General features: G+C 72.5%; 57 protein-coding genes (2 of these 57 only partly in view). 29 read left to right on the top strand and 28 right to left on the bottom strand.

The features are described from left to right. Together ACIBFB_RS02250 and ACIBFB_RS02245 are read left to right on the top strand one after the other, a co-directional pair. A protein-coding gene (locus ACIBFB_RS02250) for an MMPL family transporter (RefSeq protein WP_397225229.1) crosses the window boundary here: on the top strand, positions 1-1,933 show its 3' portion. 503 nt of this gene lie to the left of the window's left edge; 1,933 of the gene's 2,436 nt are visible here — the last part of the coding sequence; its start codon lies beyond the left edge, outside the window; its stop codon occupies positions 1,931-1,933. Positions 1,934-1,967: 34 nt separating this feature from the next. Then, positions 1,968-2,498 carry a GNAT family N-acetyltransferase gene (locus tag ACIBFB_RS02245; protein ID WP_397225227.1) on the top strand — a complete coding sequence of 177 codons (531 nt, stop codon included), beginning with the start codon at positions 1,968-1,970 and terminating at the stop codon, positions 2,496-2,498. Here ACIBFB_RS02245 and ACIBFB_RS02240 read toward each other — a convergent pair. The 7 genes from ACIBFB_RS02240 to ACIBFB_RS02210 form a co-directional block, all read right to left on the bottom strand. Beyond that, the gene (locus tag ACIBFB_RS02240) at positions 2,431-3,075 is read right to left on the bottom strand and encodes a hypothetical protein (RefSeq protein WP_397225225.1); all 645 of its coding nucleotides are present in this window, start codon (positions 3,073-3,075) and stop codon (positions 2,431-2,433) included. The two genes, ACIBFB_RS02245 and ACIBFB_RS02240, sit on opposite strands and share 68 nt — an antisense overlap. Positions 3,076-3,090: 15 nt before the next feature. Then, the gene (locus ACIBFB_RS02235) at positions 3,091-3,444 is read right to left on the bottom strand and encodes a hypothetical protein (RefSeq protein ID WP_397225223.1); all 354 of its coding nucleotides are present in this window, start codon (positions 3,442-3,444) and stop codon (positions 3,091-3,093) included. A 154-nt stretch (positions 3,445-3,598) separates the two neighbouring features. Next, complete coding sequence (locus ACIBFB_RS02230; protein ID WP_397225221.1) at positions 3,599-4,108, bottom strand: DinB family protein; 510 nt, start codon at positions 4,106-4,108, stop codon at positions 3,599-3,601. 295 nt (positions 4,109-4,403) lie between these two features. Beyond that, positions 4,404-5,198: a succinate dehydrogenase/fumarate reductase iron-sulfur subunit gene (locus tag ACIBFB_RS02225; protein WP_397225219.1), complete on the bottom strand. Its 795-nt coding sequence runs from the start codon at positions 5,196-5,198 to the stop codon at positions 4,404-4,406. Further along, positions 5,195-7,165, bottom strand: a complete 1,971-nt coding sequence (locus ACIBFB_RS02220; RefSeq protein WP_397225217.1) for a fumarate reductase/succinate dehydrogenase flavoprotein subunit — start codon at positions 7,163-7,165, stop codon at positions 5,195-5,197. Before ACIBFB_RS02220 ends, ACIBFB_RS02225 begins: the two co-directional genes overlap by 4 nt. Before the next feature lie 26 nt (positions 7,166-7,191). Further along, entirely contained in the window at positions 7,192-8,004 is an 813-nt protein-coding gene (locus ACIBFB_RS02215) for a hypothetical protein (protein WP_397225215.1), read from the bottom strand. A 369-nt stretch (positions 8,005-8,373) separates the two neighbouring features. Continuing rightward, positions 8,374-9,366 carry a LysR family transcriptional regulator gene (locus ACIBFB_RS02210; RefSeq protein WP_397225213.1) on the bottom strand — a complete coding sequence of 331 codons (993 nt, stop codon included), beginning with the start codon at positions 9,364-9,366 and terminating at the stop codon, positions 8,374-8,376. 131 nt (positions 9,367-9,497) lie between these two features. On the opposite strand from ACIBFB_RS02210, the gene ACIBFB_RS02205 reads away from it, so the two are divergent. From ACIBFB_RS02205 to ACIBFB_RS02195, 3 genes are read left to right on the top strand one after another with little or no spacing between them, the layout of a single operon-like run. After that, entirely contained in the window at positions 9,498-10,160 is a 663-nt protein-coding gene (locus tag ACIBFB_RS02205; RefSeq protein ID WP_397225438.1) for a succinate dehydrogenase cytochrome b subunit, read from the top strand. Next, positions 10,153-12,099 (top strand): fumarate reductase/succinate dehydrogenase flavoprotein subunit, encoded by a 1,947-nt coding sequence (locus ACIBFB_RS02200; RefSeq protein WP_397225211.1) that lies wholly within the window; start codon positions 10,153-10,155, stop codon positions 12,097-12,099. Before ACIBFB_RS02205 ends, ACIBFB_RS02200 begins: the two co-directional genes overlap by 8 nt. Next, positions 12,096-12,842 carry a succinate dehydrogenase/fumarate reductase iron-sulfur subunit gene (locus ACIBFB_RS02195; RefSeq protein ID WP_397225209.1) on the top strand — a complete coding sequence of 249 codons (747 nt, stop codon included), beginning with the start codon at positions 12,096-12,098 and terminating at the stop codon, positions 12,840-12,842. The genes ACIBFB_RS02200 and ACIBFB_RS02195 overlap by 4 nt, the downstream gene beginning before the upstream one ends. 77 nt (positions 12,843-12,919) lie before the next feature. Here ACIBFB_RS02195 and ACIBFB_RS02190 read toward each other — a convergent pair whose 3' ends face one another. Both ACIBFB_RS02190 and ACIBFB_RS02185 read right to left on the bottom strand, forming a co-directional pair. Next, positions 12,920-13,591, bottom strand: a complete 672-nt coding sequence (locus ACIBFB_RS02190; RefSeq protein ID WP_397225207.1) for an MBL fold metallo-hydrolase — start codon at positions 13,589-13,591, stop codon at positions 12,920-12,922. Continuing rightward, a complete protein-coding gene (locus tag ACIBFB_RS02185; RefSeq protein WP_397225205.1) occupies positions 13,588-15,120 on the bottom strand; it encodes an FAD-dependent monooxygenase in 1,533 nt (510 codons plus the stop codon). Before ACIBFB_RS02185 ends, ACIBFB_RS02190 begins: the two co-directional genes overlap by 4 nt. A gap of 91 nt (positions 15,121-15,211) precedes the next feature. Here ACIBFB_RS02185 and ACIBFB_RS02180 point away from each other — a divergent pair, with 91 nt between their 5' ends. Next, positions 15,212-15,817: a TetR/AcrR family transcriptional regulator gene (locus ACIBFB_RS02180; protein WP_397225203.1), complete on the top strand. Its 606-nt coding sequence runs from the start codon at positions 15,212-15,214 to the stop codon at positions 15,815-15,817. A 111-nt stretch (positions 15,818-15,928) separates the two neighbouring features. On the opposite strand, the gene ACIBFB_RS02175 is transcribed toward ACIBFB_RS02180, so the two are convergent. The 6 genes from ACIBFB_RS02175 to ACIBFB_RS02150 all read right to left on the bottom strand — a co-directional run bounded on the left by ACIBFB_RS02175 (position 15,929) and on the right by ACIBFB_RS02150 (position 21,227). After that, on the bottom strand, positions 15,929-16,573 hold the full coding sequence (locus tag ACIBFB_RS02175) for a GNAT family N-acetyltransferase (protein ID WP_397225201.1): 645 nt from the start codon (positions 16,571-16,573) through the stop codon (positions 15,929-15,931). Between the two features lie 103 nt (positions 16,574-16,676). Continuing rightward, entirely contained in the window at positions 16,677-17,312 is a 636-nt protein-coding gene (locus tag ACIBFB_RS02170; RefSeq protein ID WP_397225199.1) for a GNAT family N-acetyltransferase, read from the bottom strand. A 92-nt stretch (positions 17,313-17,404) separates the two neighbouring features. Next, positions 17,405-18,079, bottom strand: a complete 675-nt coding sequence (locus tag ACIBFB_RS02165; RefSeq protein WP_397225197.1) for a TrmH family RNA methyltransferase — start codon at positions 18,077-18,079, stop codon at positions 17,405-17,407. 10 nt (positions 18,080-18,089) lie between these two features. Continuing rightward, positions 18,090-18,488 carry a hypothetical protein gene (locus ACIBFB_RS02160; RefSeq protein WP_397225195.1) on the bottom strand — a complete coding sequence of 133 codons (399 nt, stop codon included), beginning with the start codon at positions 18,486-18,488 and terminating at the stop codon, positions 18,090-18,092. A gap of 47 nt (positions 18,489-18,535) precedes the next feature. Then, positions 18,536-18,910: a DUF3054 domain-containing protein gene (locus ACIBFB_RS02155; protein ID WP_397225193.1), complete on the bottom strand. Its 375-nt coding sequence runs from the start codon at positions 18,908-18,910 to the stop codon at positions 18,536-18,538. 106 nt (positions 18,911-19,016) lie between these two features. Beyond that, positions 19,017-21,227 (bottom strand): prolyl oligopeptidase family serine peptidase, encoded by a 2,211-nt coding sequence (locus ACIBFB_RS02150; protein WP_397225191.1) that lies wholly within the window; start codon positions 21,225-21,227, stop codon positions 19,017-19,019. Between the two features lie 164 nt (positions 21,228-21,391). Between ACIBFB_RS02150 and mshB the strand changes: the two genes are divergently transcribed. Continuing rightward, positions 21,392-22,258: an N-acetyl-1-D-myo-inositol-2-amino-2-deoxy-alpha-D-glucopyranoside deacetylase gene (gene mshB, locus ACIBFB_RS02145; RefSeq protein ID WP_397225189.1), complete on the top strand. Its 867-nt coding sequence runs from the start codon at positions 21,392-21,394 to the stop codon at positions 22,256-22,258. A gap of 38 nt (positions 22,259-22,296) precedes the next feature. Next, on the top strand, positions 22,297-22,761 hold the full coding sequence (locus tag ACIBFB_RS02140; protein WP_397225187.1) for a hypothetical protein: 465 nt from the start codon (positions 22,297-22,299) through the stop codon (positions 22,759-22,761). On the opposite strand, the gene ACIBFB_RS02135 is transcribed toward ACIBFB_RS02140, so the two are convergent. The 3 genes from ACIBFB_RS02135 to ACIBFB_RS02125 form a co-directional block, all read right to left on the bottom strand. Beyond that, positions 22,758-23,744: a site-2 protease family protein gene (locus ACIBFB_RS02135; protein ID WP_397225185.1), complete on the bottom strand. Its 987-nt coding sequence runs from the start codon at positions 23,742-23,744 to the stop codon at positions 22,758-22,760. The genes ACIBFB_RS02140 and ACIBFB_RS02135 overlap by 4 nt on opposite strands. A 183-nt stretch (positions 23,745-23,927) precedes the next feature. Further along, on the bottom strand, positions 23,928-25,289 hold the full coding sequence (locus ACIBFB_RS02130) for a hypothetical protein (protein ID WP_397225183.1): 1,362 nt from the start codon (positions 25,287-25,289) through the stop codon (positions 23,928-23,930). A gap of 238 nt (positions 25,290-25,527) precedes the next feature. Beyond that, positions 25,528-25,785 (bottom strand): hypothetical protein, encoded by a 258-nt coding sequence (locus ACIBFB_RS02125; RefSeq protein ID WP_397225181.1) that lies wholly within the window; start codon positions 25,783-25,785, stop codon positions 25,528-25,530. Between the two features lie 186 nt (positions 25,786-25,971). Here ACIBFB_RS02125 and fdxA point away from each other — a divergent pair, with 186 nt between their 5' ends. Together fdxA and dapC are read left to right on the top strand one after the other, a co-directional pair. Continuing rightward, positions 25,972-26,292, top strand: a complete 321-nt coding sequence (fdxA, locus tag ACIBFB_RS02120) for a ferredoxin (RefSeq protein WP_358561336.1) — start codon at positions 25,972-25,974, stop codon at positions 26,290-26,292. A gap of 194 nt (positions 26,293-26,486) precedes the next feature. After that, on the top strand, positions 26,487-27,596 hold the full coding sequence (gene dapC, locus ACIBFB_RS02115) for a succinyldiaminopimelate transaminase (RefSeq protein WP_397225178.1): 1,110 nt from the start codon (positions 26,487-26,489) through the stop codon (positions 27,594-27,596). A 46-nt stretch (positions 27,597-27,642) separates the two neighbouring features. On the opposite strand, the gene ACIBFB_RS02110 is transcribed toward dapC, so the two are convergent. Beyond that, positions 27,643-28,527, bottom strand: a complete 885-nt coding sequence (locus ACIBFB_RS02110) for a hypothetical protein (protein ID WP_397225176.1) — start codon at positions 28,525-28,527, stop codon at positions 27,643-27,645. Positions 28,528-28,736: 209 nt separating this feature from the next. Here ACIBFB_RS02110 and ACIBFB_RS02105 point away from each other — a divergent pair, with 209 nt between their 5' ends. The 7 genes from ACIBFB_RS02105 (at position 28,737) to ACIBFB_RS02075 (ending at position 35,140) form a co-directional block, all read left to right on the top strand. Further along, positions 28,737-29,573: a 2,3,4,5-tetrahydropyridine-2,6-dicarboxylate N-succinyltransferase gene (locus ACIBFB_RS02105; protein ID WP_397225174.1), complete on the top strand. Its 837-nt coding sequence runs from the start codon at positions 28,737-28,739 to the stop codon at positions 29,571-29,573. 136 nt (positions 29,574-29,709) lie between these two features. After that, a complete protein-coding gene (dapE, locus tag ACIBFB_RS02100; RefSeq protein WP_397225172.1) occupies positions 29,710-30,774 on the top strand; it encodes a succinyl-diaminopimelate desuccinylase in 1,065 nt (354 codons plus the stop codon). 133 nt (positions 30,775-30,907) lie between these two features. Further along, the gene (locus ACIBFB_RS02095; RefSeq protein ID WP_397225170.1) at positions 30,908-31,681 is read left to right on the top strand and encodes a TIGR00730 family Rossman fold protein; all 774 of its coding nucleotides are present in this window, start codon (positions 30,908-30,910) and stop codon (positions 31,679-31,681) included. An 85-nt stretch (positions 31,682-31,766) separates the two neighbouring features. Further along, positions 31,767-32,228, top strand: coding sequence for a hypothetical protein (locus ACIBFB_RS02090; RefSeq protein ID WP_397225168.1), 462 nt, complete (start codon positions 31,767-31,769; stop codon positions 32,226-32,228). A gap of 186 nt (positions 32,229-32,414) precedes the next feature. Further along, positions 32,415-32,999 carry a hypothetical protein gene (locus ACIBFB_RS02085; protein ID WP_397225166.1) on the top strand — a complete coding sequence of 195 codons (585 nt, stop codon included), beginning with the start codon at positions 32,415-32,417 and terminating at the stop codon, positions 32,997-32,999. 379 nt (positions 33,000-33,378) lie between these two features. Next, the gene (locus ACIBFB_RS02080) at positions 33,379-33,546 is read left to right on the top strand and encodes a DUF3117 domain-containing protein (protein ID WP_358561313.1); all 168 of its coding nucleotides are present in this window, start codon (positions 33,379-33,381) and stop codon (positions 33,544-33,546) included. A gap of 100 nt (positions 33,547-33,646) precedes the next feature. After that, on the top strand, positions 33,647-35,140 hold the full coding sequence (locus tag ACIBFB_RS02075; protein WP_397225163.1) for a leucyl aminopeptidase: 1,494 nt from the start codon (positions 33,647-33,649) through the stop codon (positions 35,138-35,140). 194 nt (positions 35,141-35,334) lie between these two features. Here the strand turns inward: ACIBFB_RS02075 and ACIBFB_RS02070 are convergent, their stop codons facing one another. After that, positions 35,335-35,925: an O-methyltransferase gene (locus ACIBFB_RS02070; RefSeq protein ID WP_397225161.1), complete on the bottom strand. Its 591-nt coding sequence runs from the start codon at positions 35,923-35,925 to the stop codon at positions 35,335-35,337. Positions 35,926-36,245: 320 nt separating this feature from the next. Between ACIBFB_RS02070 and sigE the strand changes: the two genes are divergently transcribed. The 4 genes from sigE (at position 36,246) to ACIBFB_RS02050 (ending at position 40,545) form a co-directional block, all read left to right on the top strand. Next, positions 36,246-36,857, top strand: coding sequence for an RNA polymerase sigma factor SigE (sigE, locus tag ACIBFB_RS02065; protein WP_397225159.1), 612 nt, complete (start codon positions 36,246-36,248; stop codon positions 36,855-36,857). Then, positions 36,854-37,609 carry a zf-HC2 domain-containing protein gene (locus ACIBFB_RS02060; protein ID WP_397225157.1) on the top strand — a complete coding sequence of 252 codons (756 nt, stop codon included), beginning with the start codon at positions 36,854-36,856 and terminating at the stop codon, positions 37,607-37,609. Before sigE ends, ACIBFB_RS02060 begins: the two co-directional genes overlap by 4 nt. Beyond that, positions 37,606-38,703 (top strand): transcriptional regulator, encoded by a 1,098-nt coding sequence (locus ACIBFB_RS02055; RefSeq protein WP_397225155.1) that lies wholly within the window; start codon positions 37,606-37,608, stop codon positions 38,701-38,703. The genes ACIBFB_RS02060 and ACIBFB_RS02055 overlap by 4 nt, the downstream gene beginning before the upstream one ends. Positions 38,704-39,039: 336 nt before the next feature. Continuing rightward, positions 39,040-40,545, top strand: a complete 1,506-nt coding sequence (locus ACIBFB_RS02050; protein ID WP_397225153.1) for a trypsin-like peptidase domain-containing protein — start codon at positions 39,040-39,042, stop codon at positions 40,543-40,545. Positions 40,546-40,726: 181 nt separating this feature from the next. Here the strand turns inward: ACIBFB_RS02050 and ACIBFB_RS02045 are convergent, their stop codons facing one another. Further along, on the bottom strand, positions 40,727-41,866 hold the full coding sequence (locus ACIBFB_RS02045) for an Mrp/NBP35 family ATP-binding protein (protein ID WP_397225151.1): 1,140 nt from the start codon (positions 41,864-41,866) through the stop codon (positions 40,727-40,729). Between the two features lie 486 nt (positions 41,867-42,352). Between ACIBFB_RS02045 and ACIBFB_RS02040 the strand changes: the two genes are divergently transcribed. Beyond that, positions 42,353-43,327: a type II CAAX prenyl endopeptidase Rce1 family protein gene (locus tag ACIBFB_RS02040; protein WP_397225149.1), complete on the top strand. Its 975-nt coding sequence runs from the start codon at positions 42,353-42,355 to the stop codon at positions 43,325-43,327. A gap of 135 nt (positions 43,328-43,462) precedes the next feature. Here ACIBFB_RS02040 and ACIBFB_RS02035 read toward each other — a convergent pair whose 3' ends face one another. Beyond that, the gene (locus ACIBFB_RS02035; protein ID WP_397225147.1) at positions 43,463-43,918 is read right to left on the bottom strand and encodes a GtrA family protein; all 456 of its coding nucleotides are present in this window, start codon (positions 43,916-43,918) and stop codon (positions 43,463-43,465) included. Between the two features lie 222 nt (positions 43,919-44,140). Here ACIBFB_RS02035 and ACIBFB_RS02030 point away from each other — a divergent pair, with 222 nt between their 5' ends. The 4 genes from ACIBFB_RS02030 to ACIBFB_RS02015 are packed head-to-tail and all read left to right on the top strand — an operon-like array spanning position 44,141 to position 46,732. Beyond that, positions 44,141-45,298, top strand: coding sequence for a 5-(carboxyamino)imidazole ribonucleotide synthase (locus ACIBFB_RS02030; protein WP_397225145.1), 1,158 nt, complete (start codon positions 44,141-44,143; stop codon positions 45,296-45,298). Continuing rightward, positions 45,295-45,846 (top strand): 5-(carboxyamino)imidazole ribonucleotide mutase, encoded by a 552-nt coding sequence (gene purE, locus ACIBFB_RS02025; RefSeq protein WP_397225143.1) that lies wholly within the window; start codon positions 45,295-45,297, stop codon positions 45,844-45,846. The genes ACIBFB_RS02030 and purE overlap by 4 nt, the downstream gene beginning before the upstream one ends. Before the next feature lie 10 nt (positions 45,847-45,856). Further along, positions 45,857-46,273, top strand: a complete 417-nt coding sequence (locus ACIBFB_RS02020) for a helix-turn-helix domain-containing protein (protein ID WP_397225141.1) — start codon at positions 45,857-45,859, stop codon at positions 46,271-46,273. Positions 46,274-46,321: 48 nt separating this feature from the next. Then, complete coding sequence (locus ACIBFB_RS02015; RefSeq protein ID WP_397225139.1) at positions 46,322-46,732, top strand: VOC family protein; 411 nt, start codon at positions 46,322-46,324, stop codon at positions 46,730-46,732. 180 nt (positions 46,733-46,912) lie between these two features. Here ACIBFB_RS02015 and ACIBFB_RS02010 read toward each other — a convergent pair whose 3' ends face one another. Continuing rightward, positions 46,913-47,257 (bottom strand): ArsR/SmtB family transcription factor, encoded by a 345-nt coding sequence (locus ACIBFB_RS02010; RefSeq protein ID WP_397225137.1) that lies wholly within the window; start codon positions 47,255-47,257, stop codon positions 46,913-46,915. 52 nt (positions 47,258-47,309) lie between these two features. Between ACIBFB_RS02010 and ACIBFB_RS02005 the strand changes: the two genes are divergently transcribed. Then, positions 47,310-48,092 (top strand): SDR family NAD(P)-dependent oxidoreductase, encoded by a 783-nt coding sequence (locus ACIBFB_RS02005; protein ID WP_397225135.1) that lies wholly within the window; start codon positions 47,310-47,312, stop codon positions 48,090-48,092. Between the two features lie 146 nt (positions 48,093-48,238). Here the strand turns inward: ACIBFB_RS02005 and ACIBFB_RS02000 are convergent, their stop codons facing one another. The 3 genes from ACIBFB_RS02000 to ACIBFB_RS01990 all read right to left on the bottom strand — a co-directional run bounded on the left by ACIBFB_RS02000 (position 48,239) and on the right by ACIBFB_RS01990 (position 52,081). Then, positions 48,239-49,570 (bottom strand): UDP-glucose dehydrogenase family protein, encoded by a 1,332-nt coding sequence (locus ACIBFB_RS02000; RefSeq protein WP_397225133.1) that lies wholly within the window; start codon positions 49,568-49,570, stop codon positions 48,239-48,241. A gap of 248 nt (positions 49,571-49,818) precedes the next feature. Continuing rightward, a complete protein-coding gene (locus ACIBFB_RS01995; RefSeq protein WP_397225131.1) occupies positions 49,819-50,553 on the bottom strand; it encodes a YIP1 family protein in 735 nt (244 codons plus the stop codon). Between the two features lie 22 nt (positions 50,554-50,575). Continuing rightward, the gene (locus tag ACIBFB_RS01990) at positions 50,576-52,081 is read right to left on the bottom strand and encodes an LCP family protein (RefSeq protein WP_397225129.1); all 1,506 of its coding nucleotides are present in this window, start codon (positions 52,079-52,081) and stop codon (positions 50,576-50,578) included. A gap of 307 nt (positions 52,082-52,388) precedes the next feature. On the opposite strand from ACIBFB_RS01990, the gene ACIBFB_RS01985 reads away from it, so the two are divergent. Beyond that, on the top strand, positions 52,389-53,393 hold the full coding sequence (locus ACIBFB_RS01985) for a glycosyltransferase family 2 protein (RefSeq protein ID WP_397225128.1): 1,005 nt from the start codon (positions 52,389-52,391) through the stop codon (positions 53,391-53,393). A 42-nt stretch (positions 53,394-53,435) separates the two neighbouring features. Here ACIBFB_RS01985 and ACIBFB_RS01980 read toward each other — a convergent pair whose 3' ends face one another. After that, a complete protein-coding gene (locus tag ACIBFB_RS01980) occupies positions 53,436-54,218 on the bottom strand; it encodes a glycerophosphodiester phosphodiesterase (RefSeq protein ID WP_397225126.1) in 783 nt (260 codons plus the stop codon). Then, the gene (locus ACIBFB_RS01975) at positions 54,215-54,976 is read right to left on the bottom strand and encodes a 2-C-methyl-D-erythritol 4-phosphate cytidylyltransferase (RefSeq protein ID WP_397225124.1); all 762 of its coding nucleotides are present in this window, start codon (positions 54,974-54,976) and stop codon (positions 54,215-54,217) included. The genes ACIBFB_RS01980 and ACIBFB_RS01975 overlap by 4 nt, the downstream gene beginning before the upstream one ends. 324 nt (positions 54,977-55,300) lie before the next feature. On the opposite strand from ACIBFB_RS01975, the gene ACIBFB_RS01970 reads away from it, so the two are divergent. Then, on the top strand, positions 55,301-55,580 hold the 5' end (the start) of the coding sequence (locus ACIBFB_RS01970) for an ABC transporter permease (RefSeq protein ID WP_397225436.1). It continues 569 nt past the right edge of the window; the window shows 280 of its 849 coding nt (coding positions 1-280); it begins with the start codon at positions 55,301-55,303; its stop codon lies off the right edge, out of view.

Below are 55,580 nucleotides of genomic sequence, written 5' to 3'. Positions count from 1 at the left end.
CCTCGCCGAGCTGGAGGAGGGCGAGGAGAGCCTGGATCAGGGCGCGCGCCTCCTGGAGCTGTCCGACGGCATCCGCGTGGTGTCCGAGGACGGAGCCACCGCCCTGGTCACGGTGGCCTTCACGGAGGAGCAGAACGAGGTCGCCCAGGAGACCAAGGACGCCGTCATCGCGGCCTTCGAGGAGATCCCGGGCGTCGACACCGACTTCGGCTCGGACATCGCCATGACGCCCCCCGAGGTCTTCGGCGTCGGTGAGGCGGTCGGCCTCGCCGTGGCCGCGATCGTCCTCGTCATCATGCTGGGCACCCTGATCGGCGCCGGACTGCCGCTCGTGCAGGCGCTCGTCGGCGTGCTCGTGGCGGTGCTCGGCGCGCTGGCGCTGTCGGACCTGGTGGCCATGTCGTCGGTGACGCCGATCCTGGGCATGATGCTCGGTCTGGCCGTCGGGATCGACTACGCGCTGTTCATCATCCACCGGCACCGCCGACAGATGCGGCGGGGCCTGGACGTGCGGGAGTCGATCGCCCTGGCCAACGGCACGGCGGGCAACGCCGTGGTGTTCGCCGGCGCCACGGTGCTCGTGGCTCTGCTCGGACTCAACCTGACCGGGATCGGCTTCCTCGGGATGATGGGGAACGTCGGCGCCCTCGCCGTCACGGTCGCTGTGCTTGTGGCGGTGACCCTCACCCCCGCGCTGCTGTCGCTGGTGGGCGAGCGCGTCCTGTCCCGCGGGGAGCGGGCCCGGCGGGGGTCGGCCCCCGCCGAGGACGGCGACGCCCCCGTGCGCACGATGGGCACCCTGGGAGCCGTCGCCCGGGTCGTGCTGGTGACCGCCGTGCTGCTGGTCGTCGCGGTACCCGCCCTCGAACTGCGCCTGGGGCTTCCGGACGGGTCGACCGAGGCGCACGACTCCACCCAGTACCGCGCCTACACGGCCGTGGACGAGGCGTTCGGGGCGGGGGCCAACGGGCCGCTCGTCGTCGTGGCGGACCTGCCGGGGTCGGACTCGGAGGAGGAGGCCGTCGCCCGGCAGCTGGACGTCGCCGAGGCGATCGCCGGGCGGGACGCGGTGGAGGCGGTCGCGCCGGTCGCGCTGTCCGACGACCGGAGCGTGGCCGTGTTCCAGGTCGTGCCGGCCGAGGGGCCGTCGAGCGAGTCGACCGAGGCGCTCGTCCACGAGCTGCGCGGGCTGGACCCGTTCGACGACGGCGCGGAGCTGGGCGTGGCCGGAACGGCCAGCGGCAACATCGACGTGTCCGACAAGCTCAGCGACGCCCTTCCCGGCTATCTCGCGGTGGTCGTGGGGTTCTCGCTGGTCATCCTGCTCGTGGTGTTCCGCTCGCTCCTGGTGCCGGTCGTGGCGACGCTCGGGTTCGTGCTGTCCTTCGCCGCCGCGCTCGGCGGTGTGGTGGCCATCTACCAGTGGGGGTGGCTGGGCGCCGTGTTCGGCGTCGAGTCCCCCGGACCGGTGCTGAGCTTCCTGCCGACGATCATGGTGGGCATCCTGTTCGGGTTGGCGATGGACTACATGCTGTTCCTGGGATCCGGCATGCGCGAGGCCTACGTCCACGGGTCGCCCGCCCGGGTGGCGGTCCAGAAGGGGCTGCTCGCGGGGCGCGCGGTGGTCACCGCGGCCGCGGTCATCATGATCTCGGTGTTCGCGGGGTTCATCTTCTCCCACACCGCCATGATCAGGCCGGTGGGCTTCGCCCTGGCGTTCGGTGTCCTGGTGGACGCGTTCGCGGTGCGGCTGACGCTGATCCCCGCGCTGCTGCACCTGGCCGGTGACAAGGCCTGGTGGCTGCCGCGGTGGCTGGACCGGATCCTGCCGGACGTCGACGTGGAGGGAGCCCGCCTGGAGCGGGTGCACACCCCCGGCTCCGAACGGGACGAGGAGGCGCCCGAGCCGGTGGGCACGGCGGTCGGCGGATAGCCGGGGAGGTCACGGCGTGGTCTAGGCTTCCGCCGTGGACGAGACGACGCAGGGCCTGCGGATCAGACCGGGCGACCCGGCCGACGCACCGGCGGTTCTGGACATGCTGGACGCCGCGGTGGTCTGGATGAACGAGCGCGGCAACACCGAGCAGTGGGGTACGACACCCTTCTCGCGCAAGCCCGGAGGGGTGGAGCGCGTCGAGCGGTACACCGCCGAGCTCACCCCGTACATCGCGGAGCTGGACGGAGTTCCCGCCGGTGCCCTGGTGCTGCACTCCGCGCCCAGTACCAGGATGCCGATCGCGCCCGCCGACGAACCCGAGCGGTATGTCCGGTTGCTGGTCTCCGACCGACGGCACGCCGGCCGGGGAGTCGGGGCGGCGCTGCTGGCCCATGCCGCGGAGGAGGCGCGGCGGGCGGGTGTCGCGCTGCTGCGCGTCGACTGCTGGGCGGGCGGCGGAGGGGAGCTGGTCGCCTTCTACCGGCGCCAGGGCTTCACCCCCACCGAACGATTCCTGTTCGGTGCGTGGCCGGGACAGGTGTTGGCCCGCCGGCTCGGCTGACGGCCCCGGCGCCCTCGTAGAAGGAGAGGAAGCCGGTCAGCAACTCGGGCGGGTTCGCCGCCGTGCTGAGGGCGATCTCGGCGTCGCCGCGGAACATGTCGTACAGGATGACGGGTGTCGGGCGGCCCAGGATCTCGGCCAGGCGGCCGCTGCGGTGCAGATGGCGGGCGAGGTCCACGCACAGGCCGTCGAAGTGGGCGGTCAGCCGCTCCTCCTCGGCCCCGGCGTTGTCGCTCACCTCATCGTCGGGAACGCCGTACCGCAGCCCCAGCCGCTCGGCGTCCCGGAGGAGCAGCGCGGCGCCCTCGGGGTCGGCCTCGGGGTGGCCGATGAACGCCTCCCGCTCCACGTCCAGCATCCAGTGGGCGTAGAGCCAGCGCACCTCCAGCGGGTCGGGGGAGGACTGGCGCCGCATCTCGGACCGGTAGTGCGACTCGGTGTTGTAGCCCAGCGCGAGGTAGGGGCGACGGGGGTCCTGGTCGACGCCCTCGATGCGCATCCCGACCAGGTAGACGTCGGACGGGACGGCGGACAGGGCGTGCTCCGCCGCGCGGCGCATGTGGTCGGAGAAGGACATCGCTCCTGCCGACGGCTACCAGCCGGGCCGCGGCCCCTGGCCGTGGCCGCTCTGCGCCTGGAGCAGGTTCGTGAGGTGCAGATGCAGCTCGTTGGCGATGTCGCGGCCCTCTCCCCAGTCGACCAGGCCCAGGTTCATGCTGGGCGAGACCCGGATCTGCGTGCCCTGGGGGAGCGAGTAGAGGTCGACGAACACGGTGAACCCCCAGGTACGCCAGCTCATGCCGGTGGAGAAGGAGTAGCGGTAGCCGCCGCCCGGCACCGGGTTCCCCGCGCCCGAGGCCTTCTTGGTGCGCTGCACGGCGGCGGGCAGCGTGTTCCACACCTGGTTCGGCGGGAACGGGAGCTGGTAGTCGAAGGTCGAGGGCACGCTTCTCCGTCCTCGGTGGGGGAACCGCCCGCGGCAGGAGATCCGGGGCGGAGACTTCACGACGATGTCTCGGTGCGCCGCATGCTACAGGGTCGGGTCGCGCCCCATGGCGGCCAGGCGTGTCCCCGCCGCGGTAGCCGTTGCGCGGGTTCCGCTACCGGGCCGCGCGCAGCAGCCGCAGCTGTCCGATCTCGGCGGCGTTCTTCATGAGTTCGGCGTTCACCCAGGCCACGGTGTCCGCGACGGTCATTCCACTGCCCTCCGGCCAGGGAAAGGGCGCGGCAGCGTCGAGATCGAGGGGGCGGGACATCTCCCGCGACCACCCTTCGCCCAGGTCGCGGAGCCAGGCCACGGACTTGTCCGGGCCGGGCCAGCGGACCTCGTCCCGCTCCCTGGGGGTGCGCCCGGCCAGGTGGTCCCGGGTGATCCCCCACCACCAGCCGATGTGCCAGGAGAGCCAGGCGATGGTCGGCACGGGCACGGGGTCGGGTTCGGTGTCGGCCCAGTCGGGGACCCAACCGCCCTCCGCGTCCCGCATGGTCCAGCAGAGCGCGGCGGGCTCCCAGAGGAAGTCCTCGGGGACCAGGCGGTCCAGGTGGTACTCGAACAGTGCCCAGGTGAGGTCGAACTGCCTGCGCAGCACGTCGGCGCGATCGTCGGTCATGGCGCACAGTCTTCCACGGGCACGGGCCGGGCTCCCAGTGGTTTTCCGGCCCTGGAATGAGCTCATCTACGTGTGGCGAGTGCTCTGGACGGGCCTGACGCGGAGAGGAGTGGAATTCTTCCGGCCCATTCCACGGAAGGGCGTTGCCTGGTCTTCTCTTCACACCCACGGATTCCTGCGCCGAAGACCCAGCGAAGGTCGGAAACCGCCGGCCTCGTCCGCAGCCTTCCGTTCGTCTTCACGGACTGACCACCCGTGCGGGGCGGCGGACCTCCGCCCCGCACGGCGCCGGGCCTCAGTCCCTGTCGGCGGGACGTCGGATGTTCGGCACGATCGGGGTGTCCTTGGGGCGCACGCCGATCTTCGATCCGAGCCAGACGAGCGGGTCGTACTTGCGGTCCACCACGCGCTCCTTGAGCGGGATCAGCGCGTTGTCGGTGATGTGGATGCCTTCCGGGCACACCTCCGTGCAGCACTTGGTGATGTTGCAGTACCCCATCCCGAAATCGTCCTGCGCGATCCTGCGCCGGTCGGCGGTGTCCTCCGGGTGCATCTCCAGTTCGGCGACGCGCATGAGGAACCGCGGTCCCGAGAAGTGCTCCATGTTCTCCTCGTGGTCACGGATCACGTGGCACACGTTGTTGCACAGGAAGCACTCGATGCACTTGCGGAACTCCTGCGACCGCTCGACGTCCACCTGGGCCATGCGGAAGTCACCGGGGCCGGTGGCGGGATCGGGGGTGAAGGACGGGATCTCCATCGCCTTCCGGTAGTTGAACCCCACGTCGCACACCAGGTCCCGGACCACGGGGAAGGTGCGCATCGGCGTCACGGTGACGACCTCGTCGGGCTCGAACACGCTCATCCGGGTCATGCACGAGAGCCGTGGTCTGCCGTTGATCTCCACCGAGCACGACCCGCACTTGCCCGCCTTGCAGTTCCATCGCACTGCCAGGTCGGGCGCCTGCGTGGCCTGGAGGCGGTGCAGCACGTCCAGCACGACCTCGCCCTCGTGGACCTCCACGGTGTACTCGGTCAGCCGTCCGTCGTCGCCGGAACCGCGCCACACCCGGAACCTACGGTCGCTCATGACCGGCCCTCCTCAACCGCCGTGTCCTCCGCCGCCCCGCCCGGCTCGGGGTCCTCGGGCAGCTCTTCCTTGGTCAGGTACTTGGCCAGCTCGTCGCGGTCGAACAGGTCCAGCAACGCGCGCGGGACGTCGGCGATCGGCCGCCGCGACAGCGTCACACCGTCGTCGCGGCCCGCCCTGACCTCCAGGTTGACCCGCCGCCACTCGGGTGACATCTCCGGATGGTCGTCGCGCGTGTGCCCGCCGCGGGACTCGGTCCGTTCGAGTGCGGCGGCGGTGACCGCCCGCGACACCAGGATCATGTTCGGCAGTGCGAGGGCAAGGTGCCAGCCCGGGTTGTACACCCGGTCGCCGGGCGCGCTGAGCAGACGCGAGCGCTCCTCCAGCTCGTCCAGGCGTTCCAGGGCCCGCTCCATCTCGGGGCCGCGCCGGATGATGCCGACCAGGTCGTTCATCGTGTCCTGGAGTTCGCCGTGCACGTCGTACGGGTTGACGCCGTCCCCCTGCTTGAGCGGGTACAGCGCCTCGGCGACCGCCTGGGCGGCCGCGCGTTCCACGGCGGCGCGCGGCGGCTCCGAGCCGTCCAGGGAGTCGAGGTAGGCGCTCGCCCCGAGTCCGGCCCGCCGCCCGAAGACGAGCAGGTCGGACAGGGAGTTGCCGCCCAGCCGGTTGGACCCGTGCATGCCGCCCGCGACCTCGCCCGCCGCGAACAGCCCGGGCACGTCGCAGGCGGCGGTGTCGGCGTCCACGCGCACCCCGCCCATGACGTAGTGGCAGGTGGGGCCGACCTCCATCGGTTCCGCGGTGATGTCCACGTCCGCCAGCTCCTTGAACTGGTGGTGCATGGACGGCAGCCGTGTGCGGATCTCCTCCGCGGACAGGCGGGTGGACACGTCCAGGAACACCCCGCCGTGCGGGGACCCCCGCCCCTCCTTGACCTCGTTGTTGATCGCGCGCGCCACCTCGTCGCGGGGCAGCAGTTCGGGCGGCCTGCGGTGCCCGGCGGGGTCGGAGTACCAGCCGTCGGCCTCCTCCTCGGTCTCGGCGTACTGGGATTGGAAGACGTCGGGCACGTAGTCGAACATGAACCGCGCGCCCTCGGAGTTGCGCAGGACCCCGCCGTCGCCGCGCACCGACTCGGTGACGAGGATGCCCTTGACCGACGGCGGCCAGACCATGCCGGTCGGGTGGAACTGGACGAACTCCATGTTGATGAGGGAGGCCCCGGCTCGCAAGGCGAGCGCGTGGCCGTCGCCGGTGTACTCCCAGGAGTTGGACGTGGTCCGGAACGCCTTGCCGATGCCGCCGGTGGCCAGGATGACCGTCGGCGCCTCGAAGAGCACGAATCCGCCGTCCACGCGCCGGTACCCGAACGCGCCGAGGATCCGGCCGAGCCGACCGTCGGAGGCCTCCTCGGTGAGCAGCCGGGTGACCGCGGTCTCGGCGAACACCCGCAGGCGGGCCTCCGGATCGCCGAACTCGGCGGCGTCGGCCTGTTGGAGCGCCACCACCCGCTGCTGGAGGGTGCGGATCATCTCCAGTCCGGTGCGGTCGCCCACGTGGGCGAGGCGGGGGTACTCGTGCCCGCCGAAGTTGCGCTGGCTGATCCGCCCGTCCTCGGTGCGGTCGAACAGCGCGCCCCAGTACTCCAGTTCCAGGATGCGTTCGGGCGCCTCGCGGGCGTGGAGTTCGGCCATGCGCGGGTCGTTGAGGAACTTGCCGCCGCGGAGCGTGTCGCGGAAGTGCACCCGCCATCCGTCGGCGGGGTTGACGTTGCCGAGTGCGGCGGCGGCGCCGCCCTCGGCCATCACGGTGTGCGCCTTGCCGAACAAGGACTTGGAGATGACGGCCGTGCGCTTTCCCTGTTCCCGGGCTTCGATCGCCGCGCGGAGCCCGGCTCCGCCCGCGCCGATCACCACGACGTCGTAGGCGTACCGGGTGATGTCGGGTTCTGCTGTGGAGGGCATGTACGGATGTCTTCCTTCCCCGGGGCTCAGTTGAGGATCCGCAGGTCGGTGATGGCGCCGCTCGCCACGAGGGCGATGTAGGCGTCCGTGGTCATGAGGGTGGCGATGCTGAACCAGCCGAAGTACATGTGCCGGTTGTTGAGCGCGGACAGCCGCGTCCACATCCAGTACTGGACGGGCCGGGTGCCGAAGCTGCGCAGGCGACCGCCGAAGACGTGGCGGCAGGAGTGGCAGCTGAGCGTGTACCCCCAGAGCATGAGCACGTTGACGAGCATGACCAGGTTGCCGACGCCGATCCCGAACCCGCCGTCGGTGCCGTGGAGGAAGGCGATCCCCATGTCCCACGTGTTGACGGCCGTGATGGCGAAGGCGGCGTAGAAGAAGTAGCGGTGGCCGTTCTGGGGGAGCATGAGCGGCCGGGTCTCGCCGGTGTAGGAGCGGTGCGGCTCGCGCACGGCGCAGGCGGTGGGCGCCTGCCACACCGACCGGTAGTAGGCCTTGCGGTAGTAGTAGCAGGTCACCCGGAACAGCAGCAGGATCGGCAGGCTGACCAGGGCGTAGGGGACGAAGGGCGGGAACTCCACGGGGAGCCGCCCGAACAGGGCCGCGTCCGGCGCGCACTGCTGCGCCAGGCACGGCGAGTAGAACGGGGTCAGGTAGTGGTACTCCTGGACCCAGTAGTGGTCCTGTTGGAACACGCGGACCGTGCCGTAGACGAGAAAGGCGGCCAGGCCCAGTGTGGTGAGGGTCGGTCCGAGCCACCATCGGTCGGTGCGCAGTGTGCGCTGGGCGATGCGCACCCGGCCGCTGTCCGGACGCGCTCTCTGTGACGAGGTCACCGTGGTCTCCACCTCTCTGAGGAGGGGCCCTCGGCTCGCGGGTGGGCCAACGCGCTCCCCGTGGCCGCGGCCGCTCTCCGTGCGTGCTGGACGGCTGGGGAGAAGCAGTAGCGAAGCCGTGCTGCAACGCAACGTTAGGGCGCTGTGATCACGGTCACGTTCCAGTGGCCAAGAAACATGGAGTGAACGTATGTGAAATACGCCACTCCCGGGGCTGGTTTTGCTCGAAATTATAGGCTTTTGGGGCGAATGTCGTTTTCGTGGTTTTCACCCTTTGTGGTAAAGGGGGTGAATCGTGGGGAAGCTGCTACCTTCCGACCTGTTCTTGTGGTTCGTCCGGTTCTGGAGCGCGGCTTCCCCGCGGCCTGGCTACGCGCCGTCCGCTCCCCGCGCGGGGTCCGCCGTCCCCTCGGGCGCGCCCGCGTCCATGGCCGAGATCAGCACCTCCAGGTCCGGGCCCAGCTCCTGCGGGGTCAGGGCCAGCAGGTACCGGTTGAGGTGGCGGCGGAAGGCGTCCGCCGAGTGCGACGGTTCCACGTCCTTGCGGTGCGCCAGCGCCACCGTCCGCAGCAGTCGGGGGCGGGCGAGGGGGGTCCCGCGCAGGCCGGGGCGGTTGCGCAGCACCATGCTCGGCACGACCGCCAGGCCGAGCCCCGCCTCCACGAACCGGAGGACGGCGTCCATCTCCCCGCCCTCCACGGCCAGCTCGGGGTCGAACCCCGCGGCCCGGCACGCCCGCAGCGTCGCCTCGCGCACGTCGTATCCGCGCCGGAACATGACGAGGGGGCGGCCCTGCAGCTCGGTGATGCGGATCGAGGCGCGGCCGTTCGGCGAGGGCTGGCTCATCGGGCTGGCCACCACCAGGTTCTCCCGCAGGATCGGCGTGGTGGCGAAGTCCGGGTCGCTGCTCTGCAGGGGGAGGATGATCAGCGCCAGGTCCAGCTCGCCGCGCCCGAGGTCGCGGATCAGGTCGCGCGAACCGCTCTCCTCGACCTGGAGTTCGATGCCGGGGAAGCGGGTGTGGAAGTCCGCGAGCACGTCGGCCAGCAGCCCCGCGCACAGTGACGGGGTCGCGCCCAGCCGCACCCGCCCCTGGCGGACCCCGGCCAGCTCCGCGACCTCGCGGCGGGCCGTCTCCAGGTCGGTCAGCATCCGCTGGGCCAGCGGCAGCAGCGCCTCACCCGCCGGTGTGAGTGTGATGTTTCCCCTGGCACGACTGAATAACGGTGCTCCCAACTCCCGCTCAAGGCTGCGGATCTGTTTGCTCAAGCTGGGTTGCGCGACGCGCGAAAGCTCGGCTGCGCGGGTGAAATGGCGTGTACGGGCTACCGCGACGAAGTACGCGAGCTGCTGGAACTGCATGCTTCATAGCCTAGGGCTATGGACACCAGGGTCCTGATGACTTGGACGTCAGACTTATCTCGATTTTAAAGTGGCAGGCTGTGGCGAACAGTACCTTGACCAAGAAGCGGTCTACGGCCTACGGGTCCACGGTGGCGCTCAAGGCAGCGATGGCGGTCACCGGCGCGATCCTCGTGCTGTATTTGATCGCGCACATGTACGGCAACCTCAAAGTCTTCCTGGGCCAGGAGGCCTTCGACGGCTACGCCGAGGGGCTCCGCGACCTCGGCTACCCGCTCCTGCCGCATGAGGGCTTCCTGTGGATCGCACGGGTCGTCCTCCTGGCGGCCGTCCTCATCCACATCTACTGCGCCGTGGTCCTCACACGGCGCGACAACCGCGCGCGCGGCGGTGTCAGCCGGTACCAGGTGACCAAGCGCGTGCGGCGCACGTACGCGTCCTACACCATGCGCTGGGGCGGGCTCCTGATCGCGCTCTTCGTGATCTTCCACATCCTGCACCTGACGGTGAACGCCATCGCGCCGGGCGGCGCCTCCGACAGTCCCTACGAGCGGCTCGTCAACGGATTCCAGCCCGAGTACTGGTACGTGACCCTGTTCTACGTGGCGGCGGTCATCGCGGTCGGCTTCCACCTGCGGCACGGCATCTGGAGTGGCGCGGCGACGCTCGGCGTCAACAGGGCCGACCGGCAGGGCAAGATCAACGCCGTCGCCGTGGCCATCGCGCTGGTCGTGACCGTCGGCTTCCTTCTCCCGCCGCTGGCGGTCACCTTTGGACTGGTGAGCAATGTCTGACAACGACCTGTACATCGAGGGCGCTCCGATCCGGGACGAGAAGGCGCCCGAGGGCCCGATCAACGAGCGCTGGGACAAGCGCCGTTTCTCGGCCAAGCTGGTCAACCCCGCGAACCGGCGCAAGCTCTCGGTCATCATCGTCGGCACCGGCCTGGCCGGGGCCTCGGCCGCCGCGACCCTGGGCGAGGCGGGCTACAACGTCACGTCCTTCTGTTACCAGGACAGCCCGCGCCGCGCGCACAGCATCGCGGCCCAGGGCGGCATCAACGCGGCCAAGAACTACCGCAACGACGGCGACAGCATCCACCGGCTGTTCTACGACACCGTCAAGGGCGGCGACTTCCGCTCCCGCGAGTCGAACGTCTACCGCCTGGCCCAGACGTCGGTCGAGATCATCGACCAGTGCGTCGCCCAGGGCGTGCCCTTCGCCCGTGAGTACGGCGGCCTCCTCGACAACCGCTCCTTCGGCGGCGTGCAGGTCTCCCGCACCTTCTACGCGCGCGGCCAGACGGGTCAGCAGCTGCTGATCGGCGCCTACCAGGCGCTGGAGCGCCAGGTCGCGGCGGGCAGCGTCACGATGAACACGCGCCACGAGATGCTCGAGGTCGTCGTCGTGGACGGCAAGGCGCGCGGCATCATCGCCCGCGACATGGTCACCGGCGAGATCGAGACGCACTTCGCCGACGCCGTGGTCCTGGCCACCGGCGGCTACGGCAACGTGTTCTTCCTGTCGACCAACGCCATGGGCTGCAACGTGACGGCCGCCTGGCGCGCGCACCGCAAGGGCGCGCTCTTCGCCAACCCGTGCTACACGCAGATCCACCCGACCTGCATCCCGGTCAGCGGCGAGTACCAGTCGAAGCTGACCCTGATGAGCGAGTCGCTGCGCAACGACGGCCGCATCTGGGTGCCCAAGAAGACGGGCGACGACCGCGACCCCCGCCAGATCCCCGAGGACGAGCGCGACTACTACCTGGAGCGCATCTACCCGTCCTTCGGCAACCTGGTGCCGCGTGACATCGCCTCCCGCGCCGCCAAGAACGTCTGCGACGAGGGCCGCGGCGTCGGTCCCGGCGGTCTGGGCGTCTACCTGGACTTCGCGGACGCGATCACGCGCATGGGGCGGGCCGCCGTCGAGGCCAAGTACGGCAACCTGTTCGACATGTACCAGCGCATCACCGGCGAGAACCCGTACGAGGTTCCGATGCGCATCTACCCGGCCGTGCACTACACCATGGGCGGCCTGTGGGTCGACTACGACCTCCAGAGCACCATCCCGGGCCTGTTCGTGACCGGTGAGGCCAACTTCTCCGACCACGGCGCCAACCGCCTGGGCGCCAGCGCGCTGATGCAGGGTCTGGCGGACGGCTACTTCGTCCTGCCGAACACCATCAACGACTACCTGGCGGCCGGCCCGTTCGAGAGCATCGACGAGAGCCACCCCGAGGCGGTCGCCGCCAAGGAGCAGGTCACCTCCCGGATCGAGAAGCTGCTCTCCGTCAACGGCTCCCGCACCGTCGACTCCTTCCACAAGGAGCTCGGCCACATCATGTGGGACTACTGCGGCATGGAGCGCAACGAGGAGGGCCTGACCAAGGCCATCGAGCGCATCCGCGAGCTGCGTGCCGAGTTCTGGCGCGACGTCAAGGTGCTCGGTACCAACGACGAGCTCAACCAGGCCCTGGAGAAGGCCGGCCGCGTGGCCGACTTCCTGGAGCTCGGCGAGCTCATGTGCGTCGACGCCCTCCACCGCCGCGAGTCCTGCGGCGGCCACTTCCGCTCCGAGAGCCAGACCGAGGACGGCGAGGCGCTGCGGCACGACGACGAGTTCGCCTACGTCGCGGCCTGGGAGTTCGGTGGCGAGAACGAGAAGCCCGTACTCCACAGGGAAGCCCTGGAGTACGAGTACGTCGAGATGAAGCAGCGGAGCTACAAGTGAACATCACCCTGCGCGTATGGCGCCAGAAGGGCCCGGGCGACGAGGGCCGGATGGTCAACTACGAGCTCTCGGACGTCTCCCCGGACATGTCCTTCCTCGAGATGCTCGACGTCCTCAACGAGAAGCTCACGCTCCAGGACGAGGACCCGATCGCCTTCGACCACGACTGCCGCGAGGGCATCTGCGGCGCCTGCGGTGTCGTGATCGACGGAGAGGCGCACGGCCCGGAGGTCACCACCACCTGCCAGCTGCACATGCGCAGCTTCAAGGACGGCGACACCATCACCGTGGAGCCGTGGCGGGCCAAGGCGTTCCCGGTGGTCAAGGACCTGGTCGTGGACCGGGGCGCGTTCGACCGGATCATCCAGGCGGGCGGCTACATCAGCGCCCCGACCGGCACCGCCCCGGACGCCCACGCCACCCCGGTGCCCAAGGCCGACGCCGACCGCGCGTTCGACGCCGCGACCTGCATCGGCTGCGGCGCGTGCGTGGCGGCCTGCCCGAACGCCTCCGGCATGCTGTTCACCGCCGCGAAGGTCACCCACCTGGGCATGCTCCCGCAGGGGCAGCCCGAGCGGGCGACGCGCGTGGTGAAGATGGTCAACCAGCACGACGAGGAGGACTTCGGCGGCTGCACCAACATCGGTGAGTGCGCCGCGGTCTGCCCGAAGGGCATCCCGCTGGACACGATCTCCCAGCTCAACCGCGACCTGCTGGGCTCGCTCAGCAAGGGCGTCGGCTGACGCCCGGTCCGCCGTCGCACGGGGCCGCGTCCCTTCCGGTGCAGACCGGGGGCGCGGCCCCGTCGCGTGTCCGGCGGCTACCCGCACGGGGCGGCCAGGCGACGGACCGAGGCCGCCGAAGCCGGGCGGCCGTGGCCGAAGAGGAACCGCGTGGCGCCCGAGGCCAGGACCCGCCGCACGCTGTCCCGGATCGAGTCGGTGTCCTGGGCGAGGAAGGGCGGACCGGGCCGGTCGCGGCGCGTCATGCTTCCGGCCAGAAGGTCCCCGACCAGGGCGTCTCCGCTCTCCCGATGGTGCAGGGCGATGGATCCGGGCGTGTGTCCCGGGGTGTGGAGGACGTCGACCGGAACCCCGTGGGCGTCCAGTCCGTCGCCGTCCGACAGGACCACGTCCGGGCTGAACGCCGGGAAGCGCGTGTTCAGGGTCCATGTGAGGATCCGCCCGAACGCGCCCTGCGGCTCGTACAGCTCACTCGTGCCCGCCTCCGCCCACGCCGCCTCCGCCGCGTGCACCGCGACCGGCGCCCCGAGCCGCCGGCGGAGCGCGGCGGCCCCTCCCGCGTGGTCGGGGTGGCAGTGCGTCAGGACGATGAGGGAGACCGACCCCGGGTCGATCCCCGCCCGGACCAGACGGCGGAGCACGCGGTCCTCGTGGCCGGCGAAGCCGGTGTCGACGAGCACGGTGCGCCGCCCCCGGACGGCGTAGACGGTCGACGACCCCAGGGGGAGGGGGACGACGGAGGCGCTCATCCGACCTCCCCCCGTGCGCCGAGCGGCGCGAGGGCGGACGCCAGATCCGAGGGGGAACCGATCCGGGCGACGTGCCGGTCGGGCCGGACCAGGTACGCCGAGCCGTACAACCGGGCGGCGGACCGTCCCCGGTCGAGCGCGGTCGGGACGCCGTGCGCGTCGCGCGCCCGCGCCCAGTCCGGGGTGATGAGGCGGACGGCGCACGAGTCCGGCACGGTGAGCCCGTCGGACCGCCCGGCGTCAGTGAGCAGGAGGGTGTGCCGGTCGGGCGCGAGCAGGTCGTGCAGGCGGCGGGTCCGCTGGGCGAGGCCGTCGAAGAACTCCAGGTCGGGCAGTCGGTCGCCGCCGACGAGGCCGCCCGCGCGGCCCCCGTTGCCCGCCGCCCGGCGGTAGTGGTGGTCGAGTTGGGAGAACCGGCGGGCGAGCGCGCGCCGGGCGCGGTCGGAGGACTGGAGCACGGAGAGCGCCGCGTCGCGCAGGTGGCGGCGCGGGTCGCCGCGCAGCAGCATCGCCTGGGCGCCGCGGTGGGTGAAGGCGATGACCTCGGCGGCGACGGGGTGGCGCTCGTCCTGGTAGCCGTCGAGGAGCCGGGAGTCCGTGCCGGAGACGACCGCGGCCAGCCGCCAGGCCAGATTCATCGCGTCCCCGATCCCCAGGTTGAGGCCCTGGCCTCCGAAGGGCGTGTGGACGTGCCCCGCGTCCCCGGCGAGGAGGACGCGGCCGTCCCGGTAGCGGACGGCCTGCATATGGGCCAGCGAGAAGGTCCAGAACTGGTCGACGGACCGGATGGTCCCGTCGATCCCGGTGCGGGCCATGCAGCGCTGGGCGTCGGCGAGGCTCGGCTCGACCCCGGGCGTGGCGGTGTAGGCGAGGCGGTACCGCCGCTCGCCGGGCAGGGGGAAGACCCCGAAGATCCCCTCGGTGTCCCCGGAGAAGGTCATCTCGTTGCGGGGCAGGGGCCAGTCGGCCTCGGCGTCGCACAGGACCCAGTCGTCGGCGTAGGGGGCGCCGGTCCGCTCGATCCCGAGCAGTCGGCGGACCGTGCTGCGGGATCCGTCGCACCCGACCAGCCAGCGGGCCTCCAGGGTGCGTACGCGGCCGTCCGAGGCGACGGTGGCGCGGACCCCGTCCGCGTGCTGTTCGACGCCGGTGCACTCGGTTCCGCGCTCGACCTCCAGCCCCCGCTCCGCCAGGCCGTCGATGAGGAGGTGCTCGGTCCGCGCCTGGGGGATGTCGACCATGAACGGGAAGGACGTGTCGGCGAGGGTGCGGAAGTCGACGGCGATGCGGTCGCGGCGGCCGGTGCGCAGGGTGAGCACGTCCACCCGCTGGCCCTCAGCCAGGACCGCCTCGGCCGCGCCGAGGTCGCGCAGGTGTTCCAGGGTTCGGGCGTGCAGTGCGGCGGACTTGGTCAGTTCCAGGACACTGTCGTGCTTGTCGATGATCCGTACGCGGACACCGAGATCGTGCAGGCGTGCGGCGAGTGCGAGCCCGGTCGGGCCCGCACCCACGATGAGGACGTCGGTCATGGCCACTCCAAAAAACGAATGTTCGTTCTTTTTAAGAATCCACCACCGCGGCGTGTCCGTCAAGAACGACCGTCCGTTCTACGATGTGCGCATGCCACGAGTCTCCGACGCCTACCTGGCCGAACGCCGGGAACACATCCTCACCGCGGCCGCCGCGTGCTTCGCCCGGGAGGGCTTCCACCGCACGTCCATGCGGAACGTGATCGACGAGGCAGGGCTGTCCCCGGGCGCGGTCTACCGCTACTTCAGGAGCAAGGACGACATCATCGTCGCGATCGCGACGGACGCGATCGGCACGGTGCAGAGCGTCGTACGGGAGTCCATCGCCCGGGGGAGGCCGTTCCCCGAGCTCGTCGGGGAACTGCCCGCGACCATCGAGGCCATGGACCGCGTCGACTCCCGGACACGCCTCGCCGTCCAGGCCTGGGGCGAGGCCCTGCGCGACACGGCGCTGGGCGACGCGATGCGAACCGGGGTCGACGGGGTGCTCGACCAGCTGCGCGAACGGGTCGTGCTCGGGCAGGAGCACGGTGAGATCCCGGCGCGCGTGGACGCGACGGCCGCCGCACGCGTGCTGCTCGGTGTCGTCCAGGGGTACATCCTCCAGCGCGCCTGGGATCCGGACCTGTCCGCCGACGACTACGGCCGTGCCGCCCGGACCCTGGTGGCGGGACCCCTCGGCGAGGGCGCCGGCTGACAGACCGGGCCCGTGGACGCCGCCGGGCGGGGTGGGGCACGACGCGGCCGGTCGGCCAGCGCGTACCGCCTCGGCGGTGCTGCGGGAGAGCGTTCTCCGGTTGCTCGGCGTTCAGACCGCAGCGGGGCGCAGCATGCAGTAGGTCGGCGGCGCCGACGGCTGGTTGACCGCGCGCACCACGCGGAAGTCGTGGTGCTCGTAGTAGCCGATGTTGGCCGCGTTCATCGTCTCCAGGTAGACCGGCACGGCGTCGGCGTCCGCCCGGGCCAGCCCCGCGCGCAGCAGGCGCGCACCGACGCCGGTGCCGCGCGCCACCGGGTCGGTGCCCAGCATCGACAGGTACCAGTGCGGCTCCTCCGGCACGGCGTCGCGCAGTTCGCCCATGAACCGGGCGACCCGGCGCAGTCGCGAGAGCCCCAGCAGCCGCGCCCAGTGCGGGAGAGCGCGCACCACGGCCAGCGGCCGCTCCACGTGCTCCCCCGGAGGGGTCCACAGGGCCGCGCCGCGGATGACCGGCGGCCCGTCCGGGGTCTCGCGCGACGCGTGCACGCTGGCGGTCCCGTCCGGCACGTGCCCGAACCCCGCGATCAGGGCGCACGCGCGGGCGGTCCCGGCCAGGCGCTCGTCCTCGTTCGGGAAGAACCATCGAAAGAGCGGATCGGTGTGGAACGCGCGACTGAGAACGCGCGCCACGGCTGGAACGTCGTCCATCGTCGCGGCGCGGACACCGGCGTCCGCCGGAGCCGTGGGGGTCATGCGCACTGCCTCTTCCCGTGTGGCGGGACCTCGGTCACCGCTCATGCTAGATCACGGAAAAATCACGGGTGGGGGATTCCCGGAAAGCCCGCCGGAGTTCGGCTCAGGACGGCGTGTGCAGGAGGAAACGGCTGGTCCCGATGCCGGGGTGCTCGACCTCGCGGACCGCCTTGAAGCCGAACCGCTCGAAGAACGCCGCGCTCTCGGGGTCGAGCGTCTGCGTGAAGACGGGAGTGTACGCGGCGTCGGCGTGGGCCAGCCCGGAGGTCAACAGCTCCCTCGCCAGGCCCGCGCCCGCGACCGCGGGGTCGACGCCCAGACCCGCCAGGTACAGGTGGGGCTCCTGGGGCGCGGCCATCTTCCACTCCGCGAACACGCGGACGAAGGCGCTCATCCGCGACCGACCGATCAGCGGCCCCCAGTGCGGCCAGGTGCGCAGCGACACCAGCGGGCCCTCGGGGTTGGTCGACGGCGGCGCCCACAGCGCGGCCGCCCGGACGACGGACGCCTCCCCCGGACCCCCGGCGACGGTGGCGACGCGGGTGTCCCCGGACGGGACGTAGCCGAAGCCCGCCGTCAGGGCGAAGAACCTGCGGGTACGCGCCATGCGCTGCTCCTCGTCGGGGAACAGCCACCGGAAGAGAGGGTCGTCGTGCAGCGCCCTGCTCAGGACGCGTGCGACACCGGGCACATCGTCGATCGTGGCGGGACGGGCGGAGGCGGTGACGATCGAACTCATCCCAGGGACTCTCTGTTAGGGGAGGGCGTTCCCGACATGCTAGATCACGGGACTGTCACGACGGCCCGTGGTCGAGGCGGTGGTGGGAAGGCTCACACCGCCTGGTCGAACACGTGCGCCCGCACCCAGGCGTGCATGGCCACGGCCGCCGCGGCGCCCGCGTTGATCGACCGCGTCGACCCGAACTGGGCGATGGACAGCACCGCCCCGCACACCTTCCGGACCTCCTCGGACAGCCCCGGCCCCTCCTGGCCGAACACCAGCACGACCTCGCGCGGCAGCGGGTGGGTCTCCAGGGGGACCGCGCCCGGCAGGTTGTCGATCCCGACCAGCGGGAGCCCGCGCTCCCGCGCCCACCCCAGGAGCGACGCGGTGTCGGGGTGGTGGTGCACGTGCTGGTAGCGGTCGGTCACCATGGCGCCCCGGCGGTTCCACCGGCGGCGGCCCACGATGTGCACGGCGGCGCACCCGAAGGCGTTGGCGGTGCGCACCACCGACCCGATGTTGAAGTCGTGCGACCAGTTCTCCACGGCGACGTGGAACGGGTGCCGTACGGCGTCGAGGTCGGCGACGATCGCCTCGCGCCGCCAGTAGCGGTACCGGTCCACGACGTTGCGTCGGTCGCCCCCGGCGAGGAGTTCGGGATCGTACCGGTCGTCCTCGGGCCAGGGGCCGGCCCACGGGCCCACGCCCACCTCGCGCGCCTCGTCCTCGCCGGGGGCGGGAGGGCGCGTCGGGGTGGTCGCGGGTGCGGCGTGTTCGTTCATCCGTTCCAGCTTACGGAGCATTCCACTGGTGGACGCCCCCGTTGACGGTCCTGGCCTGGATCGAGATGCCGTGCCTGTTGTCGCCGCTGAAGGAGTTGACGTGCGTACCGCCCCTGTCCTCGCCGATCTCGGCGGTCAGTGCGTCGACGAGGCGTCGGACCTCCGGATCGGCCGCGGCCGCGCGTTCGATGTGGTCGGCCACCGAGGCGATCGCGTCGTCGTCGTCCGGCTCGACACGGGCCTCGTCGAGCGCCTCCTGGGCGTCGGGGACACCGCGGAAGTACCGGAAGAGGGTCCTGCGGAGGGACTTGAAGTCGTCGATCGTCGCCTGGCTGACGACCTCGGCGATCTTGGACACGGCGCCGGTGGCGACGGCCGCGGCGAGGGCGAGGGTGGCGGGATCGGGCATGGGGGCTCTCCTCCCGAAGGGGGTGCGGTCACCTCCAGTCTTCCCCGTCAGACCGCGCGCTGTCGCCTCGTGGCGGCGAAAAGGGCCACCGCGCGCCAGCCGAGGAGGGTCGCGGCGAGGAACACGGACGTCACCACGACGAAGCCGGTCGGCGCCCCCTCGCCCGTGGCCAGGCGCGACACCATGCCCCCGGCGACGGTCACCGCCCACACGAACACCCCGGTCGGCCAGATCCGGACAGGCGCGCGCCACGCCAGGGTGACCAGCCACCCGAGGGCGAGGGCGGCCAGGAACGGCCACGCGGTCGAGGCCACGGCGGCGGGGGCGAGGCCCGTCTCGTGGTCGGCCCTGCCGATCACGACGAAGGCGAGCACACAGACCACATCGGCCGCGAGAGCGAGCGGCACGGCGAAGGAACGCATACCCCCAGGCTAGGGCCGCCGCCGGCGGGCGGGCGCTCGGGGCGGCCTCCGGACGTCCGGCGCCGGGGCGGTCCCGCCCGGAACCGCCCCGGCCGCACCCCTTCGTCTACGCGCCGGCGAGGCTGTCCTTCAGGAACTCGACCTGGAGCAGCATCAGGTTCTCCGCCACCACCGGGTCCGACGGCATGTGCGTCACCCCCGACAGCGGCAGCACCGTGTGCTTGCGTCCCGCCGCCAGCAGCGCCGAGGACATCCGCTGCGTGTGCGCGAACACCACGTTGTCGTCCGCCAGCCCGTGGATCATCATCAGCGGGCGCTCCAGTTTCGCCGCGTCCGCCAGCAGCGAGCTGCCCTCGTACGCCTCCGGCCGCTCCTGCGGCGTGCCCAGGTACCGCTCGGTGTAGTGCGTGTCGTACAGCTTCCAGTCGATCACCGGGGCGCCCGCGATCGCCGCGTGGAACACGTCCGGCCTGCGCAGCACCGCCAGCGCCGACAGGTACCCGCCGAACGACCACCCCTGGATCCCCACGCGCGAGGTGTCCAGGAACGGGTACCGCTCGGCCGCGTCCCGCAACGCCTCGACCTGGTCCTCCAGAGCGGGCGTGGCCAGGTCGAGGTGGATCTCCTGCTCCCACTCCACACCGATCCCGGGGGTGCCGCGCCCGTCCGCGATCAGGACCGCGAACCCCTGCTCGGCGTACCACTGCGCGGTCAGGTACGCCCCCCGCGCGTTGAGCACCCGCTGCGCGTGCGGACCCCCGTACGGCGCCATGAGCACCGGAAGCGGGCGCAGGTCCTCCCGGTACCACGACGGCAGCACGAGCGCCGTCGGGATCTCCCGCTCACCCGCCCTCCAGGTCGTCACCCGCAGCTGCTCCGGCAGGTCGGGGCTCTCCGCGAAGCTCTCGATCTCGGACTGCTCCCGCTGCGTCTCCGAACTGGCGTTGCGGAAGACCAGCGTGTGCACCCCGGGGAACTCCATCGACCGGTGCTGCACCACGAGCGTGTCCCCGCGCAGCCGTCCCGACCGCACACCGCTGTGCGCCTCGGCGTCCGAGGCGGTGCTGCACCCGTGCCCGGGCACCTCCACCGGCGCGGCCAGCCCCGTCGGCAGGTCCACCAACCACAGGGACACGTCTCCGGGACGACCGGCCGGGGACCCGGAGTACAGGATCCGGTCCCCGTCCACGTCGACCACCGACCGCACGTACACGTCGGGCGGGCTGACCGGGTCGCCGCCCACGTACACCCGCCGCTCGCCGCGGTCCGGGTCGCGCGCCACCCACACCAGGTCGCCGGAGGCGGTGTGGTCCGGCACGCCCGACACGATCTCCAGCCAGACGTCGTCGGTGTCGGTGCGCACGTCCGCGACCAGACCGGTCACCGGGTCGGCGCTGAACAGCGTCATCGTGCGCTGGTCGCGGCTCTGCGCGGTGAACACCACCGTTGGGGTGCCGTCCGGCCCGGTGGTCCACCCCGCCCGCGCGAGGTACGGCAGGGCCTCCCGGTCCCACTCGATCCACGCGGGCGCGCCCGGGCCGCTCGCACGGTGCCGGCCCGCCGTTCCGACGGACAGCACTGCCATCCGCACGTCCGCGTTGGCCGTCCCGGCCGCGGGGTAGCGCAGGGCGGCCGGTTCCTGTTCCGGACTGCCGGGGTCGTCCACGTGCCACCGGGCCACGCCGGCCTCGTCGACCCGCGCGGCCAGGAGCGATCCACCGTCGGGCGCCCACCAGAAGCCCCGGTACCGGCCCATCTCCTCGGCGGCGACGAAGTCGGCCAGACCCCACGTCACGTGGTCGCCGTCGGGCTCGACCAGGACGCGGTCCCCGTGGTCCTCCTCGGCCGCGTCCACGTCGATGACGCGTACCGCGCCGCCGCTGACGTAGGCGACGCGGTCGCCGCGCGGGCTGATCCGGGGATCCACGACCGGCTGGGTGGCGGGCAGCTCACGGGGCTCGTTGTCGTCACCGACCAGGTCCACGTAGAAGAGCCGCCCCGAGAGGGTGAAGACGGCCCGGGTGAACGCGTCGTCGACCGAGTAGGAGACGATGCCGCCGCCGCTCTCCCGCAGCCGCTCGCGGCGGGCGCGCTCCTCAGGGGGAAGGTTCTCGTCGTCGGCGCCGAGCGCCCGGGGGTCGGCGGCGACCCACGCCGTACCCTGCTCGGTCTCGTGCACCCACAGGCAGGTGGCGGTGTCCACTCCGTCCCGTCCCCTCAGGAAGGCGACACGCCGTCCGTCCGGGGAGATCTCGAACGCGTACGGGACACCGATGCTGAAGCGCTGGGTTCGGGCAAGTTGGCGAGGAAAGCTCATAGGGCGATTGTGTCCCATCACCGCGCCGGACCGCCGCGCCGACGGCGGCGAGCCCCCTCCGCACACCGGGTCGCGGCCGTCGGGCCGGGCGCGCGGACCGCGCGTCGGGGCCGACCGAGGGCATACGTCGGGGAAACGGCGCCTCGCCCGGTATCGTTCGCTACGTGATGGACAGGCGACTCATGATGGTGCACGCGCATCCCGACGACGAGAGCATCGTCACGGGGGCGACCCTGGCGAAGTACGCGGCCGAGGGGGCTCAGGTCACGCTGGTGACCTGCACCCTGGGCGAGGAGGGCGAGGTCATCCCCGACGACCTCGCGCACCTGGCCGCCGACCGCGAGGACACGCTCGGCGAGCACCGGATCGGAGAACTCGACAAGGCCTGCGTCGCCCTGGGGGTGCGCGACCACCGGTTCCTCGGCGGCCCCGGCCGCTACCGGGACTCGGGGATGGCCGACGGCGCCGCCAACGACCACCCGCGCGCCTTCTGGGGCGCCGACGTCGAGGAGGCGGCGACCCTCCTGGCCGAGCTGATCCGCGAGACACGCCCGCACGTCGTGGTCAGCTACGACGAGAACGGCGGCTACGGCCACCCCGACCACATCCAGGCCCACCGGGTCACGCGCCGCGCCTGCGTCAAGGCCGGCGAGCGCACCATGCCGGGCTCCCCCTGGCGGGTCCGCAAGCTCTACGCGATCGCCCAGCCCGTGTCCCGGATCGAGGCGTCCGTCTCCCGGCTCGCCGAGGACTCGGGTTCCTTCACCCCGCCCTCGCGCGTGTCCGACATCGCGCTGGGCACACCGGACTCGACGGTGACCACGCGCGTCGACGCCACCGACCACTGGGCGGCCAAGACCCTGGCGATGCGGGCGCACGCCACGCAGATCACCGTGGAGGGCGAGCGGTTCGCGCTGTCGAACGGCATCGCGCAGGAGATCGACGCCGTGGAGTACTACACGCTGCTCATGGGCCCGACTCCGCGCACCTCCGGCGGCGAGTTCGAGACCGACCTCTTCGCGGGCCTGTGACCGGTTCCGGCGGCGCCGGCCGCGTATCCTCCACTCCCATGAGCACCTCGTGTCCCGAAACGGAGGACGAACGCGCGCGCGGCACCTCGGTCATGGTGCGCCTGGCGACGCTCGCCGCCGTGGCGCCGTTGGGGGCGGTGGTCGGGTTCGTGTCGTCCGTCTGCGCGGGGTGGCTGACCCGGTACTGGGAGGCGGGCCAGCCCGCGCAGCTGATCGCGGTGGTCGCGCTCCTCGTCTACGTCGCCCTGCTCTACGCCGGCTGCCGTCTCCTGGTCTGGGGGAGCGGGACGCCGGACGCGGCCATGGCCTTCACGACCGGGTTCGTCGTCGCCCTCTTCGTGGTGATCGGCTACAACCCCGGTGGCGACGTCGTGCTCACCGGACACATGATCCACAACGCGTTCCAGCTCGGATCGATGCTGGCGCTGGCGTCGGCCGTGGTGGTCAGCTCGATCCGGGGCGCGCGCCGCGCACGGTCCGCCGCGCGCGGCGAACGGAGCTAACCGGCCCAGAACTGCAGCAGCAGCTGCCCGTGGAAGACCATGCCCGGGTACACCGGGTTCGGCAGGACCGCGTCGTAGAACCAGTAGAACGCGTTGAGGAAGGGCTCGTTGACGAGCGGGAGCCACAGCAGCGCGAAGACCGCGATCGAGCAGTACAGCGCGTTGGTGCGCAGGGCGGAGGCCGTCTTCGCGGGCAGTGCCGGGGCGAGCGGTTCGAAGGCGTCCAGCCCCGGAACGGGAAGCAGGTTGACCACGGCCGCGGTCAGGTTGGCGAGCGACAGGAACGCCAGGGCGGCGATCGCCCAGTTGGTGGTGTCGTTGCCCGGTGGGACCAGGACCGACACGGTGACCGTCAGCGCCGCCGCGAGCAGGAGGCTGGCCAGCGGCCCGGCGAGCGCCACCAGGACGCGCCCGGGGCCGGAGATCCGGTCCCACTTCACGTAGGCCGGGGGCCCGGTCAGGCCCAGGCCTCCGAGGCACAGGTAGGCCAACGGCAGGACCGCACCGCCGAAGACCTCGCGGAACGCGAACGGGTTGAGCCGCAGGTACCCGCTCCCGCGCAGCGACCGGTCACCGGCGAGGTAGGCGGCGAGCGCGTGCCCGAACTCGTGGACGGTCGCGGAGACGATCCACCCGAGGACGATGAGCAGGGGCGGGATCAGCGGTGTGACCGACGCGTCCTCGGCCGCCCAGTCCAGTTCGACCGCTTCCCACGACAGCCAGCCGGCGAACGCGGCCAGGCCGAGCAGCAGCACGAACACCGGGCTGGGCAGGAAGTCCGTCCATCCACCCGACGCGGAGGGCCGGTCCGCCGTCTCGGCGCCGGCGGCCTTCGTGGCCTCCTCCGCGGGCACGTCGCGCTCCTCGTCCACGTCGAGGTCGGGGACGTTGAGCGCGTCCTGCGGCATCGTCTCCCACGGGTCGGCGCCGGGCGCGTCCTCCGTATTCGTGTCCGCGCTCGGCGGCGTCTCGGGCGTGGGCATGGTGCTCCTGCTGTTCGCGGGTGGTTCGCGGTCCAGCGTATTCCCACCCGTCGCCCACCATCGCCCGGGGGCGCTCCGCGGGGTGCGGGCCACCGCCCTCAACGGACGGCCTTCGGCCGCGGTTCCGCCCTCCTGCCGCCCACCATCGCCCGGGGCCGCTTCGCGGGGTGCGGGCCACCGCCCTCACACCACGGCGCGCGGGGCCACCGCCGACGTGTGCAGACACGTGATCGCGAACGCCCGCCCCGGCCCGGTCAGCTCCCTGCGGCCCCCGCCGTCGTCCTCCGTGAGCAGCCCCAGCGTCTCCAACAGCCACCCGACCGCCATCACCAGCGCGCGCACCTGGTCCGACGCGGTCTCCGCGGTCCTGCGGTGCGCCGCGGCGTGCCGTCCCGCCGACACCGGGACCTCCGCGGGCACCCACCCCGACTCGGTGAGCGCGCGCTCCGCCGCGACCACGTCCGACTCTCCGCGCTGGGCGTGCGACCCCGTGCCCTGCGGCGGCCGGGTCAGCAGGACACCCAGCAGCGTCTCCGCCGCCGCCTGCTCGATCCCGCCCGTGCGGCACAGCGTCTCCGCGGCGGCCAGCCACAGCGCCTCGGGGTCCTCCCTCAGCTGGCGCCCGCGCCGTGTGAGCACCAGCCGCCGCCCCGAGCGCCGCACCGCGCGCATGCCGCGCAGCATCTGGTGCAGCGCGATGAGCTGGGTCGCGTCCGTCTCGCTGCGCGGGGGGTCGGGCGAGGTCCGCCAGCCGAGGTCGGCGCACAGCAGGCGGACCACGCCCGGCGCGATGTACCCGATCTGCGTCAGCGCGATCCCCTCCGCCGCCAGGTCCAACAGCGTGCGCAGCGGCGCCATCGCCGTGTCGGCCGCGCGCGGCACGTCCACCCCGGCGATGATCCGTCCCACCAGCGGCCAGAGCCGTTGCCTGTGCGGATGCACGGGCGAACCGATCCAGGCGCGCACCCTCTCCTCGCGCACCCGGTCCAGGTGGCTCAACCCCCGGCGGTCGGGCTGGGTGAGGAAGGAGCGGGTGAACCGCGCCTGCGCCGTGCGCCACCCGTGCCTGCCCGGTCGGACGTCGCCGACCGAGACCGCCAGCTCCAGCGCCGCCGCGGTCTCCAGGCGCGCGCGGATCTCGGCGTCGCCGACCGCGCCGCCCCACGTCAGTTCGGGCAGGTCCGGGGGTTCCACGCCCGACTCCCACATGAGCCGCTCGTACATCGCCAGACCGGCGTCGTGGTCCTCGTCGTAGGCGGACGACAGCGCGACCGTCTCGGGCGCGGAGCACACCCGCGCGTAGCGGTGGAGGTGCAGGAGGGTGAAGAGACGGCCGAGGGAGCGGGCGGCGAACAGCCGGTCGCCCGGGGACCCCTGGAACCGTACGGGGAGCTCGAACCAGCAGTAGCGTTGGACGGAGTGCTGGGTGAGCCGTTCGATGTCGTGGTCGGGGGCCAGCGTGTCCAGCGCCTCGCGCGCGGCCACGGCCGCCCGCTCGTCCCGTCCGGCCAGTTCCGCCAGGGCGGACGCGACCGCTTCGCGCATGATGGGCGCTCACCACCTCCCGCCGTGCATCGCGCCCACCCGACGCGGGGAGTCGTCGGGGCGCGCCGCTGTCCTGCGTCCCGCGCTGAGCTGGCTCGGCTCGCGGCGGGACTTTGCCGTCTCCTACCCCGGACGGGGCGAAGAATGCCTGCGTTCAGGCGTGTTCTCACACCCGGCCGGCAACGTCCGGCGGGCGGTGGTCGTGTTCCGAGTGGCCGTCGTGGAGCCGGGGCGCGCGTCAGGGCGTCCGAGGGGGGCGGCCACCGCGTCGGCGCGGGGGCACGGGGGGAACGACGCGGCTGGCGGCGATGCCCGACTCGGCGACCTCGGCCACCGAGCCGTCCCGGCGGCGCAGGGTCAACACGCCGTCCGCCCAGGACTCCACCACACCGACGATATCGGTGAACCCGCCGTCGGGGAGGCGGATTCGTAGGGATACGCGCTTTCCCACGTCCTCGTGGGCGATCCGGTGCACCAGACGACCCCTCATGCGCATCGAACTCCACCCCCGATTGTGCGCTGGGTATTCTCCGACGCCATACTAGGAGAACGACATCTGTGCCAACAGCTTGCGGAGCCCGGGAACCGGGGGAGTCGGCGCCCGCACGCCGGCCCCTCGCCGGGATTCCGAAGGTCCCCGTACTCCCCGTGGGAGCGCGGGGGTGAGATCAAGGAGTTCGACGTGACCTACGTCATCGCGCAGCCCTGTGTCGATGTGCTGGACAAGGCGTGCATTGACGAGTGCCCTGTGGACTGCATCTACGAGGGCGAGCGCATGCTCTACATCCACCCGGACGAGTGCGTCGACTGCGGTGCGTGCGAGCCGGTCTGCCCCGTCGAGGCCATCTACTACGAGGACGACCTGCCCGACCAGTGGCAGGACTTCTACAAGGCGAACGTCGACTTCTTCGACGACCTCGGCTCGCCGGGCGGCGCCTCGAAGGTGGGCAAGATCGACCGGGACCACCCGCTCATCGCCAAGCTCCCGAAGCAGGCGGACTGAGAGGTCCCGAGCGACCGGCCGCCCCACGCCGGGCGGTCGTACGCACCCCCTTGGCGCAGAGGGTGCTGTCCTCTGACGGGCAGCCGAACGTGGGTGTCGCGCCGATCCCCGGACGGGGGTCGGCGCGACGCTTGTCCGGAGCCCGCACCCCGCACCGACACTCCCGCACCCCGACCCGGATGGAGAACGCACCGATGGCCGCACGGCGACGCGTGACGGACCGCCTCCCGACCTTCCCCTGGGACCGGCTGGCGCCGTACAAGCGCGCGGCCGCGGCCAGCCCGGACGGCATCGTGGACCTGTCGGTCGGCACGCCCGTCGACCCGGTGCCCGCGACCCTGCGCCAGGCTCTGGCCGACGCCGCCGACTCGCCCGGCTACCCCATGACGTGGGGAACCCCGGAGCTGCGCGCGTCGATCGCCGGGTGGCTGGCGCGCCGCCACGGTGTCCGGGTCGCCGACGGAGCCGTCCTGCCGACCGTCGGCTCCAAGGAGCTCGTCGCCTGGCTGCCCACTCTGCTCGGCCTGGGCGAGGGCGACACGGTCGTCCACCCCGAACTGGCCTACCCGACCTACGACGTCGGCGCCCGCATGGCCGGAGCCGCGCCGGTGGCCTCCGACGGTCTGACCGCCCTCGGTCCGGCCCGGGTCGGCCTCGTGTGGGTGAACTCGCCGAGCAACCCCACCGGTCGCGTGCTGGACGTTCCGCACCTGCGCAAGGTGGTCCAGTGGGCGCGCGAGCGGGGCGCGATCGTCGCCTCCGACGAGTGCTACCTCGACCTGGGCTGGGAGGACCGGGAGCCGGTGTCGATCCTGCACCCGGACGTGTGCGACGGCTCGCACGAGAACCTGCTGGCCGTGCACTCGCTGTCCAAGCGCTCCAACCTGGCGGGCTACCGCGCCGCGTTCGTCGCCGGTGACCCGGCCCTGGTCGGGGAGCTGCTCGCGGTGCGCAAGCACGCGGGGATGATCGTCCCCGCCCCGGTGCAGGCCGCGATGCGCGCCGCGCTGGACGACGACGACCACGCCGCCGAGCAGAAGGAGCGCTACCGGGCGCGCCGGAGCCGCCTGCGCGCGGCCTTCGAGGGCGCGGGGTGGCGGATCGAGCACTCCGACGCGGGACTGTACCTGTGGGCGAGCCACCCCGGGTACGACGCGTGGGGGGCCGTGGCCGCCCTCGCGGACCGGGGGATCCTGGTGGCCCCCGGAGACTTCTACGGCACGGCGGGCGCGCGGCACGTCCGGGTGGCCTTCACCGCCACCGACGAGCGGGTCGACGCCGCGGTCAAGCGCCTGGGGCCGTAGCCGCGGGAGGTCGCCTGCGCGGGCCGTCCGGGCCCGTCCGCGGGCGTCAGCCGAGGACGACGCTGCCCTCGGTGTCGGTCACCTCGCCCAGGGAGGCCCACGCCTCGGCGCCGTCCAGACCGTCGGAGATCCGCCATTGCTGGTTCCCGTACGTCACCGAGGTCAGCCCGTACTCCTCCGCGTGGGCCACCGCCCACAGCGCCATCGCCCACCCCAGATCACCCGTGTTCGGGGCCTCCGCCGCGGTCAGCGCGGTCGGGTCGACGCCGAACACCCGGGCCATCTCCTCCTGGGCGCCCTCCACGTCGGCCTCCCCGGCGGTCAGGGACTCGACGGTCCGCGCGTCGTACCAGCAGGTCATCGCGGGCCCCAGGGCGCCGGTGATCGCCTCGGCCATGTCCGCCGACAGCGTCTCGTGCTGGTCGTAGGCGTAACCGTCGGCGCTGTGCTGCACGGCCTGGGCCGCCTCGAACACTGGCAGCTCCTCCCAGCCGTCGATCTCCGCCAGAGCGTCGTAGAACGCGGCGCTGGCGTACACCGGGTCGAGGATCTCCTCCGGTTCGCCCCACTCCTGCGACGGCCGCTGCTGGAACAGTCCCAGTGAGTCCCGGTCGCCGTACTCCAGGTTGAAGAAGGTCGACTCCTGCCACACGGTCGCGAACGCCACCGTGACCGCCTCCTCGGGGAGGTCGCGGCTGAACGCGACGCCCCCGACGGTGGTGGCGTTCACCGCCTGGAGCGGCTCCAGGGTGTACGACCCCTGGGCCAGGTCGAGGCGGCAGGCGGGCTCGGGCGGCTCCTGGACGTCCTGTTCCAGCGGCTCGACCGTGGTCAGCACGTAGTAACCCCCGGCGACGAGGGCGCCGCACACGAGGAACAGGGCCATGAGGATCTTGACGAACGCGGAGATTTTCCGACGCTTACTGGGCACGGGCGAACCAACGGGTCGGTGACGGGTGGAGCGCGTCGCACGGGGCGGAGGTGCCCTGCGTGCGCCGCGTGGGGCGCGGTGAGGTGCGCGCCCCGGGCGCATTGTAGTCGGCGGCTCGCTCCCGGACGGAGCGTGACGGGGCGGGGACCCCGGCCCACGCGCCGGGGTGTTCGCGGCGCACCGCCGCACTACCGCTAACGTGGGTGTACATGACCAGCTCGTACACAAGTCCGCTGCCAGACCAGATCGACGAACTCTGGGAGCGGCGCTCCGAACTCACCCCCGGCCACACCGACGCGCGCGAGACCATCGTCGGCGCGATCGACCAGATCGACGAGGGGAAGGCGCGGGTCGCCTTCGTCGACCCCAGCACCGACGAGGTCGTGGTCGACGAGCGCGCCAAGCGCTCCATCCTGCTCGGCTTCAAGGTCCTGGACATGAAGGAGTCCCACGTCGGCGACTTCTTCCACCACGACCGCATGCCGCTCAAGACCCGCTTCGACGGGGTCCGCGTCGTCGCGGGCGCCATCGCCCGCTGGGGCTCCTACCTCGCCCCGGGCGTCGTGCTCATGCCGTCCTTCACCAACATCGGCGCCCACGTCGGCTCCGGCACCATGGTGGACACCTGGGCGACCGTGGGCTCCTGCGCGCAGGTCGGCGAGAACGTCCACCTGTCCGGAGGTGTCGGCGTCGGCGGCGTCCTGGAGCCGCCGCAGGCCTCCCCGGTCGTCATCGAGGACGACGCCTTCCTCGGCTCCCGCAGCATGGTCGTCGAGGGCGCACGGGTGCGCACCGGCGCCAAGCTCGGCGCCGGGACCATCCTCACCTCCTCCACACGCGTCTTCGACGCCGAGACCGGTGAGGAGCTGCCGCGCGGCGAGGCCCCGGCCTGGTCGGTGTGCGTGACCGCCAACCGTGTCAAGAGCTTCCCCGGCGGGGACTTCGGCATGCCGGTCCTGCTGGTGCTCAAGCGGCTGGAGGAGGGGCAGGAGCACGACAAGCTCGCCCTGAACGAGCTCCTCCGCGAGCACGGCGTCAACGCCTGACGCGACCGGAACTCCCGGGGCGTCCCCGCTCGGTGCGAGGGGCGCCCCGCGCTTGTCTAGGGTGGACGGCGGGCGCCCCCGCCGTACGCGGCGCGGCGTCCGCGACGACCGACGACGACCTGAACGGGGCGAGACGATGCTGGACCTGACCTCGGACGTGGCGGACCTGACCGCCGCCATCGTGGACATCCGCTCCGAGAGCGGCGACGAGCGGACCCTCGCCGACGCCGTCGAGCGGGCCCTGTCCGACCTGCCGCACCTGAAGGTCTCCCGGGACGGTGACGCGATCGTCGCCCGCACCGACCTGGGCCGCCCGCGCAGGGTCGTCGTCGCCGGACACATCGACACCGTTCCCATCGTCGACAACGTCCCCTCGCACGTGGAGGACGGCCGACTGTACGGCTGCGGGACCTCCGACATGAAGGCCGGGGTCGCGGTCCAGCTCAAGCTGGCCGCCCTGGTCACCGAGCCGGTCCACGACGTCACCTACGTGTTCTACGACAACGAGGAGGTCGACGCCGACCGGAACGGGCTCCGCCGCCTGGCCCGGAACCACCCCGCGTGGCTGGCGGGCGACTTCGCCATCCTCATGGAGCCGACGGACGGCGTCATCGAGGGCGGCTGCCAGGGCACGATGCGCGTGCGCGTCGTCGCCCGGGGCGAGCGCGCGCACAGCGCCCGCTCCTGGATGGGCAGGAACGCGATCCACGACGCCGGGGCGATCCTCGACATCCTGCGCGCCTACACCCCCCGGGAGCCCGAGGTGGAGGGGCTGCGCTTCCACGAGGGCCTCAACGCGGTGTTCGTCGAGGGCGGTGTCGCGGGCAACGTCATCCCGGACGAGTGCGTCGTGACGGTCAACTACCGTTTCGCACCCGACCTGTCCGTGGGCGACGCCGAGGCCCACCTGCGCGAGGTGTTCGACGGCTTCGAGGTGCTGGTGACCGACGCCGCCGCCCCGGCCCGCCCCGGGCTCGACGACCCGTCCGCCGCGGCCTTCGTGGCGGCCGTGGGGGAGGGGCGGGCGCGCGCCAAGCTCGGGTGGACCGACGTCTCGCGCTTCTCCGAACTGGGCGTGCCCGCCGTCAACTACGGCCCGGGCGACCCGACTCTGGCCCACACGCGCAACGAGTACGCGGAGATCGCGAAGATCCGCGAGGCCGAGGAGCGGATGGTCGCCTGGCTCTCCGGTCCGCGCTGACGCCGGTGCGCGGCCGACCGCCGCTCGCGACCGCTCCGACCAGGGCGTTCGGAGGTGAATCGGCCGCTTCCGGTCACCGTGGATCCACGCGCGGTTCAGGCGTCGTCCGCTCCTGCTCGGATAGCCTCACGACATGACGGAAGAGGAACACATTCGGCACGCCGGCCCGCTGACGTACCGGGGCCGGGCCATCCCGCAGACCACCACCGACCAGCGCCTGCTGGACCAGCGGGGGCCGACGGACTGGGTCCACACCGACCCCTGGCGGGTGCTGCGCATCCAGTCGGAGTTCGTCGAGGGGTTCGGTCTGCTGTCCGAGCTGCCGTCCGCGGTGAGCGTGTTCGGGTCGGCCCGGGTCACGCCGGACAGCGACCACTACGCGCTGGGCGTCACGGTCGGCACCAGGCTGGCGCGGGCGGGGTACGCCACGATCACCGGCGGCGGGCCGGGCATGATGGAGGCGGCCAACAAGGGCGCCCAGGAGGCGGGCGGGATGTCCGTCGGGCTGGGCATCGAGCTGCCGTTCGAGCAGACGCTCAACCCCTACATCGACGTGGGGATGACCTTCCGGTACTTCTTCGTCCGCAAGACGATGTTCGTGAAGTACGCGCAGGCCTTCGTGGTGCTGCCCGGCGGGTTCGGGACGCTGGACGAGCTGTTCGAGGCGGTCACGCTCGTGCAGACCAACAAGGTGACCCGGTTCCCCGTGGTGCTGGTCGGCAGGGAGTTCTGGGGCGGCCTGTACGAGTGGATCGAGTCGCGGCTGTTGGAGAACGGGCTGATCAGCCCGGCGGACACGGAATTGCTCCAGCTGACCGACGATCCCGACGAGGTCGTCGACATCATCCGCAAGTCGCACCTGGACATCGCGCAGCGCAACGGCGAGGTGCCGCCCGGCGTCGGATGACGGCCGGGGGCCCGCCGCACGGCGGCCGTCCACAGGCGGCGGCGTGCCGGTGGCCATCGGCGGGTGGGCGTGGGACGATCGTTCCGTGCCTGTCTTCATCATGATCCTGGTCGGCGCCGCCGCCTTGGCCGTGCTCGTGGGCGTCGTCTACGTCGTGCTCGGCAAGGGCGGACAGCTCGCCCGTTTCGAGGCCGACTACCCCCCGCTGGACCTGCCCGCCGACGGCGCGGTCCGGTCGGCCGACCTCGGCCGGCTCCTGCTGCCGCTCTCCATGTGGGGCTACCACGTGCGCGCCGTGGACGAGCTCCTGGCGCGACTGACCACCACGCTGCGCGAACGCGAGGAGCGGATCGAGGACCTGGAGTGGCGGCTGTCCCGGCTCGACGCTCCCTACGTCCCCGAGGGCCACGGACCCGACGGCTCCCGGCGGCTGCCCGGCGACGCCTACGCCCCGGAGCCGCCGGAGGCCCCGGTCGCGGCGGACTCGGGCGGGCCCAGACCCGAGGAGTTCGCGCAGGGCGCTCACACCGCGCCTGGGGAGGACTGACGCCCCCTGCACGGCGGCCCGGAGCGGTTCGCCCCGCCCCGAACGGCCGCGCCGGTATGTCGTGAGTCACAGCAGACCTCCCGCTTCCGACGGCCGCGTCGGGTTCGGGTGCCCTATTCTCGTTCGCTGTACACACGTACCCCCCGTTCCACCGGAGCGGGCGGAGCATCGCTCAGGATGGCGAGGATGGACACAGCAGCCGATCTCGACCACGGACCCGAGGGCGGGCGCGGCGACACCGCCGCCCCCGTTCGCCAGATGTCCCTGTGGCAGCCGCCCCGATCGACCCGGTACACGCAACGGCGCCGCCGTCGGTTGGCCGTCGTGTCCGGCATCGGACTCGGGGTCCTCGTGCTCGCGGGCGGTATCGCCGCCGCGTGGACCCTGGTCGGCGACGAGGGCGCCGGCATCGCGGAGAGCACCGAGCACCTGGAGAGGTTCGTCGGATCCTGGTCGGGCGACATGCACCAGGTCGACACCGACGGAAACCCGGTCGCCGACTGGCACGCCGAGGTCCGCATCGAGGAGGGCGCCGAGCGCGGCAGCACCGCCTGGACCACGTTCACCTGCTCGGGGACGCTGGAACTGACCGCGCGCGACGACGACCGCGTCGTGTACTCCTACACCGAGACCGCCGATCCCGAGGACCGGTGCGTCGACGACGCGGAGTTGACCCTCTGGCCGGGCGACGACGACCAGGCGCTCATGTCGGAGTGGTCGTCCGTCACCGACGAGGGCACGCGGATGACCTCCACCGGGGAACTGGGCTGACCCGGTCGGACGCCCAGGTCCCGCCCCGGGCGCCGGTGCGGTCGGATCCCGCTGTTTCGACCGGCGGAGCCGGGGCAGTAGTCCGTTCGGCCCCTCACGCTCTCATCGGGATTCGGTCAGGACCGATATAACCTTTACTGACCAACGATTCCTCGCCGGTGAATGCTCGCGCGGTCGCGCTGCGGTCGCCCGGCGCACACACCGGGGCCGATCTCCGAGATAATGGACGAAGAGTGGTTCACGTCCCTTACCTCACGCGGGCGCGAGTCACACGGATCCGGTCGACGGTTCCGGAACCGGGCCGCACGCGTCGGACCGGCGCCGGTGCCGTGGGTCGGCCCCCGGCCACCTGCGAGGAACATCTAGAAAGGGGAATGGCATGGCGGCGATGAAGCCGAGGACCAGCGATGGGCCGTTGGAGGTCACCAAGGAGGGTCGCGGCATCATCATGCGAGTCCCCCTGGAGGGCGGCGGACGCCTGGTCGTCGAACTGACGCCGGAAGAGGCGGGTGATCTCCGGGACGAGCTGCAGAAGGTCGTCGGCTAGCGACGACGACCCGTGCCCGTCCCCCCACCCCGGGCCGGAGTCCCCTGACGACCCCCGAGGTTGTACACCTCCCGAATCAGTGAACGATTGTGAGCGGCCCGTGCCCTTCGCCACGCAGATCCAGCCCCGACCGGGAAACCTCGCCGATTCCACCGCGGACCTGCTGGTCCTGCCCGTGCGCGCGGGGGACGGCGGACCGAAGGCGGTCGAAGGGGTCGCTGGGAGCGGGCTGACCGGAGCCCTTCCCGCCCCGCTCACCGATCTGTTCACGCACTACTCGCTCACCGGCACGTCCGGAGAGCTCGTCCAGTTCCCGGTGTCCCGGGACCAGGGCCTGGCGCGGCTGGCGCTTCTGGGGGTGGGCTCGGCATCGCCCGAGGACCTCCGGAAGGCCGGAGCGGCCCTGTCCCGGGCGGCCAGGGGGCGACGGAGCGTCGCCCTGGCCTGGCCCGGTGCGGACGCCGAGGCGGCGACGGCCTTCGCCGAGGGCGCGCTGCTCGCCTCCTACACGTTCGGCATGAAGACGGGCGAGACCCCCGGGGACAAGCGCCCCGCCGAGACCCTCGACGTGGTGGGCGAGGCGGTCGCGGACCTCGCGGACGCCTTGCGCCGCGGCGCGGACCTCGCCGCGGCCACCGCTCTGGCGCGCGACCTCATCAACACCCCCTCCCTGGAGAAGGACCCGGAGTGGATGGCCTCGCGTGCGCGCGAGGTCGCGGCCGAGAAGGGCCTCCAGATCCGGGTCTGGGACGAGAAGGACCTCGTGGACGGCGGCTTCGGCGCCATCCTGGGCGTCGGCCAGGGCTCCTCCCGGCCCCCGCGCATGGTCCAGCTCTCCTACACCCCCGAGAACCCCGCCGAGCACGTCGTGCTGGTCGGCAAGGGCATCACGTTCGACACCGGCGGCCTGTCGCTCAAGCCGAACGACAACATGATGCTGATGAAGACCGACATGAGCGGGTCGGCGATCGTCCTCGCGGTGCTCTCGGCCCTGGCCGAGGTCGGAGTGTCCGTCCGGGTCACCGGTCTGCTGCCGTTGGCGGAGAACGCCTTCTCCGGAAGCGCCACACGGGTCGGCGACGTGCTCACGACCTACTCGGGCACCACCGTCGAGGTGCTCAACACCGACGCCGAGGGGCGGCTGGTCCTGGCCGACGCCATCGGCTACGCGGTCGCCGAGCTCTCCCCGGACGTCCTGGTGGACGTGGCGACCCTGACCGGCGCGGCCAAGGTCGCGCTCGGCACCGGGACCGGCGCCCTCTTCAGCGACGACGACACGGTCGCCGCCGAACTGGAGCGCGCGGGCCGCGACTCCGGCGAGCCGCTCTGGCGCATGCCGCTCACCGACGAGTACACCCCGACCACCGAGTCCCGGGTCGCCGACCTGGCCAACATCGGCACCCGCGGCAAGGACTTCGGTCCGGCGGGCGCGACCGAGGCCGCGCTGTTCCTCCGCGCGTTCACCGGCGACGTGCCCTGGGCCCACCTCGACATCGCCGGGCCCGGCCGGTCGATGAAGGAGAACGGCATCCTCAGCAAGGGCGGCACCGCCTTCGCCACGCGCACGCTGCTGCGCTGGCTCGCCGCGCGCTGACGTCCGACCGTCCGCGGCCGGGTCAACGGCCGCGGGCGTCCGGTGACCGGATCGTCCACCAGCGTGCCGTCCACGCCGAACACCTCGCGCGGCACGTCCGGGACGAAGACCTGCGTCGGCGGGCCCGCCGCGACCACACGCCCCTCGCGCATCGCGACCACCGCCGCGTACCCGAACCGCCCGGGGAAGCGCGGTCAGGGACGGATGGCGGCCAGCAGTCCCTCGCCCACGGGCATCAGCAAGGGCACGAACGCGCCGTCCTCCCGTACCCGCTGCACCACCTCGCGCACGGCGGTCTCGGCCGGGTCGGGGGCGCGCAGCGGCCCGTCCGGTTCGGAGGAGGCGGCCAACGCGCCGTGGAACACCACCACGCCGCCCGGACGCAGCAGCCGCTGGGCCTCGGCCAGGTACTCGGGGTAGGACTCCCGGTCGGCGTCGACGAAGACCAGGTCGTACCCGCCGTCGGTGAGCCGTGGGAGCACCTCCAGCGCCCGCCCGCGGATCAGCCTCGCCCGGCCCGCGCCGAACGCCTCGCCGGCGAACACCGTGCGGGCGTAGGCCTGGTACTCGGCGTCGGTGTCCACGGAGGTGAGGATCGCGTCGGGGGCCATGCCGCGCAGGAGCCAGACTCCGGACACGCCGCAGCCCGTGCCGACCTCCACGACCGACCGCGCCCCGATCGCCGCGGCCAGGAACCGCAGCGCCGCGCCCGTCACCGCGTCCACGGGCGGCGCGGACGACCTCTTCGCGGTCTCGTAGGCGTCGACCAGGGGGCCGTCCCCCACGGCGTCCTGGGCGAAGCGGTCCTGCTCGGTCCGGACCCAGGTGATCCGGGCCGCGCTCTGATCCGTGCTGGTGATGACGGCCTCCCGCTACGGTGGTCACGGTGTGGGCGGACTCCCTGACCAGCGACACGTCACACACCGTGGTGCGATGTTCGCGATCGGGTCACGTCCCTGGCGCAAGATTAGCCTGAACGGCCGCGAACTCCGAGCGTGGCGGCGGGAACTTAACGGGCGTCTCCCAGCGTTGAATCGGGAGGAACGCACGTCGATCGCCACGAAGTACCTCCCCCCGAGCAACCCACGTGCGTCGCGTCGACGGGATGAAGGGAGCAACGGTGCCAGAGACCGGCCCAGCCGTGGAATTCGAGGCATGGGAACCCCCGAGCTGGGAAGAGGTCGTTCGGGTCCACTCACCCCGGGTGTACCGGCTCGCCTACCGGCTCACCGGCAACAAGCACGACGCCGAGGACCTCACTCAGGAGGTCTTCATCCGCGTGTTCCGCTCCCTGGCCAACTACACGCCCGGCACCTTCGAGGGGTGGCTGCACCGCATCACCACCAACCTCTTCCTCGACATGGCGCGCCGCAAGGCGCGCATCCGCTTCGAGGGGCTGGCCGAGAACGCCGACGAACGCCTGGAGGGGCGGGAGCCCTCGCCCGCCCAGCGCTACGACGACCGCCACTTCGACGCCGACGTCCAGAGCGCCCTCGACGCCCTGCCCGCCGAGTTCCGCGCCCCCGTCGTGCTGTGCGACATCGAGGGCCTCTCCTACGAGGAGATCGCCGCGACGCTCGACGTCAAGCTCGGAACCGTCCGCAGCCGCATCCACCGGGGCCGCGCCCAGCTGCGCCGTGCTCTGGAACACCGGCGGGCCCTGTCCGCCGAGAAGGAGGCGCACGGCGCCCATGTGACCAACGGGGAGGCGGAATGAGCATGGACCATCTCGGGGAGCGGCTCTCCGCGCTCGTCGACGGCGAACTGGCCCCCGCCGAGCACGAGCGCGCCCTGATCCACCTGGCCAAGTGCGAGCCGTGCCGCTTCGAGGCCGACATGACGCGCAGGCTCAAGCGGCGGCTGACCGGTCTCGGCGAGCCCGAGCTGGACAACGACTTCCTTGGCCGCCTGACCAGCCTGTCACGGGACGCCGGGGCCGCTGGGGACGGTCGCGACCGCCCGGGACCACCGCCCGGCGGAGCCGGATTCGGGATGCGTCCGCCCCTGGGCTCCTCCCGCCCTCTCGGCGGCCCGTGGGGAGGGCTGGGCGGTCCGTCGGGCCCGCTCGCCGCCGAGGCGGCCGACCCCGGTCCGGTGGCCACCGCGACGGAGCCCGTGGTCGACGCCCGCACCATCCCCGACGTCCGCCCGGTGCGCCGCCGCGGCGCCGAGCGCTTCGCCCACCTGTTTCCACCCTTCCCGGGCAGGCGGTACGCGGTCGCGGGCGTGGCGGTGGCCACGGCACTGCTCGGCTCGGCGTTCGTCGCGGGCGGGGACGACGGGGGGACGCCGATCGTCGAACCCCGGCTCGCCGACTACGCCGTCGAACACGCGATGACCACGCGTCAGGTGCCGGTCGTCGCCCCGGAGACCCCCGCCTCCGAGCCGGGCGCGCCCGGCTCGGTCGGGGTGCGGGGAGGGCAGCCCCAGACCGTCGGAGCCCCGAGCCCGACCGAAACGACCCGGTGAGCGCGGAGGAGCCCTCCTCCCGTCCGTCCCTCGCCCTGGTGGTCCTGGTCGCTCTGTGCGTGCTGTGCCTGACCGCCGGGTCCCACCCCGACTCCTCCGACGTGCCCGCCGAGGGCGGCGACGACGGGATGCGCGTCCTGCGGCGGGCCGCCCTCACCGAGGACGAGCTGTCCTACACGGCGGTGCGCACGGTGTCCGGCCCGGCGGACGGGACCGGGGCGGCCGGGGGCACGGACCGGCAGATCAGGCTGCGTGTGGTGAGCCGGCCCGGGCAGGGGATCGCGCTGGCCCGTGTCGGCGGGGGCCTCGACGGCGGGGAGACCGACGGCGCCTTCGTGGTGCGCGACTCCTCGGAGCTGGACGCGCTCGACGAGCGCCTGCTGCGGATGCTGGAGGACACCTACCACGTCACCGACGTCGGCCCCGCCGAGCTGGACGGGCGCGCCGTCCGCCTGGTGGAGGCCGACCGGTCGGACGGCTCGGTCGCGGGCCGGTTCTGGGTGGACACCGAGACGGGGTTGCTCGTCGGACGCACCGTCTACGAGGAGTCGGGCGAGGCCGCGCTGAGTTCCCGCCTGACCGATGTGCGCGTGGGGGAGGGCGACTGGCCCGAGGGGGCCCACGGCGGCGAGCCCTGGGGCGATGTGCTGACCGCCGACGAGCGCGACGCCCTCCGCGACGGCGGCTGGTGCCTGCCCGAGGACCTCACGTGGAACCTGCGGCTGGTGGACGCCCGGTCCACCTACCTGGGGGAGCACCGTGTCGTGCACGCCATCTACTCGGATGGTCTGTCCCAGGTGTCCGTCTTCACGCAGCGTGGGAAGCTGGGAACGGAACATCCCTCCGCACTTCGTGACGGATACACCGGAACCGGGGCGGGGGGAGGTGGCGTCACACCACGGCATGGCACGATCTTCGGCGGTGACGTCGGCCAGTACCAGAGCGTGTGGCAGTCCGAGGGGTTCGTCTTCGCGGTCCTGGCGGACGCTCCCGCGGGGCTGGCCTCCTCCGCGGTGATCGCGCTGCCGGGGCCCGAGGGCTCCGGATTCTGGGCCAGAGTGCAGCGCGGTCTGTCCAGGTGGGGGGTCCCCTAACTCCCGCCCGTACGCGCCGCGCGCCGACCCTCGACCACACAGATGTACGGAGCAGGTCTTGAGCGAGGACAACGGCCGTTCGGCGCGGGGGACCGGGCTGGCCCCGGCCGCCCCGTCGAGCGGTGGAACACCCCCCGATCCGGGCGGGCGCGGCGTGGCGTCCGCCTCGGGCCAGGTACCTGCGGAGCTCCCCCGGTGGCCGGTTCCGGTCACTCCGCCCGATCCCACCAAGCAGCGGGAGGGCGTCCTCGTCGGCGCATCCCCACCGACCCCGACCGCCGGACCCCGCGGTCACGGAAACGCCCCCAGCCCCCGCCCTCCGGCAGTGGAGATCCCATGAACCCCAGCCCCACCCCAGACCCGGGCGACGCGTCCGGGACTCCGAGCAACCCGCACGTCCAGCTCTCCCACACTCCCCAGGCGGTCAAGCCGCAGCCGGGTCATGCGGCGCAGGCGGGGCAGCCCGAGCAGATGCCCCCAAGGCACCAGGATTCGCAGCAGGGCCAACACTCCCAGCAGGCACTGCAGCAGTACCAGCCCCAGGGGCACCAGCACGCACGACAGCAGAGCCAGTCCCCCCACCCGTCGGCTCCCGGGCAGGGGCAGGTCCCGCCGGGGCAGCGGTCCCAGCAGCCGCAGACTCCGCAGCTCCAGGCTCCCCAGGACCAGCCGGCGACGGCACCCCACCAGTTCCAGACCCAGCAGTTCGCCGCGACGGGTCAGCAGCCGCGGCTGCCGCAGCCCGAACGGGCCCGGCGCGGGATGCCCGTCTGGATGGCGCTCTCCGGCATGCTCGTCGTCGCCCTCATCGCCGGTGGCGCGGGCGGGGTCGCGGGGGCCCTCCTCAACGGCGCGTCGAGCGAGGAGGCGGCGCCCGAGGAGGAGGGGCCCGTCATGAACGAGCCGCCGCCCGAGGCGCCCCAGCGCGACCCCGACACCATCGCGGGCGTCGCCCAGCGCGTCAGCCCCAGCGTGGTGTACATCGGCAGCGCCGACCCGGGCGTGTCCGGCGGCGGCTCGGGGTTCGTCATCGAGGGGAACTACGTGGTCACCAACGACCACGTGTCCTCGGCGCTGGCGGGCGGCGGCATGCAGGTCGAGTACAGCAACGGGAGTCTGTCCGACGCGACCATCGTCGGCGCCGATCCCAGCTCCGATCTGGCGGTCCTGTCCCTCGCGGAACCGATCGACGTCGAACCTCTGGAGTTCGGGGACTCCGAAGCCGTCGTCGTGGGCGACGAGGTCATCGCGATCGGAGCGCCCCTCGGGCTGCAGGGCACGGTCACGCAGGGCATCATCAGCGCCGTCGACCGCCCGGTCAGCCCCGAGGGGAGCAGCGCGAGCCGGTTCTACGCGCTCCAGACCGACGCCGCGATCAACCCGGGCAACTCCGGGGGGCCGCTGGTCGACCTCCAGGGCCGGGTGATCGGGGTCAACTCGATGATCTACACCATGGGCGGCTCCATGGGCGAGGGCACGGGCAGCATCGGCCTGGGCTTCGCGATCCCGTCCGCGGAGGTGCAGAGCGTCGTCGACCAGCTGATCGAGAACGAGTCGACCGCCTACGCCGACATGGGTGCGGAGTTCGACCTCCAGAGCCCCGTCGCCGGCGCGGTGATCGCGGACGGTTCCGGCGCCGTGGCGGACGGGGGACCGGCCGACGAGGCGGGCCTGGCGCCCGGTGACGTGATCACGTCCTTCGACGGGCGGGCGGTCAACTCCGGCCAGGAGCTCCTGGCGATGCTGCGGGACCGCGCGCCGGGCGACGCGGTGGACATCGTGTTCGAACGCGACGGAGACGAGGACACGACCACGGTCACGCTCGGGTCCTCCACGGACTGAGCGGCGGCGACCCGGCGGGGCGAGTGAGCTGTTCGCTCCCCTGGGACTGCTCCCCGGCCGAAGGAACTGGATTCTCCAGTCCGACTTCCAGGGAGCAGTCCGACTCTCCGGGCCCCTCGCAGGGGCGTCCACCCGCGGCGCGGACGCGTGCGGTCCGAGCGTGCGGGTGTCCCGCCCAGGGCTAGCGTCCGGCGGGCGTGATGCCCAGCTGCATCCCGGCGAGTCCGCGCGGCTTGCCGACCAGGCCGTCGGCGATCGAAGCGATCACCTTGCTGGCCTCGGCGTCGGGGTCGGTCAGGACGAGGGGCCTGCCCTCGTCACCGCCCTCGCGCAGACGGGTGTCCAGCGGAACCTGCCCCAGCAGCGGGATCTCGGTGCCGAGCGTCTTGGTGAGCGCTTCGGAGACGGTCCGGCCACCGCCCTCGCCGAACAGGCGGAGCGGCTCGCCGCCCTCCGGCGGCACGAAGTACGACATGTTCTCGATGACGCCCGCGATGCGCTGGTGCGTCTGGGCGGTGATCGCGCCCGCGCGCTCGGCGACCTCGGCGGCGGCCTGCTGCGGAGTGGTCACGACCAGCAGCTCCGCGGAGGGGAGCAGCTGCGCGACCGAGATGGCGATGTCACCGGTGCCCGGGGGCAGGTCCATCAGCAGGACGTCGAGGTCGCCCCAGAAGACGTCGGACAGGAACTGCTGGAGTGCGCGGTGCAGCATGGGGCCGCGCCACACGACCGGCTGGTTCCCCTGCGTGAACATGCCCACCGAAATGACCTTGATGTCGTGCGCGGTGGGCGGGAGGATCATGTCCTCGACCTTGGTCGGGAAGTCCGACGCGCCGAGCATGCGCGGCACCGAGTGGCCGTAGATGTCGGCGTCGACGACACCGACCTTGTGCCCCTGCGCGGCCATGGCGGCGGCGAGGTTGACGGTGACCGACGACTTGCCGACGCCGCCCTTGCCGGAGGCGACGGCGAAGACCCTGGTCAGGGAATTGGGCTTGGCGAAGGGAATCTCCTTCTCCGCCTGGCCGCCGCGCAGCTTGGTCTGGAGCTCCTTGCGCTGCTCGTCGCTCATCACGTCGAGTTCGACGGCGACGGAGGTGACCCCGGCGACCTTGGTCACCGCTTCGGTCACGTCCTTCTCGATGCGGCCCTTCATGGGACACCCGGCCACCGTCAGGTAGACGCCGACGCTGACGGCACCGTCGTCGGCGATGTCGATGCTCTTGACCATGCCGAGGTCGGTGATGGGACGGCGGATCTCCGGGTCTTGCACCGTGGCCAGGGCTTTGTGTACCTGCTCGGTGGATGGTGTGGAGGACATGTACTCAATCGTAGGTCAGCGGAACGGGGTGTTGGCCTGTGGTGTCGCTCCCACGTGCCATCCGTTCCAACGGGGTCGGCGCACCGCGCTATTCCTCCGTCGGGCGGGCGGCGGACGGCGGGGGCACGGGCGGGACGGCACGGGGCCCGGTCGGCTGGGCGCGGGCACGAACGGGGACGGCCCGGGGGGCGTGCGGAGCGCGTGACCGGCGGGGATCCCTCCTGTGACCAGGCGTTAACGGCGTGCCCTTAACGCTGGCAATACACAGCCGGATAGTAGTCTCTGCGCACCATGGGAAATGCGCCACCACCGCCTGGTTCGTCCTGGCCCGCCGCCCCGGAGGGGCCGGACGGGCGGGCGCGGGGTGCGTGGACGCACGAGCAGATGTGGGCGGGACCGCCGGGAGGCGGGCGGCTCACGCCCCCGGGAGGGCACCCCGCGGTCAACCCGGACCCGTCGGTGTGGGCGTGGCCGCCGCCGAGACCGGTGCGGACCAGTGAGTTCGCCCCCGCGGAGGTTCCGGAGGGTGAGTCGTATCACAGGCTCGGGCGGGGGGCGCGGTATCGCTGGTGGATGCCTCCCCTGTCTCTGATGGTCCTCGCGTTCCTGCTGTTCTTCCTGTGGGTCGCCGTGGCCCTGGCGATGACGATCGTGGCACTGGCGGGCGGAAGCGGGCTCTCGCCGGGCTCCGTCCGGCTGGGGGAGATCGCGAGTCTGGCGATCGGGCTGGTCTCGACGGCGCTGCTGATCCCGATCGTGCTGCTCGTGGTCCGTGTGGTGCAGTGGCGCCGCGTGGGGACCCTGATGTCGGTAGACGGCCACCTGCGCTGGGCCTTCCTGGTGCGCTGCGTCGGACTGGCGGCAGTGCCCGTCGCGGCGACCATGGCGCTGTACATGGTGCTGACCGACGAGGTGCGCTTGGGCGCGATGTCCGGCGGGGCCGCGGTGTCCGTGTCGGTCATCGTGCTCCTGGTGCCGTTCCAGTCGGCCGCGGAGGAGTTCACGCTGCGCGGGCTGCTCATGCAGTGGGTCGGCGCGCTCGGAGGTACGGGGGAGGGAGCGGTGGCCCGGGTGCTGCGCTCACCCGGCCCGGCGATCCTCGCCAGCGGCACGCTGTTCGCCGCCCTGTACGCGTCCGTGTATCCCGACGATGTGTGGACGACGGCCGCGCTCACGGTGATGGGCACGGGGGCGGCGTGGCTGACCTGGCGCACGGGCGGCCTCGAGGCGGCGATCGGTCTGCACCTGGTGAACGGTATGGCCCAGCTCGCGCTGTGCGTGCTGGAGGACCGGACGGCGGCGATCGGCACGGGGCTGGTGATCGGCGCCGGCCCGCCCGGGATGGGCGGGCCGATCGGGCTGGCGCTCGCGGTCGGGACGACGGGGGTGTACGCGCTCAGCGCCACGTGGCTCGCCCGCCGGACGGGGGTACGGCGGAGGAGCCGCGCGGCGGTGGCGTAGGAGGGCGGGGGAGGTCGGCAGGCCTGGTGGCGTCGCGCTTCCCGCGGTGACCGGGGCGTCCCCCGGGACCCCTCCCGTCCGGCCCGGCGACCGGGGGCTTCGGGCCGCCGGCACACCCCCGGACCTCCGTCCGGCTCACCCGCCCACGCGGGCGCGCTCCTCCGCGACCGGGAACACCCACGTCCGGTACGACCAGAACCGGAACAGCGTCCCCAGCCCCACGCCCACCACGTTCCCCGCGATGTTGTGCGCCAGCTGGCTCTCCAGCTCCAACACGTACACCGCGAACCCCTGGCAGCCGAGCTGGAGGAGCATCCCCGCGCCGTTCATCACCAGGAACAGCACCGTCTCGCGCCCGTACCCGGTCCGCGCGCGGTCCCGGTACGTCCAGAACCGGTTGCCCACGAAGGCCACCGCGATCGCGCACACCGTGCCGACCACCTGGCCGGGCATGGGCCCCACACCCATGCTCCACAACACGTTGGTCATCCCGAGTTGCACGACGTAGGCCACGGCGCCCACGGATCCGAACTTGCCCACCTCAGCGGCGATCCCCGCGATCCTCGGGTGCCGTTGGCGAAACTCACGCACGGAAGGGAACTCCTGTCGGGGGTAGCTTGGAGCCTGGCACTCCGGAGGTTCGTTCACCTGGGGGGACGGCACCACCCTGGGGGTACCGGGCGGGCACGCCCTAGACTCTAGCCCGGGGGCTGGAGCAAGACCCCGGCCGCGGGTTCCGAGCCGTCACGGCCAGGTTCCGCATCGCGCGGAGCCGTCCCGTCACCGCGGTTGACGAGCATGAGTTGAGGAACTGTGAGCGAGCGTAACCGCATCGTCCCCCGTGTCGGAATGGTGGGAGGCGGACAACTCTCCCGGATGACCCACCAGGCGGGCATCGGCCTGGGCGTGGACTTCTCGGTGCTGGCCGCCAGCCCGAGCGACAGCGCCGCCCTGGTCTGCGGTGACGTCACCCTGGGCGACGACCGGGGGTTGGACGACGTCCTGTCCTTCGCCAAGGCCTGCGACGTGGTCACCTTCGACCACGAGCACGTGCCCGAACCCGTCCTGCGCGCCGTCGAGGAGGCGGGCGGGCTGTTGCGTCCCGGCCGTGACGCCCTCCGTTTCGCCCAGGACAAGCTGCGCATGCGCACCCGGATGGCCGAGCTGGGCGCCCCCTCCCCGCGGTGGCGCCCGGTCACCACGCCGGACCACGTGACCGCGTTCGCCGAGGATCTGGGCTGGCCCGTCGTCCTCAAGGCGGCGCGCGGCGGTTACGACGGCAAGGGCGTGTGGATCGTCGGGACCCCCGAGGAGGCCGCGGACGTCGTCGGCCGCGCCGTCGCCGAGGAGGTGCCGCTGCTCGTGGAGGAGAAGGTCGCCTTCTCCCGGGAGCTGGCCGTCCAGGTGGCCCGTTCCCCGCACGGCCAGGTCGCGGTGTACCCGGTCGTGGAGACCGTCCAGCGCGGCGGGATCTGCCACGAGGTGATCGCCCCCGCCCCCGGCCTGGACGAGGGGAAGGCCACCCGCGCCCAGGAGCTGGCCATCGAGATCGCGCAGGCCCTGGACGTCACGGGCGTCCTGGCCGTGGAGCTGTTCGAGACGGCGGACGGAGTGGTCGTCAACGAGCTGGCCATGCGCCCGCACAACTCCGGCCACTGGACGATCGAGGGCGCCCGCACCTCCCAGTTCGAGCAGCACCTGCGCGCGGTCCTCAACCTGCCGCTGGGCGCGCCGCGCACCACCGCCCCCTACACCGTCATGGCCAACGTGCTGGGCGGCGCGGACCCCGAGGTCTACCGCCGCTACCTGCACGTGATGGCCAAGGACCCCGAGGTGAAGGTGCACCTCTACGGCAAGGACGTGCGTCCGGGCCGCAAGATCGGGCACGTCACCGTGACGGGCGACGACTACCGGGACCTCCTGGAGCGCGCCCGTGACGCCGCCGACTACCTTCGAGGAGACGACCAGTGACCGACAGCGCCAACCGGCGGGGCCCCGTCGTGGGGATCGTGATGGGCTCGGACTCGGACTGGCCGGTGATGCGCGAGGCCGCCGACGCCCTACGCGAGTTCGACGTCCCCTTCGAGGCCGACGTGGTCTCCGCGCACCGCATGCCGCACGAGATGATCCAGTACGGGACCGAGGCGGCCGACCGCGGTCTGAAGGCGATCATCGCCGGTGCGGGCGGCGCCGCCCACCTGCCGGGGATGCTGGCGTCGGTGACGACCCTGCCGGTGGTGGGCGTCCCCGTGCCGTTGAAGTACCTGGACGGGATGGACTCCCTGCTCTCCATCGTGCAGATGCCCGCCGGCGTGCCCGTGGCGACCGTGGCCGTGGGCGCCGCCCGCAACGCGGGACTGCTGGCCGTGCGCATGCTGGCCGCGGGCGACCCGGATCTGACCGAGCGGATGTCCCGCTTCCAGGAGGGGCTCAGGTCGCAGGCCTACGCCAAGGGCGAGCGGCTGCGCCGGGAGGTCGCCGACGACGGCAGGCCCACCGGGTTCGGTCTGGGCCGCTGAGCGAGCCGCCGTGAACCGCGCCACCGAGGACAGCAACCGCCGCCTGCTCCGGGCACGGGACGCGATGGACCGCGCGTACGCGCGGCCCCTCGACGTCCCGGCCCTGGCCCGGATCGCCCACGTGTCGGAGGCGCACTTCTCGCGGACGTTCCGGGCGACGTTCGGCGAGTCGCCGCACCGTTACCTCCAGCGCCGTCGCGTCGAGCGCGCGATGTTCCTGCTGCGCGCGACGGACCGCAGCGTGACGGACATCTGCTTCGAGGTCGGTTTCGGGAGCCTGGGGACGTTCAGCAGGACGTTCAGCGCCATCGTCGGGACGTCGCCGAGGCGGTTCCGGCAGGAGGCGGCGACCCCGGTCGTGCCCACGTGCTTCACCATGGCGTGGGCGCGGCCGAGCGGGACGGCTCCCGCGCCGGGCGGGGACTGAGCGGATTCGGATAAGTCTTCTCCCGGATCGCTCTCTAGAGTCGGGGACATGTTCAACGCGATCACGCACTCACAGATCTTCGTCCTCGACCAGGACGAGGCCCTCGACTTCTACGTGGGCAAGCTCGGCCTGGAGGTCAGCGCCGACATCGACCTCGGGGACATGCGGTGGCTGACCGTCCACGTGCCCGGCCACCCCGAACGGGAGATCCTGCTGGAGCGCCCGGGCGGGCCCGGGATGTCCGAGGAGACCGCCGCGCAGGTGCGCGACCTGGTCACCAAGGGGGCGATGGGCGGCTGGTTCATCCTGACGACGGACGACTGCCGTAAGACCTACGAGACGCTGCTGGCGAAGGGCGTCGAGTTCACCGAGGAGCCCACCGAGCGCCCGTACGGCATCGACTGCGGACTCCGCGACCCCTTCGGCAACCGGCTCCGCCTCACGCAGATCACGGCCTGAGTCCGGCCCGGTCCTGAGATCCCACCCGTCAGCCCTGGTCGGCCTCCGGCGCGAGCGTCCGGAGACCGGCCGGGGCCCGCACCGCTGCTGGGGCACCGCACACGGCACGCACGCTTCCCCACCACGGAGGCGAACTCCCCGACGGGGCCGCCGCCCCCGGGCGTACCCACCGCCGACGCGTCACGCGCCGGGCACGAGACCGACACCGTTGCCCACGCCGTCGGTGTCGGCCGCTGCCACGACGGCCTCGATCAGGCCAGGGAAACGCGATCGCAGGTCCTCGCGGCGCAGCCGGACGAAGCAGCGGGTGCCCTCCTGGCGGGTACGGATCACGCCCGCGTCGCGCAGCACCCGCACATGGTGACTGAGCGTCGACTTGGCGACCGGCGCCCGCAGCTCGCCCCAGCCGCGCTCGCCGCCGTCGGCCAGCACCCGTACCAGCCCGATGCGCAGGGGGTCGCTGAGCGCCCCCATGATGTCGGGCAACGCCACGTCCTCGGTCGCCGGGTGGTGTGCTCTCCTCATGCCCCCATGCTAGCTTGTTCGATGTTCAACGAACATCGAACAAGGAGGCGGGATGACCACACCACCACAGCACCAGCAGGAGGTCCGGGAGCGCTTCGGAGGGCGGGTCGCGATCGTCACCGGCGCAGGATCGGGCATCGGCCGCGCCACCGCGGTCGCCCTGGCCCACGCCGGAGCGCACGTCCTGGGCGTGGGCCGGCGCCGTGACGCACTGACCGAAACCGCCGCCCAGCACCCCCGCATCGCCATCCACCCCGCCGACCTGCGTTCCCCCCAGGCGCCCGCCGAGGTCGCCGAGGCCGCCGCGTCCCGCTGGAACCGCATCGACCTGCTCGTCAACAACGCCGGCGCCACCGCGATGATGCCGCTGGCCGACACCCAGGCCGCCCGCGTCACCGACCTGTTCACGCTCAACGTCACCGCTCCCAGCCTGCTGGCCGCCGCAGTCCTGCCCCATCTGCGCCTTCGGCGAGGCACGATCGTCAACGTCTCCAGCACCTACGGCCACCGGCCGCTGCCTGGCGCCGCCCACTACGCCGCCTCCAAAGCCGCCATCGAGCACCTGACGCGCTCGTGGGCCCTCGAACTCGCGCCTGAGGGCGTGCGCGTCAACGCCCTGGCCCCGGGCCCCACCGAGAGCGAGGCGCTGTCGGCCGCCGGGCTGCCCGAGGCCACCGTGCGCCAGATCAAGGAGACGGAAGCCCAGCAGATCCCGCTGGGCCGCCGTGGCGAGCCCGAAGAAGTCGCCGAATGGATTCTCCGGCTCGCTGACCCGGGCACCACCTGGCTCACCGGCCAGGTCCTCACCATCGACGGCGGTCTGGACCTCACCTGAGCGAGCTCCCCGGCGGGCACGAGGAGCCGCTCGCCGCCCGGCTGCCCGAAGTGAGGGGCGATCGGCCCGAGGGGCGAACCCACGGAGGGCCGGTCAGATCCTGGGAGGGACGATGACCCTCGGGCGGGCGCCGGACACGCGGGCGGCTACTGGCGGCCCAGGGCCCGGTAGGTCCATCCCGAGGCGCGCCAGTACGTCGGGTCGAGCGCGTTGCGTCCGTCCACGATCCGCGTGGACGAGACGACCTCGCCGAGTTCGTCCGGGTTGGCCTCACGGAACTCCTGCCACTCCGTGAGCAGCAGAACCACGTCCGCGTCACGCGCGGCCTCCAGCATCGAGGAGCCGTACCGCAGCTCCGGGTGCGCCTCGCGGGCCCGCTCCAGGGCCGCGGGGTCGTACACCGTCACCTGCGCGCCCATCGAGGCGATGGTCGAGGCCACGTCCAGAGCGGGCGAGTCGCGGATGTCGTCGGAGTTGGGTTTGAACGCGGCTCCCAGCACCGTGACCGTGCGGCCGGCGAAGCTCCCGCCGATGAGCTCGCGGGCGATGTCGATCGTGCGCGCGCGACGGCGCTGGTTGATCGCGTCCACCTCGCGCAGGAAGGACAGCGCCGGCTCGACGCCGAGCTCGTCGGCGCGCGCCATGAACGCCCGGATGTCCTTGGGCAGGCAGCCGCCGCCGAAGCCCAGACCCGGGCCGAGGAACTTGCCGCCGATGCGGTCGTCGTAGGACAGCGCCTCGGCGAGCTGGATGACGTCGGCGCCCGCCGCCTCGGACACCTCGGCCATGGCGTTGATGAACGAGATCTTCGTGGCCAGGAACGCGTTGGCCGACACCTTGACCAGCTCGGCCGTCTGGAGGTCGGTGACCAGGAAGGGGACGCCGTCGTCGACCTGCTGCCGCCACAGTTCGCGGACGGCTTTCTCCACGCGGGGGGAGTCGGTGCCGATGACGATCCGGTTCGGCCGCAGCGTGTCCTCCACGCCGAAGCCCTCACGCAGGAACTCCGGGCTCCAGCCCAGTTCGGCCTCCTCGCCGACGGGGGCGAGCGCGTGCAGGCGGGCGGTGAGGGTCGCGGCGGTGCCGACGGGGACGGTCGACCGGCCCACGACGACGGTGGGCCGGGTCAGATGGGGGGCGAGCCGGTCGATCGCCGAGTGGACGTAGGTGAGGTCGGCCGCGCCGGACTCGTCGCGCTGGGGGGTGCCCACGCAGATGAGGTGCACGTCGGCGAACTCGGCGGCCTCGGCGAACGACGTCGTGAAGGAGAGCCGCCCGGTGCGCAGGTTCGCGGTGAGCAGCTCGTCCAGTCCGGGCTCGTAGAAGGGGACACGGCCGGAGCGGAGCATGTCGATCTTGGCCTCGTCGACGTCGAGCCCGAGTACCTCGAAGCCCAGCTCCGACAGGCAGGCCGCCGTCGTGGCGCCGAGGTAACCGGTGCCGATGACCGAGACGCGCATTCGTTCCGCTTCGACCACTGCTGGAGTCCTTCCGTTCTCGCCGTCCGCGCTCGTGTGCCTGGTTGTGCCCGTTCACAGGGGTCAACACCCCGCTTGGGGGCAGAAAACGGACACGGGGGCCGACGGTGATGCTTTGGGGTGCATCACCCTACGCGCCGGGGTGTGGCGCGTGACCCAACACGACGTGAACAGTCAGGCGCACAGGTTACCGGGGCGGAGTGGGCGGTACGCACCGGGTGTCCGCTCGTGGGCGACTGGGGACGGTGTCAGCGGCCGTCGTCGGAACCCGGGAACTCCTCGGGGTCCACGTCCAACGGCGTCCACACGGCTCCGCTGTCGCCGCGTCGGCGGAACGGAGTGGTGGTCTTCTCCGGGTCGCCCTCGTACCCGCCGCCCGGAGGCGGCGCGGGCATGGGGGGAGTGTCGGGCAGTGCGTCCTCGATGGTGTCGGTCACAGTGGACGGCCCGTCACCCGCGCGTCGCCCGCGGTTCCACCGCGGGTCGCCCGCCTGTCCCGCGTCCTCGCGCCACCGGACGCCGTCGGCGCCGTCGCGGCGCACGTCCTCCCGGCTCGCGCTGGCGACCACCCGTGCGGGGGCCTCGCGCAGCCCCCGCCAGCGGGTGGGCGCCATGGCCGAGCACAGCAGGAGCACGCCCAGCGGCAGCGCGACCGCCGACCCGGCGCCGCCCGGAAGGAGGAAGCTCTCCGGATCGAGCCATCCGAGCACCGCGCCGGGAGACGCCGGTGCGATCACGGGCCACAACGCGAGCGCGGTCAGCAGCGCGCCGCTGGAGGCGGCGAACAGCGGGGACACGTGGCCCGCCACGAGGTAGGCCCCGCCAATCCCCACCAGGCACATCACCACCACGGACAACACGGATGCGACCGTCAGGTCACCCTCGGTGATCTGGGGGAGGAGGTCGGCACCCCAGGCGACGGCGATCCACAGGACCGGCGTCAGGGCGATGCCTGCCAGCAGACCGACCAGATGGCGGAGCACGGGTCACCTCTCTCGCGCGGGATCACGCGCAGACGTTGTCCCGCGCGGTCGTCGTGGCCAGGGGCCCGTCGGAGGCCGAGGCCTCCGGTTCGGGCTCCGGGAGTTCGGGGGCGGTGAAGGTCGTGAAGTTGAAGCCGATCACGACCTGGATCTCGTCGTCCAGGGTACGGTCCTCCACCAGTTCCGAACCGGGGAAGACCTCCGCCACGAACCGCGCCTCCTCCGCGGCCTCGGCGCCGCGCGGGTACCGGATCTGCGTCGTGGCCACGTCGCGGTCGTCCCAGTTCTCCGCGGGGGCGATGACGTCGAACCCGACCTGGGAGAGGTTGTCGTCGGTCCGCGCGCCCATGCCCGGCGTGGCGGTCCCGTTGAACACCCGGATCCGGACGTCGGCGGGGTCCGGCGGCGCGGGAGAGGCCTCCTCCTCCGGGTTCCCCTCGGCGATGGGGCGGTCGGCGCGGATGTCGGCGAACAGGTCGCGGGCGGCGGGCTCGTCCCACAGCAGCGCGACGTCACCGCGCGGCGTCCAGTGGTTCATGTCGGCGATCGGCACCTGCGTGAACGCCACCTCCGACAGGTCGATCTCGCGCAGCTGGTACGCCAACGCGTTGAGCGCGCGTCCGTCCAGCTCCTCGTCCACCGTCACCGAGGACAGCGCGCTCTCCAGGAACGTGGCCAGCCGTCCCGGGTCGGTGAGGGTCTGACTGCTCGTCGCCCGGTCGAGCATCGCGGACAGCACCTGCTGCTGCCGGTCGATCCGGTCCAGGTCGCCGCGGGCGGTGGCGCGGGTCCGGGCGAAGGCCAGCGCCTCGGTGCCGTCCACCTCGTGCGTGCCCGCCGCCATGTCCAGCTGCGCCTTCGGGTCGTCGATCGCCTCGGGCAGGCACACCTCGATGCCGCCCAGGGCGTCCACGACGTCCACGAAGCCCTCGAAGTCCACCTCGACGTAGTGGTCGATCCGCACGCCCGTCAGGGACTCCACCGTCCGGACGGTCATCGCCGGGCCGCCGTAGGCGTAGGCGGCGTTGATCTTGTCCTCGCCCTCGCCGGGGATGTCGACCCACAGGTCGCGGGGGATGCCGACCACGCTGACCCGGTCGCGGTCCTCGTTGACCCGCACCATCATGATGACGTCGGACCGTCGGCCCGGCGTCGATCCCACGCTCAGCGCGTCCTGGTTCTCCTGGCTCATCTCCCCGCGCGCGTCGGAGCCGATCACCAGGAAGGTGAGCCCGCCGGTGGGGTTGTCGGGACGGTCGCCCGACGCGAGCGCCCCGAACACGTCGAAGCGGTTGAGCACGCCCGACATCCAGCCGGTGACGGCCCACGACGTTCCGGAGGCGAGCAGGACCAGCGTCGAGAGAGCGCCCATCACCAGCAGGCCGGTTCTGCGGCGGCGCACGGCGGGCGGGGGCACCGTCACCCGACCGGACCGCGCCGACCGGCGGGCCTCGGGCGGGACCGGCTGGGAGCGCTTGCGCCGGAACTCCTCCGGCGGTCCCTGCCGTCCGGTGTTGTCGTCGCCCATCGGAGTCCCCGTCCCACCCGTGCAGCGGTGTCCTTCATCCTTAGGTTGTCACCCGATCCGCCGAAGGGCGCGGGATGTCAACCCTCGGCGTGTTGTCGTCCGTTTGGGTGTGACGCCGCCGGGCGGGGAACCGTTCACCCGGGAACGAACGGGTCGACGCCCCGGCTGTCGGAGGCCGCGGTCCGCCGACTCCGGCCGGCGCCGTCCGGTCCGCGCGTGCGCGGCGGCGGAGCGGCCTCGCCGCGTGCAGTACGGTTGACGCGCGTACCACGCAGTCCCGACACGTCTTGACCTTGGGAAGTGCCCCGTGTCCTGGCCGCCAGTCTCCGTCGTCATGCCCGTCCTCAACGAAGAGCGCCACCTCGCCGCCGCGGTGGAGCACGTCCTCGCCCAGGAGTACCCGGGCGAACTGGAGGTCGTGCTGGGCGTGGGTCCCTCCGCCGACCGCACCCGCGAGGTGGCCGACGGGCTCGCCGCCGCGGACCCGCGCGTCAAGGTGGTGGACAACCCCACGGGACGGACCCCGGCCGGGCTCAACGCCGCGATCGGCGCCTCCAGCCACGACATCGTCGCCCGCATCGACGGGCACGCCATGATGCCGTCGGACTACCTGAGGGTGGCGGTCGAGACGCTGCGCGAGACGGGTGCGGACAACGTCGGCGGCATCATGGCCGCCGAGGGGAGCACGCCGTGGGAGAGGGCCGTCGCCGCCGCCATGACCTCCAAGGTCGGCGTGGGCAACGCACGCTTCCACACCGGTGGCGAGGGCGGTCCCGCCGACACCGTCTACCTGGGCGTCTTCCGGCGCGCGGCGCTCGAACGGGTCGGCGGTTACGACGAGGCCTTCCTGCGCGCCCAGGACTGGGAGATGAACCACCGCATCCGCGCCACCGGGGGCACGGTGTGGTTCCAGCCGCGCATGCGGGTCTCCTACCGGCCCCGGCGCAACGTGCGGCTGCTCGCCAAGCAGTACTTCCACTACGGCCGCTGGCGGCGGGTGGTGGCCCGCCAGCACAAGGGCACGATCAACCTGCGCTACCTCGCCCCGCCGGTCGCCGTGGCGGGCATCCTCGCCGGGCTGGTCGGCGGTGTGTTCTGGTGGCCGCTGTTCCTGGTGCCCGCCGCGTACCTGGCCCTGGTCGCGGCGGCGTCGGTGCCGCTCGCCAAGGGGCTGCCGGCCGCCAGTGCGCCGATGGTCCCGCTGGCCCTGACGACCATGCACATGTCGTGGGGTGTGGGCTTCATCACCAGTCCGCCCGGGCTCGGCTCGGACTCGCGCACCGCGCGGGCCGCGCGCTCCGCACGCGCCTGACCCGGCGGGGCGCAGGTCGTCCAGCGGCGGGAACCGCGCGGATCAGGCTCCGGCGGCGCCGCCCCCGGCGGCGGCCTTGAGCGCCGACACTGTGCCCGGCACGTCGTCCACCACGACCGCGTCCATCCCCGCCTCGGCGAACCTGGCCGCGTCCACCGGGTCGGGGCACCACGAGATGATCTCCAGCCCGGCGCGGTGCGCCAGGTCGACGGTGTAGGAGACCGAGCGGCGGCCGGGCCGGGGCGCGTCGCCCGTCCGTCCGAGCGACCGTGCGTCGACCGCCACGATCGGACAGCCCATCCCGGCCGCCCCCGCGACCGCCTGGTCGAGCGGGGTGCGCACGTAGGGCATCCACGCCGTCGGCAGCCCGGGCGCGCCCTCGTGGACGGCCAGCAGCACACCGGGGTCGAAGGAGCACACGAACACGCGCCGCCGCGCGGCCTCCCGGCGCAGGTGGGGGAGGAGGAGCGACACCGTGCGGCGGGACGGGGCGTCCACCGCGTCCTCCATCACCGACTTGACGTCCACGTCCAGGCCCACCTCGGCGGGTACGGCCGCCAGCCCCTCCTCCAGCCGGAGCAGGCCCGCCGCCGCGCAGGCGTCCGCGGTCAGGTCCACGATCGCCCGTCCGTCGTCCAGGGCGGCGTCGTGGTACAGCACGAGGGCGTCGTCGGCCGTGCGGCGCACGTCGATCTCCACCCAGTCCGCCCCGGCCCCGGCCGCGGCCGCGTAGGAGGCCGCGGAGTTCTCCGCGGCGCCGTCGACCACGCCGCGCCCGGCGCCCCGGTGGCCGATCACGTCGGTCGGTGTGAACACCCGGCTCACCGCGCCTCCCCCGCGCTCCCGTTCCCGCGCGGGACGCGCGCCCGCCGCAGCAGCGCCTCGGCGATCTCGACGTCGCCCGGGTTGGTCACCTTGATGTTGCCCTCGTCACCCGGCACGATCCGGACCTCCTCCTCGGGCAGGTACCGCAGCACCACCCCGCAGTCGTCGGTGGCGACCAGGCCGGGGTCGGCCATCGCCAGCGCGTAGGCGCGGCGGAGCACGCCCAGGCGGAACCCCTGCGGCGTCTGCATCCTGCGCAGCTCGGCGCGCGGGGGCACGTCCACGATCGCCTCCCCGCCGGTCCGGCCGGGGGCCACCCGCACGGTCGTGTCCGTGCTGGGAACCGCGACCCCGACCGCGCCCGCCTCGCCCAGCGCCGCCACGCACGCCGTGACCGTCGCCGGGCGGAGCAGCGGTCGGGCGGCGTCGTGCAGCAGGGCCAGGTCGGTGTCGGCCGCCGGCGCCATCGCCGTCAGCGCCGCGTAGGAGGTCCCGGTCCGGGTGGCGCCGCCCGGCAGCACCGCGCTGACCTTGGTGAACCCGGCGTCGGCGACGAGGTCCTCCACCCGGCCCACGTGCTCGGCGACCATCAGCACGATGATCTCGTCCACCTCCGGGCAGGCCTCGAAGGCGGCGACGGAGTGCTCGATGATCGGCCGGCCCTCCAACGGGAGCAGCTGTTTGGGGGTGGCCGCGCCCATCCGAGCGCCCACCCCTCCGGCCAGGACCGCGGCGATCACGCGCGGAGCTGCGGACATCTCTTCGCCTTTCTCGGGACGCGTGTGCACGCACGGGGAATCCAGTCGCCGACACTAGCGGACGGCCTCCGTGGGCACCCGACCGATGGTTCGGCCCCTCCTCCGCGGCGGTAACCTATGGACGCCTGTATGGCGTGCCCGGTCCGGACCTCCTCTGACACGGTCGTGAGACCGGGCGCGGTCCGCGACATCCCCCACTCGCCCGGACACGCCCCCCGTGCCGCGGGCCCGGTGAGGGCGGAACCGCGAATGTCGGCCCGGTGCGCGCAGGTGAGTACCTACACGCCCGTCCGGAACGCTTCGACCCCGGACGTGAATCAACCCTTGGAGGTGGCGGTGGCGTCAAGGACGCTGGCCGTCTGGGAGCACCGGAGGGTCGTCGGCCTCCTGGTCCGGCGCGACCTGAAGGTCAAGTACCAGCAGTCCGTACTCGGGTACGCGTGGACGATGCTGGAACCCATGGCCATGACGTTGGTCTACTTCACCGTCTTCGGCGTCATCCTCAACGCGAACCGCGGGATGCCGGAGAGCGCCGCGGACAGCGGCGGCTTCCTGTTGTTCCTCGTCGCGGGCATCCTGCCGTGGACCACCTTCGGCGCGATCC

Origin of the sequence: Nocardiopsis sp. NPDC050513 (assembly GCF_044457925.1) — a bacterium.
Taxonomy (GTDB): Bacteria; Actinomycetota; Actinomycetes; order Streptosporangiales; family Streptosporangiaceae; genus Nocardiopsis.
The sequence above is the reverse complement of the archived record's forward strand: the minus strand, read 5'-3'. Positions and strand labels throughout refer to the sequence as shown.

Coding starts and splice junctions, on each gene's coding strand:
- ACIBFB_RS02240 (WP_397225225.1), bottom strand. CDS start 3,075: ATGTCCTTCTCCGACCACATGCGCCGCGCGGCGGAGCACGCCCTGTCC.
- ACIBFB_RS02230 (WP_397225221.1), bottom strand. CDS start 4,108: ATGACCGACGATCGCGCCGACGTGCTGCGCAGGCAGTTCGACCTCACC.
- ACIBFB_RS02225 (WP_397225219.1), bottom strand. CDS start 5,198: ATGAGCGACCGTAGGTTCCGGGTGTGGCGCGGTTCCGGCGACGACGGA.
- ACIBFB_RS02220 (WP_397225217.1), bottom strand. CDS start 7,165: ATGCCCTCCACAGCAGAACCCGACATCACCCGGTACGCCTACGACGTC.
- ACIBFB_RS02210 (WP_397225213.1), bottom strand. CDS start 9,366: ATGCAGTTCCAGCAGCTCGCGTACTTCGTCGCGGTAGCCCGTACACGC.
- ACIBFB_RS02200 (WP_397225211.1), top strand. CDS start 10,153: ATGTCTGACAACGACCTGTACATCGAGGGCGCTCCGATCCGGGACGAG.
- ACIBFB_RS02190 (WP_397225207.1), bottom strand. CDS start 13,591: ATGAGCGCCTCCGTCGTCCCCCTCCCCCTGGGGTCGTCGACCGTCTAC.
- ACIBFB_RS02185 (WP_397225205.1), bottom strand. CDS start 15,120: ATGACCGACGTCCTCATCGTGGGTGCGGGCCCGACCGGGCTCGCACTC.
- ACIBFB_RS02180 (WP_397225203.1), top strand. CDS start 15,212: ATGCCACGAGTCTCCGACGCCTACCTGGCCGAACGCCGGGAACACATC.
- ACIBFB_RS02175 (WP_397225201.1), bottom strand. CDS start 16,573: ATGACCCCCACGGCTCCGGCGGACGCCGGTGTCCGCGCCGCGACGATG.
- ACIBFB_RS02170 (WP_397225199.1), bottom strand. CDS start 17,312: ATGAGTTCGATCGTCACCGCCTCCGCCCGTCCCGCCACGATCGACGAT.
- ACIBFB_RS02165 (WP_397225197.1), bottom strand. CDS start 18,079: ATGAACGAACACGCCGCACCCGCGACCACCCCGACGCGCCCTCCCGCC.
- ACIBFB_RS02160 (WP_397225195.1), bottom strand. CDS start 18,488: ATGCCCGATCCCGCCACCCTCGCCCTCGCCGCGGCCGTCGCCACCGGC.
- ACIBFB_RS02155 (WP_397225193.1), bottom strand. CDS start 18,910: ATGCGTTCCTTCGCCGTGCCGCTCGCTCTCGCGGCCGATGTGGTCTGT.
- ACIBFB_RS02150 (WP_397225191.1), bottom strand. CDS start 21,227: ATGAGCTTTCCTCGCCAACTTGCCCGAACCCAGCGCTTCAGCATCGGT.
- ACIBFB_RS02140 (WP_397225187.1), top strand. CDS start 22,297: ATGAGCACCTCGTGTCCCGAAACGGAGGACGAACGCGCGCGCGGCACC.
- ACIBFB_RS02135 (WP_397225185.1), bottom strand. CDS start 23,744: ATGCCCACGCCCGAGACGCCGCCGAGCGCGGACACGAATACGGAGGAC.
- ACIBFB_RS02130 (WP_397225183.1), bottom strand. CDS start 25,289: ATGCGCGAAGCGGTCGCGTCCGCCCTGGCGGAACTGGCCGGACGGGAC.
- ACIBFB_RS02125 (WP_397225181.1), bottom strand. CDS start 25,785: ATGCGCATGAGGGGTCGTCTGGTGCACCGGATCGCCCACGAGGACGTG.
- dapC (WP_397225178.1), top strand. CDS start 26,487: ATGGCCGCACGGCGACGCGTGACGGACCGCCTCCCGACCTTCCCCTGG.
- ACIBFB_RS02105 (WP_397225174.1), top strand. CDS start 28,737: ATGACCAGCTCGTACACAAGTCCGCTGCCAGACCAGATCGACGAACTC.
- dapE (WP_397225172.1), top strand. CDS start 29,710: ATGCTGGACCTGACCTCGGACGTGGCGGACCTGACCGCCGCCATCGTG.
- ACIBFB_RS02095 (WP_397225170.1), top strand. CDS start 30,908: ATGACGGAAGAGGAACACATTCGGCACGCCGGCCCGCTGACGTACCGG.
- ACIBFB_RS02085 (WP_397225166.1), top strand. CDS start 32,415: ATGGACACAGCAGCCGATCTCGACCACGGACCCGAGGGCGGGCGCGGC.
- ACIBFB_RS02080 (WP_358561313.1), top strand. CDS start 33,379: ATGGCGGCGATGAAGCCGAGGACCAGCGATGGGCCGTTGGAGGTCACC.
- sigE (WP_397225159.1), top strand. CDS start 36,246: ATGAAGGGAGCAACGGTGCCAGAGACCGGCCCAGCCGTGGAATTCGAG.
- ACIBFB_RS02060 (WP_397225157.1), top strand. CDS start 36,854: ATGAGCATGGACCATCTCGGGGAGCGGCTCTCCGCGCTCGTCGACGGC.
- ACIBFB_RS02050 (WP_397225153.1), top strand. CDS start 39,040: ATGAACCCCAGCCCCACCCCAGACCCGGGCGACGCGTCCGGGACTCCG.
- ACIBFB_RS02045 (WP_397225151.1), bottom strand. CDS start 41,866: ATGTCCTCCACACCATCCACCGAGCAGGTACACAAAGCCCTGGCCACG.
- ACIBFB_RS02015 (WP_397225139.1), top strand. CDS start 46,322: ATGTTCAACGCGATCACGCACTCACAGATCTTCGTCCTCGACCAGGAC.
- ACIBFB_RS02010 (WP_397225137.1), bottom strand. CDS start 47,257: ATGAGGAGAGCACACCACCCGGCGACCGAGGACGTGGCGTTGCCCGAC.
- ACIBFB_RS02005 (WP_397225135.1), top strand. CDS start 47,310: ATGACCACACCACCACAGCACCAGCAGGAGGTCCGGGAGCGCTTCGGA.
- ACIBFB_RS01990 (WP_397225129.1), bottom strand. CDS start 52,081: ATGGGCGACGACAACACCGGACGGCAGGGACCGCCGGAGGAGTTCCGG.
- ACIBFB_RS01975 (WP_397225124.1), bottom strand. CDS start 54,976: ATGTCCGCAGCTCCGCGCGTGATCGCCGCGGTCCTGGCCGGAGGGGTG.